The following is a 57671-nucleotide window of genomic DNA, read 5'->3' on the forward strand; positions in this document are numbered from 1 at the left end:
CATCCCGCTAACATCGCCGATCTACTCACACCCAACGTCGCCGTCAAACACTTTCAACCAACCCAAGGGACGAACCAACCTGCCGCTAGCAGCGTCGCCGCCCTCGTTGTGGAGGCGTATATAGGGGTGACACCTCATATCTGTCAACAGCGACAATGAAGTTTTTTGATGTTTTTTTGACAACTTTCCACAAGCCGTCGGATTTCCACGTATTTGCCTTATATTATAGTGCACTCATTGCACCAACCGCACTTGGGAGGGCCTTAAACCGGCCTTATTGCCCTAATAATTTCCGCGAAACTTTTGAAACCGACAATGAACCATACTTTGCAAGCGATTGTGGAAATCGTTGTCTGGCAGGCTTGTCGTTGACTTACGTTTCTTCGGCAGGCAAAACTCACATGCCCGTTTGGGAGCCTTCCGACAGAATGGAAGACACCTTAATACCGGATTGGCGGTTTGTCCGCTTTTCCGACAAACGATTTCAAGCACGTTTTGTGCGGTCAGTTATAAAGAAGGACCGGCTACAGCAGTATGAAAGAGATGGGGCCGAACAATCTCGATCCGGGTGACGAGCCCCCGCTCAGTGTAGGCGGACGGCGGCGGCCACCAGATCGTCGTGAAGTTTCTGCCCGCTGGCTCGCTGGAACCTTCCTGACCGGCGTTACGTCCTGCATGCTGATCGGCGTTGCATTGTTTGCCGCTCTGGACGGGCGCGAACAGCTGGCGACCCCGCCTGAAATCCTTGCCCGTAACGACATGCCCGGTGCGACCGACGAAGCCGCTGTTACCAAGGGCGGACGTCTTGTCAGCACTGTCTCTCAGCAAAAGGCGCGCGACCGACGCCGTTTCGATCTTTCGACGATGCAGAAAGTGGGTGAACGCGAAGTTATTCGCACGCGACCATTCGAATTTGTCCGCATGGCTCTCGCCGTCGATCACCCGACCAGCCGCAAATATCCTGCTTTCAACGCCCTCACCGTGTTTTCGGAAGGACCTGCGGCACCGCAGCCTGCCGATGCCGGTCAGATTTACGGCGCCAAGGTCGAAAGCGAAGTCAGTCTGCGTGTTGTCGATTTTCCGATGAACAGCACAACATTCGATGCATCCAGCGACCTGACAGTGGATGAGGTCGAGAAGGTTGTGCGGGATACCGGTGGTCTTCTGACCGACGGCGACGTGCAGGTTGCATCGCTCCACTATGTCGATCCTGCTCGTTTCGGCGGCACGGACTCGCCTTTCGCGCTTGGCCCAGCGCTTGGCGTGAAGATTACACAGGAGAATGTCAGTGTCGCACAGCGCGGCGATGACGAGACGGTTGGCGAAGGCTTTTCGGAAGAACTGATTCCTTTCCGCCAGACAGCCGATATCAAGCAGGCGCTCGAAGACGCCGGTTATACCGGCGACGATGCCGAAAACATGGCCGACTCGCTTGCCAAGCTGATGAACTCGCCGCGCCTCAAGGAAGGCAGCGTTTTGCGTGTCGGCACCGAGACGCAGGATGGCACGGACCGTATCGTGCGCGCCAGCATCTATAATCGCACCACGCATCTGGTGACGGTCGCCCTCAACGACAGGGGACAATATATTCCGTCCGACGAACCGGAACAGACCCCGCTTCTGCAGACGGCGTTTGATGGTAATGCCCTGCCGACGGCCATTCGGGGCAATCTGCCGAGTGTTTATGACGGGATCAGCCGGGCCGCGCTCGCTTATGGCATGTCGGAGACGATGCGCGAACAGCTCGTCAAGATGCTCGCAAGCGATGTTGACCTGCAGTCACGGCTTGCGCCGAGTGACCAGATCGACGCATTCTTCTCGCTGCCGGACGATCCCGACAAACCGGAAGCCGATTCGCAGCTTCTTTATGTTTCGGCCAATTTCGGCGGCACGACCCGAAAATTCTATCGCTATCAGGCTCCGGACGGGAGCGTCGACTACTTCAACGGCGACGGCAAAAGCGCGAAACAGTTCCTGCTCCGCAATCCGGTTCCCAATGGTGTCTTCCGCTCACCGTTCGGCATGCGCCGCCACCCGATCCTTGGCTATAGCCGCATGCATACCGGCGTGGACTGGGCCGCACCGCGCGGCACGCCGATCATCGCTTCCGGTAATGGCGTCGTGGAAAAGGCAGGCTGGACCAATGGCTATGGCAACCAGACCCTGATTCGTCATGCCAATGGTTATGTGAGCAGCTACAGCCACCAGAACGCCATCGCCCGCGGCGTTACCGCCGGTGCGCGTGTGCGGCAGGGACAGGTGATCGGTTATGTCGGATCGACGGGTCTTTCGACCGGTCCTCATCTTCACTACGAAATGATCGTGAACGGCACCAAGGTCGATCCGCTGCGCATTCGTCTGCCGGATAACAAGGCGCTTTCGGGCAAGGAGCTCGAAGCCTTCAAGCAGGAACGGGATCGCATCGACACTCTGTTGAACAGTGATGACAACGGCACCAAGCTTGCCTCGAACGGATCAACGAAGAGCTGATAAAAAGAAAGGCCGGGGGAAACGCCCCGGCCTTTCTCTTTGAATTCGCTGGAATGCTTACTCGGTAAACTCGACCGTTACGCCAGCTTTCACCAGTTTTGCCAGCTCTTCCGCATCCCAATTGGTCAATCGCACACAGCCATGGCTTGACGTCTTGCCGATTCTCGATGGCTCGGGCGTACCGTGAATGCCGTAGGTCGGCTTGGAAAGCGCGATCCAGACTGTTCCCACCGGCCCGTTTGGCCCAGGCGGAATGGTCAGCACCTTATCATTATTGCCCTGCTTGAAGTTGATCTTCGGATTGTAGGTGTAGTTCGGGTTGATCGCGATACGCTCGACCTGAACAACGCCGGAAGGTGACGGATTGTCCGACGAACCAATGGTCGAGGGATAGGCAACGACCAGCTTGCCGGCTTCGTCATAGCCACGAACCTGCTTGCGTCCCTTGTCGGCGATGATGCGGGCCACCTTGGTCCGGACAGGCTTGCCGAGGTTCGGAATCTTTACGATCGAACCCGGCTGATTGAAGTTTACGCCGGGATTGATCTCTTTCAGATAGGTCTCGTCTATATGAAATTTTTCACCGAGCATTTCGGTGACCGAGGTATACGCCATCGCCGGAAGCTGCGCCTTGTGGGCGTAATCTTCCGGGATGGAAGCAACGTATTGCCGTCCCACGTCTTCGTTGGTGATGGTGTATTCGGTGAAGGCTGGGCCACCTGTGGCTTCAAGTTCCGCATTGACCGCCGCTTCGTCTGTCGGATTGATCGATTTTCCGGTCAGCTCGCCATAGGCGGCAGCCGCCTTGTCGACATTGCTGCCCGAACGACCGTCGATGACGCCGGGCGATGCACCGGCGCGGTCGAGCAGAATCTGATAGGCTGCGATCTTTTCCTTTGCACCCTGCCCTTTCGGCATTTCGATTGCCGGAGCCATGTCGCTCGGATTGGGAACACCCCTTGGTTGTTCATAACCCGGCTGGCCATAATCCTGCTGGCCATCATAACCGGGATTGGCACTGGCTGAATTGGTGCTTGTATTGTCAGGATATTGATCGCCTGCCGGAGGCAGTTCCGACCGTTGCACCTGTCCATCACGGTTGCCGCCATATTGCGGTGCTGCCGGAGCGTCCGGGTAATAGTTCGGATCTTCGGGCACGTTGCCGAAACCGTCATAGGGAGCCCCACCGTCGACTGGACCATCGAGCGTCCAATTGTCGTCTGGCTGCGGTGCGCGGCGAACCCGACGGTCATAAGCGTTCGGGTCATAATTATTGGCGTCCTCGACACTGAGAATACGCCCGCGACGATCCATGGTAACGCGGCGGCCATACTGGTCGATAAAGACCCGTACCCGGCGATCATGATAGATTTCTTCACCCGGATCATAAAGCTGTGCAAGCTGTACCGGGCGTTCGGTAGCCACTGCAGAACTGCCTTCCCCCGCGCGCGCTGTACCGTTGACGGCAGTTACCGCGACGGAAGCAAACAAAGCGAAACGAAGCATGCGTGTGTAATGCGCCATGAAGAATGCCCTGGGTGATCGAGAGACCATGGATGCCGCGAATATGGTTAACAACTGATTAGCTGATAAAGCAGATGCCAGATGAACTGGACATGAAAATGGCCAACATCGAAGGAAAGCTGGAAAACTTGTCACGCCAGACATGAAAATGGCGCCGCAACCTATCCGGTTGCGGCGCCCAATGACCTCAACTCTTGAACGTTCAGGCGTTCTCGTCGATCTTCTGGCCTTCATCCTCAAGCGCACCACGAATCGGATGGAAATTGAGCCTGTCCGAACCGGCGGTAATCTTGACGATGGAACCATCCAGAATGTCGCCCAGTAGGATGCGCTCGGCGAGCGGATCCTGAACTTCTTTCTGAATGACGCGCTTCAACGGACGTGCACCATAGGCCGGGTCGTAACCCTTGTTGGCCAGCCATTCGCGTGCATCTTCTTCCAGCTGCAGCACGATCTTGCGATCGGTCAGAAGCATCTGGAGACGCTGCATCTGGATATCGACAATCGCACCCATGTCTTCACGGCGCAGCCGGTGGAACAGGATGATTTCATCGACACGGTTCAGAAATTCCGGACGGAAGGCAGCCCGCACCACGCCCATTACTTCCTCACGAACCGACTCGACATCGTCCTTCTCGCCAAGATTGACGAGATATTCAGCACCGAGGTTCGAGGTCATGATGATGACCGTATTGCGGAAATCGACCGTGCGGCCCTGTCCGTCGGTCAGGCGTCCGTCGTCCAGCACCTGCAACAGCACGTTGAACACATCCGGATGCGCCTTTTCGATCTCGTCGAACAGGATCACCTGATAGGGCCTGCGCCGAACGGCTTCCGTCAGAACGCCGCCTTCTTCATAGCCGACATAGCCGGGAGGTGCGCCGATCAACCGGCTCACGGAATGCTTTTCCATGAATTCCGACATGTCGATACGAACCATGGCCGTGTCGTCCTGGAAGAGGAACGCGGCGAGCGCCTTGGTCAGCTCCGTCTTACCGACACCGGTTGGGCCGAGGAAGATGAACGAGCCGATAGGCCGGTTAGGGTCCTGAAGCCCGGCGCGCGCACGGCGAACCGCCTTCGAGATGGCCTGGACAGCTTCGCCCTGCCCGATGACCCGCTTCGCAAGTTCGTCTTCCATGCGCAACAGCTTCTCACGCTCGCCTTCCAGCATCCGGTCAACCGGAATACCGGTCCAGCGTGAGATAATCTGTGCCACGTGGTCGGGCGTAACAGTCTCTTCAAGCAGAGAGCCCTTGTTTTCATGGCTTTCGGCTTCGACAAGCTGCTTCTCCAGCTGCGGAATCTTGCCATAGGCCAGTTCGCCCGCTTTCTGGAATTCACCGCTTCGCTGTGCAATGGCGAGGGCATTGCGTGCCTCTTCAAGCTGGCGCTTGAGATCAGCAGCAAGTCCGAGCTTCTGCTTTTCAGACTGCCATTTCGACGTCAGTTCCGCCGATTCTTCTTCCAGATCGGTCAGCTCCTTTTCGAGGCGCTGGAAACGATCCTTGGAAGCAGCATCGGTTTCAACCTTCAGCGCTTCGCGCTCGATCTTCAGCTGCATGATGCGACGGTCGATTTCATCCAGCTCTTCCGGCTTGGAATCAACCTGCATGCGCAGGCGCGATGCCGCCTCATCGACAAGATCAATGGCCTTATCGGGCAGGAAACGGTCGGTGATATAACGGTTCGACAAGGTTGCCGCAGCAACCAGAGCCGAATCCGAAACACGCACCTTGTGATGCTGCTCGTATTTTTCCTTCAGGCCACGCAGGATCGAAATCGTGTCCTCGACGGTCGGTTCATCAACGAATACCGGCTGAAAACGACGGGCAAGCGCTGCGTCCTTCTCGACATATTTGCGGTATTCTTCCAGCGTCGTCGCGCCAACGCAGTGCAATTCACCGCGTGCAAGAGCAGGCTTCAAAAGGTTCGATGCATCCATCGCGCCATCAGACTTGCCTGCACCGACAAGCGTATGCATTTCATCGATGAAGAGGATGATCTGGCCGGCAGCCGTCTGCACTTCCGAAAGTACTGCTTTCAGACGCTCTTCGAACTCACCGCGATATTTGGCACCGGCAATCAGCGCGCCCATATCGAGCGCCATCAACTGCTTGTCCTTCAAGGATTCGGGCACATCGCCATTGACGATGCGAAGCGCCAGACCTTCCGCGATTGCGGTCTTGCCGACGCCCGGCTCGCCGATCAGAACCGGATTGTTCTTGGTGCGGCGCGACAGAACCTGAATCGTGCGGCGGATTTCCTCGTCGCGACCGATCACCGGATCAAGCTTGCCTGCACGCGCATCCTCGGTCAGATCGCGGGCATATTTCTTCAACGCATCATAATTGCTTTCAGCGGACGCCGAATCGGCGGTGCGGCCTTTGCGCATATCTTTTATGACCTTGTTGAGCGCCGTCGGGGTCACACCGGCAGCGGAAAGAATTTCAGACGTCTTTGCGGATTTTTCCATCGCCAGCGCCATCAGAAGGCGCTCGACGGTGACGAAACTGTCACCGGCCTTGCTGGCAAGCTCCTCGGCAAGCGAGAAGACCTTGGCAAGCGGCTGCGATAAATAAAGCTGATCGTTGCCACCCGACACTTTGGGCAGCTTTTCGAGCGCACTCTGCAAGCCGATGCGCACATCGGCAATGCGCCCGCCCGCGCGTTCGATCAGGGACGAGGCAAGTCCTTCGTCATCATCGACGAGAACCTTCAACACATGTTCGGGTGTGAATTGCTGGTTGCCGGACGACAGCGCGAAAGTCTGTGCAGACTGGATAAAGCCCCGGACGCGTTCCGTATATTTTTCGATATTCATGATGTCTCCTTTGCCTTCCGGCCCATCAAGCGGCACCAGAAGATGTATGGTGACGAAGCCCCCACACTGGGCGGACTTCTTTCCAAGACAGCATATGGGACGATGGCCGGGTTTCGGCAAGGGTTACAGACACGTGAAGAACCAAATAAAAATGGCGCGGAAACCGCGCCATTTTTAACTTGATACACAGGGACGATCAGGCGTCGGAATCCGCAGATTCCGTTACCGGCGTCTCATCACCGCTATCCTTGGCGGCGCGGCGCGGACGACCAGGACGGCGCGTGGCGCGACGTGGCGCGGCCTCATCCGCAGAAGATGCATCGGCAACAGGAGCGGCCTCGGCGGCCACTGGTGCTGCCTGCTCGACCACGGCTGCAGCCGGAGCTTCTTCAGCCACCGGCTGAGCCTGTTTTTCCTGCGGCTGTTCGTCAGAACGCTCGTCAGCGTTGAAGCGCTCACGCTGCGGACGGCGGCCACGACCCAGACGACGATCGCGGTTGTCGCGCTCGCGCGGCTGCTGGCGACCTTCACCGGACTTTACCGGCTCGCCACCATCTTCGCCATAAACGACCTCGGCAGGCGTGCCCTCGATAACCGGCTGCGGGCCGGAACCGTTGACGGGCTGTGGCTGTGCTGCGACAGGCGTGAAACCTGCTTCCTCATCATCCGCACCGTCATCGTCGAAGGTTTCCTCGCGCTGGAATGGCACCGGATTCTGCGCCATGGCCGCCATGATGATGCGGTTGTAATGTTCAGCGTGCTGAAGATAATTTTCTGCCATCACGCGATCGCCAGATGCCTGTGCGTCCCGCGCAAGTGCCGAGTATTTTTCTGCAATATGTTGCGCATTGCCGCGGATCTTCACATCCGGGCCATTGCTTTCGTAATTGCGCGACAGAGGATTGGGGCCCTTGCGGTTGTTGTTGTTATTATTGTTATTCCCCCGTCCGCGCATGCGCCTGTTCTGCTGTGCTGGCCTCATATTCATCTCTTTTCAGATTAAAGGGCGTAGAAACTCCACAGCCAAAAAGCTGCCGGTTTCACGCTATCGAGCCATGGAGGAAGTACGCCCTAAAAACTTCCCACAAATCGACTGCTCCTGAGTTAGGTACCTCTATGGGTCACCGAAACTCCGCGGTTGCATTAATGCATAACCATTCCGAAAAGCTCTGCTCTTCGAGATTATGCTTGAAAGTCGTGTACTTCCGCACAAGCCATCCCCAAAGAACCTTCGGGGAGCATGACCAAAAATCGTCATGGAGCATTTCCGCCACCGCCCATCAGCGGGCAAAACCATTCTGGCTGTATACGGTGGCCGGAAACTAAACGGCTTCGCCGCAAATTCCAAGTGTTTTTTAGCGGTTCGCCGCATCAAAATTACGTATTTGATTTGTACGCGAAAAGCATGGCCCTTCTGTGGCCGCCAAGGTCACTCGCATGTCCTGCGAGGGAAAAACCTGCGCTTTCGAACAGCGCTTCAACATCCTGGAATTGTCCGGCGCCGATCTCTACGGCAACCATTCCTTGTTTATATAGGTGATCTGCTGCCTTCTGTGCAAGGGCTCTGTAGAAATTCAGTCCATCAGACCCGCCGTCGAGCGCAGCCAATGGGTCATGCTCGCGCACTTCGCGCGACAGTCCCGCAATGTCTTCATGCGGAATATAGGGCGGGTTTGAGACGATAAGATGAAACCGCCCGCTCACATTTTCAAACCAGTCGCTTTTGAGCGCTGCGAACCGGTCACCCACACCATTGGCGACAGCATTGATTCGCGCCATTGCAAGCGCCCCCTCCGCCATGTCGAGACCAATGCCGTGTGTGCGCTCGAAGCGATGCAGAAGCGAGATGATGATCGCGCCCGTTCCCGTCCCCATATCGAGGAGTTCAAGCGTGTTTTTCTGCACCGCAAGCGCTTCCAGCGCCGGAATGACCAGCTCCACCAGCACTTCCGTATCGGGACGCGGTTCAAGCGTAGCAGCGGAGAGCCGGAAAGGCAGGCCGAAGAACTCGCGAACACCCATGATCCGGTGAACCGGCTCACCCTTTTCACGGCGGTCCAGCGCATCGGAAAGCGTCTCGATTACCGCAGAATCAACCAATTGCTCAGGTGCGGATATCAGATCGAGCCGCGTCTTGCCGGTTGCCCATTCGACCAGAAGCCGTGCATCGAGGTCTGGCGTATCCAGTTCTGCCGCACGAAGCCTCGTCCGTGCATCAGCCATCAGGCGGTCGAGACGCATTTCGCTCACCCTTAGAGCGCATCCCGAAAAGTGTGAAACGATTTTCGGAAAAGATGCGCGGTTCAAAACAAATATCTAGAGCGCCGATCTGGCCAATCTGCTCGAATCAGATCGAAACGCGCTCTAATGCCCCAGTTCCGTCAGAAGTGCGGTCTGGTGATCGGAAATCAGCGCATCGACCAGTTCGTCCAGATCACCTTCCATAACCCGGTCGAGCTTGTAGAGCGTCAGGTTGATGCGATGATCGGTGACGCGTCCCTGCGGGAAATTATAAGTGCGGATACGCTCGGAGCGATCGCCCGAACCGACCTGGCTGCGACGTGATTCAGAACGTTCGGTGTCTGCCTTCTGGCGTTCCATGTCGTAAAGGCGTGCACGGAGAATCTGCATCGCGCGTGCGCGGTTCTGGTGCTGGGATTTTTCAGCCTGAACGACCATGATACCGGTCGGGATGTGCGTAATGCGAACCGCCGAATCGGTCGTGTTCACGTGCTGGCCACCGGCGCCCGATGCCCGCATCGTATCGATGCGGATATCCTCATTACGGATCTCAATGTCGATATCCTCGGCTTCAGGCAAAACCGCGACGGTTGCCGCCGATGTATGGATGCGTCCGCCGGCTTCCGTTTCAGGCACACGCTGCACGCGGTGCACGCCCGATTCGAACTTGAGCTTGGAGAACACACCCTTGCCGGAAACGGTGGCGATGATTTCCTTGTAACCACCGGCATCGCCTTCGCTGGCCGAGACCAGCTCGACCCGCCAGCCTTTTTCGGCAGCATAGCGCTCATACATGCGGAACAGGTCACCGGCGAACAGTGCCGCCTCCAGACCGCCCGTACCCGCACGAATTTCGAGAATGGCATTCTTCTCGTCGGCAGCGTCCTTCGGCAGCAGCAGAATCTGGACTTCCTGCTCCAGTCCCTCAATCCGCTTTTCCACGCCCGGCAGCTCTTCCAGCGCCAGTGCACGCATCTCTGCATCTGTGGAGGCATCGTCACGCATGGCCGCCAGATCGACAGCTTCCTTGCGGGAGTCGGTCAGTTCGCGAATCTTGCCAACCACCTCCTGCAGCTCGGAATATTCCGATGCGAGCTTCACATAGGTTTCCGAATCCGGATTGTTGGCCATCTGGCTTTCGATCATTGAGAACCGCTTCAAAAGCTGGTCCATCCGGTCCTGCGGCAATGCGATCATGTCATGTCCTAAAAATTATCAGCGGCGTGCAAGAATGCAAAACGAGACGCCGCACAATCCTGCACCGCGGCCGTTCAGTCAGTTAGAGCATTTCCTATTTTTTTGAACCGTTGGAAATGCTCCAACTATTTGTTTTGTCGCATTATCCGACGCAAAACCGCTTCGCACTTTTGCTGGAAATGCTCTAGATCTGCTTCGCTATAACGGAATATCGTTGTCTTCCGCAAATCTCATCAGCATTTCGCGCAGCGAATGCGCACTGTTCGGCTTATCCAGCTCTTCCGCCAGCAAGGCCGTAAGCTTGCTTGCGTCCAGCGCATCAAGCATGGCCTTGACCGGGCCGATTGCCGCCGCCGACATGGAGATCGACCGAAAACCGATGCCTACCAGCGCCATGGCTGGAAGCGGCCTGCTGGCCATTTCACCGCACAGGGTAACCGATTTACCGTGGCGATTGCCGGTTTCCACGATGAAGCGCAACGCCCGCAGGAATGCAGGCGAAAGCTGATCGAAGCGACCCGACATCAGCGAGTTGCCGCGATCCGTCGCCATCAGGAACTGGAACAGATCGTTGGACCCGACGGAGATGAAATCGACAAGCGACATCAGCTCCTCAAGCTGCCACAGCAGCGACGGTACCTCGATCATCGCTCCCAGTTTCAACCCCATGGGCAACTGATGAGCGAACCGCGACAAATGACGGACTTCACGATCAATGATCTCGCGCGCGGCCTTCACTTCACTGACTTCCGTGATCATCGGCAGCAGGATTTTCAACTCGCGTCCGCCCGCCGCTTTCAGAAGCGCCCGTAGCTGGGTGCGCAACAGCCCCGGACGGTCGAGCGTCAGGCGGATCGCGCGCCAGCCGAGCGCCGGATTTTCTTCCTGCACGGTCGAACTGAAGTAAGGGAGAACCTTGTCTCCACCGATATCAAGCGTCCGGAAAGTCACCGGCTTGTCGCCTGCCGCCTCGATGACCGAGCGATAAAGACGTTCCTGCTGCTCGGCACGCGGGAATGTCGAAGCCACCATAAACTGAAGTTCGGTGCGAAACAGACCGATCCCCGCCGCACCCGAAGCCGACAATTGCGGCAGATCGACGAGAAGCCCGGCATTCATCAGAAGCGAGATATCGACGCCGTCCTTCGTGACGGATGGCTTGTCCCGCAATTCCCGATAATGGGCCTGACGCCGCGCCCGGAACCGAACCTTTTCGGCATAAGCCGTTTCCAGATCGGACTGCGGGCGCAGATGCATGATGCCTTCATCGCCGTCAACGATTGCCGCATCGTTGTTTTCGGCCATGGATACAATGCCCTTGGCCTGGCCGACCACCGGAATGCCCATTGCACGGGCGACGATCACGACGTGGCTCGTGGCGGCGCCGTCCTCCAGAACAACACCGCGCAAGCGCTCGCGCGGATAATCCAGAAGTTCGGCAGCCCCCATGGAACGCGCGACGATGATGGCATCCTTGACCAGCGATTCGGCGATGGTCTTGATGTCGCGTCCCATGAGCTGGCGCAGCAAACGGTTCGCGAGATCGTCAAAATCCGACAGGCGCTCGCGCATATAGGGGTCGGTCAGATGCACCATGCGCGCACGCGTGTCGCTCTGCACCTTTTCGACTGCCGCCTCGGCAGTCAGACCGTTGTGAATGGCTTCTTCCAGACGACGCACCCAGCCGCGATCATGCGCAAACATGCGATAGGCTTCGAGCACTTCGCGATGCTCGCCCTCCACCGCCACATCGCGGCGCGAAAGCATGTCGTCGATGGATATGCGCAGGCTGCCAAGCGCTTCATCCAGCCGGTTCAGCTCGGCCTGGCTATCCTCGTTGAAAAGATTGGTGACGACGATGCGCGGCTCATGCAGCACCACATGGCCAAGGCCGATACCGTCGTTGAAAGCCTGTCCTGTCACACTCATCGGGCGACCGAGATCAAGCTCTATGCCCGGACGGGCCAGACGCAGACCGTCGCCGGTCGCGATGATTTCGGCAAGGACCATAGCGGTGGTTTCAAGTGCTTCGACCTCGTCTTCCCGATATGCCCGCTTGGTCTTGTTCTGGACGACAAGAACGCCCAAAGTGCGGCCAGCGCGTAGAACGGGAACGCCGAGGAAGGAATTATAGGCTTCTTCGCCCGTTTCCGGCAGATAGGCAAAAGCTGGATGGCTTTGCGCATCGGTCAGATTGAGGGGACGGGCGCTTGCGGCAATCGTGCCGACCAGCCCCTGACCGAGACGAAGCTGGGCAAGGTGGACTGCCTGCGGATTGAGACCTTCGGTAGCGTAAAGCTCAAGGACGCCGTCAGCGCGCAATATATAGAAGGAGCAGACTTCCGCGACCATATTCTGGGCGATTTCACGAACGATCCGGTCGAGGCGCGCCTGCGGTTCCAGCGGCTCTGCCATCAATTCGCGCAACCGCTTTAGCAGTACGCGGGGACCGGTTGTCAGCTCACGCATGATCGTCGGGGGCTCCTTCAAAATTGCTGACGTGCGTTCCGCCAGCCGATTCCCAATACCCGCCCGCGAAGCGTTACGCCAATCCCTTTGTGAGCATTTTTGACACCCGCGTCCAGAACAAATAGTCGCTGCTCGCAAAATGTTGCAGGGCCGCGCACCCTTTCGGCTGCGCGGCCCTGCATACAACTATGTTTGAAAATAGAATCTGAGCTGGCTGCTTACTTGTCGAGGCCATAGACCGCGTGCAGTGTGCGCACGGCCAGTTCCGCATAAGGGCCGTCAATCAGGATCGAAATCTTGATTTCAGACGTTGTGATGGCGCGGATATTGATGCCCTTTTCGGCCAGTGCCTTGAAGGCAGTGGCGGCAACGCCTGCATGGCTGCGCATACCGATGCCGATCACCGAAATCTTGGCAAGGCCGGTTTCTGATTGGATATTGTCAAAGCCGATCTCGCCCTTGACCTTGTCCAGCACCTTCAGCGCCTTGTCGACATCGCCGGTCGGAATGGTGAAGGTCATGTCGGTCTTGGAGCCGTCTTCCGACACGTTCTGCACGATCATGTCGACATTGATGTGCTCTTCGGCGAGTGGCCCGAAAATGGCTGCCGAAACGCCCGGCCGGTCGGCCACGCGCCGCAGCGAAATCTGAGCTTCATCCTTCGCAAAGGCGATACCTGTGACGACCTGCTGTTCCACGATTTCATCCTCGTCGCAAATAAGGGTTCCGGGCGGGTTGATCGGATCACCCATGCCCGGCGCATCTGGGTCCGTAAAGCTCGAGCGCACGAAAGTGCGCACCTTGTGCACCATGGCGAGTTCGACCGAACGCACCTGCAGAACCTTGGCACCAAGCGATGCCATTTCCAGCATTTCCTCGAAGGAAATCTTCGAAAGACGCTTCGCCTTCGGCTCTACGCGGGGGTCGGTGGTGTAGACGCCATCGACATCTGTATAGATATCGCAGCGATCCGCCTTCACACCGGCAGCAATGGCGACAGCAGACGTATCAGAACCGCCACGCCCAAGCGTCGCCACACGGTTGTCAGGGCCGATGCCCTGGAACCCGGCAACGACGGCAACCTGACCCATTTCCATGCGGCGGATGATTTCCGAACCGTCGATGTCCTGAATACGGGCAGCGCCATGGGCGTTGTCGGTCTTGATCGGAATCTGCCAGCCCTGCCACGAACGCGCATCAACGCCTATGGATTGAAGCGCAATCGCCAGAAGGCCGCTCGTCACCTGCTCGCCGGAAGCGACGATGGTGTCATACTCGCGGGCATCATAGAAAGGCGAGCTTGCGCCGCATACTTTCGGCATGTTCTGCACCCAGCCGACCAGCTCGTTGGTCTTGCCGGACATGGCCGAAACGACAACAGCAACCTGATTGCCTGCCTCGACCTCGCGTTTGACGTGGCGCGCCACATTATAGATGCGTTCCAGATCGGCTACCGAAGTGCCGCCGAATTTCATCACGATGCGCGCCATTTAAGGTTACGTCCCGCTGTTTAGAAAAATTACACTCACACCTGCCCAAACATTATATTGTTGCGACAGGCAAACCCGGGGTCACATAGCTAAAATGCCGCGCTTCCGCAAGGCCGCGATTCGTATCGGGCCGCTTGAGAGCGAAATTGATTTGTTCCTTGACTTTGGAGTACTACCTTGAGAGCAGAACTGTACGCTTCCGCCGCTGGAGAATGAAATGACCGAGACCGCCCGCACCACCATCGACGCTTCGGAAATCGAGCATTTTTCGCGCATTGCCGCGGAATGGTGGAATCCGCAGGGCAAGTTCCGTCCCTTGCATAAATTCAATCCGACGCGGCTTGCCTATATCAAGGAAAAGATCTGCGCCAAATTCAACCGTGATCCCAATGCGCCGCGCCCCTTCGACGGTCTGCGCCTGCTCGATATCGGCTGCGGCGGCGGGCTTCTCTGCGAGCCGATGGCGCGCCTTGGCGCAACAGTGATCGGAGCGGATGCCTCCACGACCAATATCGAAGTGGCGAAAATCCATGCCGCACAAAGCGGTCTCGATATCGACTACCGCGCCACGACAGCGGAAGCGCTGGCCGAAGCCGGTGAAAAATTCGATGTCGTGCTCAACATGGAAGTGGTCGAACACGTTGCCGATGTGGACCTGTTCATGTCCGCGACCAGCGAAATGGTGAAGCCCGGTGGACTGATGTTCGTCGCCACGATCAACCGCACGCTGAAGGCTTACGGTCTGGCGATCATCGGCGCGGAATATGTCCTGCGCTGGCTGCCGCGCGGCACGCATCAATATGAAAAGCTGGTTCGCCCGGAAGAACTGGAAGCTGCACTTGCGAAAGGCGGCCTGCGCCTCATCGACAAGCTTGGTGTGACCTATAATCCGCTGGCCGACAGCTGGAGCCGCTCCCGCGACACCGATGTGAACTATATGGTGCTTGCCGAACGCCCCGCCTGATCTCAACCTCTTTGCGCGCGCGTTGTCATGGCAACGCCTGCGCAAATGACCAGCGCACCGACCCAAGTCAGCGGCGGATAATGTTCGCCGAGAAAAAGTGTTCCCGAAATAAGCCCCAGTGCGGCTGCGACATAGCCGATCTGGCTAAGATAGACCGGCCCGCCAACCGCCTGTAGCCGGAAGAACAGGGCAAACATGCCCGCCGATGCAATCGACTGGGCCAAAGCAGCCCATGGGGCGAATGCAAGTGTCTCGATCGAAAACTGGCCGGTGAATATGAGTATCCCCGCAGAAAGCATCAGCGCCGATGCGAGATGGCTTCCGGCAGCAAGCTCGATCGGATCGGAGTTCTTCGGCCAGTCGAGCGTGCGATAGACATTGCCGATGGCGAGAAACACCGGAATGAGCAATGCCGCGGCGATCCACAATGGATCAGCAGGTTTTCCCACTTCGCCGCGCGTCATTGCCACCATCACTGCACCGATAAACCCGGCAGCGATACCGCCGATCCCAAGTGCATTGGGACGCCGCAACCCGAACCCCATCGACAGAACAAGCGTGATGACCGGCGACAGCGTGTACATGATGCCGGTAAACCCCGCGCCAAGGCGCGGAATGGCGGAAAGAATGAGGAGATTGGGCACGGCATAGGAGATAAGCGCGGTACAGATATAGTAACGCAGTCTTCCGCCTGAAAAGCCGATCTTCTTTCCCTGCAGAAGAAGAACGGCGAACAGAATGATTCCGGCACTCGCCGAGAACAAAAAGGTCCAGATGGCAGGCGGAATACCAGCCTGCGCAGCGATCTTGCCGAGTGGCAGGATGAGGCCCAGCAAGGTGCCGGTTGCGATCAGCAAAAAAGGCGCAGAATCCGTCAGTTTCATGCGCCTTGTCTCCTGTACGGCAATCAGTTCTTGTCTTCTGGAAATACCGGCAACGGCAGAACGTCGACACCGTCTTCGAGCAGCGAATGCACATCCTCGCGCGACGCTTCGCCGTAGATACCACGTGTTTCGGTCTCGCCGAAATGGATCTTCCGGGCTTCCTCGACAAATTTGTCGCCGACATAATCCGCATTCTCGCGAACCTTGCGGCTCAGTTCCCGCATTTCGTCCAATATCTGCTTTTGCGTATCGCCCAGCGCCATGGCAATCTTTTCCTTGCCACGGCTTGTCGAGACCGCCGGCGCCATCAGCGACTTCTGAACGACTTGCGAATTGCACACGGGGCAAGCGACAAGCTGCATTTCCGACTGACGGTCGAAATCAGCATTGTCGCGAAACCAGCCCTCGAATTCATGGCCCTGATCGCAATGAAGCGAAAAGCGGATCATGGAATTTACGCGTCCTCTTTCTGCTTCGCGGAAAAAGTCCGGACATCGAACTCCCGCGCATTCTTCAGGTTCGGTATCTTGCCGCGTGCAGCAGCGCTTTCCGCCACGTCGATATCAGCCAGGATGACGCCCGGCTCGTCGTGATCGGCTTCGGCGAGAATCTTGCCCCATGGTGAGACGATGATCGAATGACCGTAGGTTTCGCGGCCGTCCTCATGCAGACCGCCCTGTGCGGCAGAGATCAGGAATGCACCATTTTCGATAGCACGCGCACGCTGCAAGATGTGCCAGTGGGCCTCTCCTGTCTGTCTCGTGAAGGCGGCCGGACCGGTAATCACATTGGCACCGGCGAGAGCCTGAGCGCGGAACAATTGCGGAAAGCGGATGTCGTAACAGACAGCCATGCCGAACTTTGCGAAAGGCAGGTCGACAACGACAGTTTCCTTGCCCGGAATACAGGCATCCGATTCGCGCCAGCTCTCACCATTGTCGAGATCGACATCGAACATATGGATTTTATCGTAGGTCGAGACCTTCTCGCCCGACGGTGCAAAGATCGCGCCGCGATTATAGGATCTTCCGTCATCGCCCTTGATCAGGGTCGAGCCTATATGAAGGAAGATACCATGTTTCGAGGCGAGCTTCGCCGCAGCAGCCATGACAGGATCGTTGGCCTCATCGCGCAATGACTGTGCGAGCAATGGCCGGTCACGCTGCATGATCCCGGTCACTTCCGGCGTCTGCACATATTGCGCACCTTTGACCGCCGCTTCCGCGACCAGTTTTTCCATGGCTTCAATATTGCGGGCCACGTCTGTGCCAGACCGCATCTGGACGGCTGCTGCGCGGAACATGCTCATCGACCTCTCCCTGTCCGATCGAATTCTAAACCAGTTCGCCAGTCTTGAGCAGGCCATCCAGCTTGCCCTGATCTTCCAGCTCTAAAAGATCATCACATCCGCCGACATGAACGGAGCCGACGAATATCTGCGGGAAGGTGTTACGGCCCGAACGTTGCTGCATTTCGGCGCGCAGTTCCGGCGATGCGCCTGCATCGATTTCATTATACGCAACGCCCTTGCGGGTCAGAAGATCCTTGGCCCGGGTGCAATAAGGGCAACCGACACGCGTGTAGATCGTTACATCAACCATCATAAACTCCAATCGTTTTGGCCACTATATAAGCGGCAAAGACGTTATCTGGAAGCCCCGACGCTTTTCACGAGCCTGTGTAGCCAGTTATCCGGCTCAATCCGGTAGAACGCGGCTGAACGTCAGCACATCCACGCTTTTCGCGCCGCCGCGCAGCAATGCCCGCGTTACCGCCTTGACCGTAGCGCCGGTCGTATAGACGTCATCGATGAGCAGAACCCGTCGCCCGCGCACATGAATCTCGTGTTCCTGCGGCACGCGGAACGCACCGTCCACATTGCGCTTTCGCTCCTTGATACCAAGGCCGATCTGCTGTTCGGTCCGACGCACACGCTTCACACCTTGCGGCGCAAAGGGTTTCGATTCCAGTTTCGCCAGGGCGCGGGCAAGTTCCGCCGACTGGTTGAAACGCCGCTGCCAGAACCGCCAGCGATGCAGAGGCACCGGAAGAATGACCTCGCATTCATCCAGCAATTCGCGACCCGCGCGTTGCATCCAGCGCGCCATCCACGGGGCCAGATCGGTCCGGTCGTGAAACTTGAGCGAAACCGCCATGCGCTGCGCTGCGCCCCGATGCAGGACGGCGGACCGGAGACGCCGGAAAGGTGGTGGATCGGCAATCGCCTCCGCACTCGTGAAGTTGTCGCCGAAATCATGGCTGAAAGGAATGCCCAGCACGGGGCAATAAGGCCTTTCTATAAAGCGTAGCTCCGGCCAGCATTTCGGACACAGTGTCCCCGGTTCGGATACATGCGCCCGGCAGCCGATACATGTCGGCGGAAACAACATGTCCGCAGAGGAGCGAAAAGCCCTGCCGGCAAACCGCCGCAGCCCTTCGCCCGCGCTGCGCAAAAAGGTTTGATGCGTTCTATCGTCATCCGCCATTGCATTCGCCCCCATTCGAATGCATCTATCCCCGCAACGATTGTACTGAACCTTGCTCGAAAGAGAAGACGGATTCCATGCCTGCGCCGACCGATGATAGCGCGATTTTCGATCGCGATCTCCTGCTCTCGTTTCGCCGTCGCGCCTTTGCGCGCGCCGAACCCGGCGCGGATTTCCTGTTGCAGCGCATTGCCGACGATCTCGCTGATCGTCTCGACGCTGTGGAGCGGCGTTTTCCCGTCGCCGTCGATCTCGCTGGCCATACCGGCGTAGCTGCAGCAGCCATCGCGCAGTCTGGCAAAGCCGACCTGATTGTCCGCATCGAACGCGACAGTGATTTTCTGCGAGGTCCTTTCCCGGCTATTGTCGGTGACGAGGAAATGCTGCCGCTGAAAGCTGGCAGCACCGATCTGATCGTGTCGCTAATGGCTCTTCACGCGACCAATGATACACCGGGTACGATGGTGCAGATCGCCCGCGCCCTGAAGCCGGACGGACTTTTTCTGGCGGCCCTTAGCGGCAGCGGAACACTCGGTGAATTGCGCGAAAGTCTTCTTCAGGCGGAAATCGAACTGACAGGCGGCGCCTCGCCGCGCATTTTCCCGTTCCCGGACGTGCGCGATGTGGGCGGCCTTCTGCAACGTGCAGGTTTCGCCCTGCCCGTAACCGACGTCGACAACATCACGGTGCGCTACGATTCGCTGTTCAACCTGATGGCCGATCTGCGCGCCATGGGCATGCAGAACATCCTGCGCGACCGTTCCCGCAAGCCGGTTTCGAAACGCCTGTTCCTGCGAGCCGCTGAAATCTATGCCGAGCGGTTCTCCGATCCGGATGGACGCATCCGCGCCACTTTCTCGATCATCTGGCTATCAGGCTGGGCGCCGCATGAATCGCAGCAAAAACCATTGAAACCGGGCTCTGCAAAAGCATCGCTGGCAGAAGCGCTAAAAAAGGCTGCGAAAGACAGCTAACAGTCGCCGTGGTGGCTGCCGTTTGTCTCGATGATGCAGACGGAATTGGGGCTCGGCTGAAGCACGCTCTTGCGCACTGTATACGTCTGGCCTGTTGCATGCGGCTGGGCGCTGGCATCGCGCTTGATCGAGCCGGTCATGGTGCGGTCTATCCCGACCGGGAGTACTGACTGGGCTGCAACCTTGTTTGCCTGATCGTTGAGAACCGGCACAATGATGAGAGCCAGAGCGACAACGGCAGAGCCGAACAACAGCACAACGCGCAGGATTCCGCGACCAGCCTTCGTTAGCGGCTTGGCCGTATATTCGTTGTGATCAGCGCTAAAATAATTGTTGTCGAAACTCATGCTTCAAGACTCCGGGGCAGCTCCCAAACGAGAATGCCTCAACGGAGTGAATCATAGATTAACCAGCCAGTGGAATCGTAAGAAATTGCCAACCTTTTTCCACGGTTGTGGACAGGGGCCGGTCTACAGCAGATCAAGCAGAAACGGGATCAGCGGTTCGTCGGCTGGCGGCATCGGATAGTCGCGCATATCCTTCGGACGAACCCATTTCAGCGCCTGCCCTTCGAGCCCCCGCGCGATACCTTCATAACGGCGGCAGACATAGAGCGGCATCAGCAGGTGGAAGTCATCATAGGTGTGGCTCGCAAAAGTCAGCGGTGCAAGGCAGGCCGCTTTCGTCGTGATGCCGACTTCTTCCTGCATTTCGCGGATCAGCGTTTCTTCCGGCGTTTCGCCCGGTTCCACTTTGCCACCGGGAAACTCCCACAGCCCGGCCAGCTGCTTGCCTTCCGGGCGCTGCGTCAGCAGAACCCGGCCATCCGAATCCACCAGTGCGCAAGCAGCGACCAGAAGAATGCGGCGTCCCTTTACCTCGGTCATTTCTCGTTGCTCTCCCGATAGGCATAGCGATAGGCTTCCCGAAAGCCGAAGCTCTCGTAAAGAGCAAGTCCAGCAACGTTGTCCGCCTCGATCTGCAGCCATGCCGTCTTTGCACCGAGCTTTACGGCCCATTTGAGTGCAGAACCGACAATCGCATGTCCATGCCCCTTGCGCCTTGCGTCGCGCAGGGTTCCGACATCGAATAGACCCGCCATCACGCCATCCTGTACGCAAAGCAGGTTGGATACGGCGCGTCCGCCCTCCTCCAGCACGAACATGCCCTTGTTCGGGCGAACGCTATTTAGAAGTTCGGAAAATCCGGGCCGCATATCCTCCGGTCTTTCATGGATGGAAAGCGAGGCATCCACGAAGCGCCCAATATCCTTCAGGGGTATCTGGTCGATGGCGTCCGACAAATCGAGTTCCTCGAGATTCGCCGTCATCACGATGGTTTCGTCCCGGCGCTTCCAGCCAAGCCCTTCAAGATAATCCTCAAGCTCGCGCGGTGCGAGCGGCGAAAGCCTGAAACAGGGAACACGGCCATAGGCGCGAAAGCGCTGCGCCGCCAGTTCCACACGTGTTGGAATATCGCGCGTGTCGCCGGGATCGAGCGGATTGATCGAGTTGAGACGCCGGGATGGATGCGCTGCAGTCATGCGTATCGCCCATGTGCCGTCATAGTGAACCGACGTGGCAGGCCAGGCACGGAAGCCGACGGCTTCAAGCTGGCGAACGATGGCAAGACTTGGGGTGCTGGGCTTTTCCATTACTTCGATCAACTTCTGTAATCGCCATTGATGGCGACATATTCCTTTGTGAGGTCGCAGGTCCAGACAGTTGCCTTGCCCTTGCCTATCCCCAGATCGACGCGAATGCGAATATCCTCGCCCTGCATATAGGTGGACGTCGCTGCTTCCGAATAGGCCGGATCGCGCTCGCCTTGATGCGCAACACGAATATCGCCGAACCAGATCGCGAGCAGGTCACGATCGGCAGGTTCACCAGCCTTGCCTACGGCCATGACCACGCGGCCCCAATTGGCGTCTTCACCGGCAACAGCCGTCTTGACCAGCGGCGAATTGGCGATGGAAAGCGCGATCTTCTTGGCAGAGGCTGCGGATTTTGCGCCCGTCACTTCCACTTCCACCATTTTGCGTGCGCCCTCACCGTCGCGCACGACCTGCAGCGCCAGCGATTTCAGGAGGCGACCGAGCGCCTTCTTGAATTCGCCAAGGCGCTTGTCGGCAGGATCAGTGATTTCAGGTGCACCGCGCTCTGCCGCCGCACCAGTGGCGAACAGCATCAGCGTGTCCGATGTAGACGTGTCGCTGTCTACCGTCACAGCATTGAAGGTAGAGCCAACACCCTTGGAGAGCAGGCTCTGCAACACGTCAGCCTTGATCGGTGCATCGGTAACAACGAAGGAAAGCATCGTCGCCATATCCGGCGCGATCATGCCCGCGCCCTTGGCAATACCGTTGATCGTGACCGGCACCTGACCGAGCAGCACCGTTTCGGTCGCGACCTTCGGATAGGTATCGGTGGTCATGATCGCCTTGGCGGCTTCGGTCCAGAAATCCTCGACCGCATCCTTGTTCATGTCGCCGAGCAGATGCGCGAATTTGCTTGCATCGAGCGGTTCGCCGATCACGCCGGTTGAAGCCAGAAAGACGTCTGTTGTGGCGCACCCGACCGCCTTGGCGGCAGCTTCAGCCGTTGCTTCGGTCGCTTCACGACCCTTGACGCCGGTAAAGGCATTGGCGTTGCCGGAATTGACGACGACCGCGCGGGCCTTTCCGTACACGAGATTGCGGCGGCAAAAATCGACCGGCGCCGATGGGCAGAGCGAACGTGTAAAGACCCCTGCGGCTTCAGCCGGTCGGTCGAACACCATCAACATCACATCCGTTCGCCCCTTATACTTGATCCCGGCAGCAGCGGTAGCGATGCGCACGCCATGGACGACCGGCATTGTGGGGTAGTGTTTGGGAGCGAGCGGAGAAACAGACGCGGACATATGTGCCTCGATGGATGCGGTTTCGTAGAAACCCGAAAATCGTGATGCCCAGCAAACGGCGTTACGCGAATTTCGGATTCAAAATATGACGCGCGCATTGGAAAGGTTTGCGGTTTAAAATCAAGCGAGAAACGCAAGATCGGAATAAAAAACGCCCCGGCAAGCCGGGGCGTTGATATTTGAAGCCAGTTTTTACTGCTGTGGAGCAGCTTCTTCCGGCGCGTCATCCTTGTCCGCGCCTTCCTGGGCTGCGGCGGCATCCTTCATGGCTTTCTCGACAGCCGGATCCTTGTAGTCGATCTTCATACCGTCACGCAGCTTCTTGACGGTTTCCACATAACGCTCGCGCATGATGATCGAACGGATCTGGTCCTTGACCTGATCGAATGCCGGTGGCTGCTTGGTGCGACGATCTTCGAGCTGGATCACATGGAAGCCGAACTGGGTCTGGACCGGCTCCTTGGTGTATTCACCCGGCTTGAGCGCAAAGGCGGCCTTTTCGAACTCCGGCACCATCTGGCCTTCGGCGAAATAGCCGAGATCGCCACCATTGGCTGCCGTACCGTCGGTTGAGCTCTCCTTGGCGAGGTCCTCGAACTTGGCTCCGCCTTCAAGCTTCTTGATGATGGCTTCGGCTTCTTCCTTGGTCTTCACGAGGATGTGACGAGCGCGCACTTCCACCTGCGGCGGCATGGCTGCGATTTCCTTGTCGTAGCGCGCACGTACATCGTCATCGCTGATCTTGTCGACAACAGCATCCTTGAAATATTCGTTATGGAGCGCGCGTTCGCGCAGGAATTCCATGCGATTCTTGAATTCCTGGGACTGATCGAGCTTTTCCTTTTCCGCTTCACCAGCCATCGCCTTGATGTCGATCAGGGCAGCAAGCGCAGCCAGACGGCGCTGTTCGGCAGGAAGGCGCGAGAACTGCGGATCGAGATCGCCTGCAGCCTGATCGACTTCACCGACCGTGATGTCGTTGCCGTTGACGGTCGCCAGAACCTTGGACGGATCTTCCTTTTCTGCAGGGGCTGCAGCCGGTGCAGCAGCAGGCTTTCCAGCATCCTGTGCGAATGCGGCGCCTGAGTAGCTTGCCAGCGCCACCGTGGCCGCCAGAGACATGCCGACGACAGCGAGAGCCTTGCGATAAGGGGCTTTCAGAATGGCTTTCATATGGAATTCTCTCCTTCGTGGCCGCTTACCGGCCCGATGAATGCGGCGGAATTTGGCCCGGATCTCCCCAATATTGCAACAAAGGAAAGGTTTTCCAGCCCATGATGTAGCGAATCCGAAATTCGCATCACTTTGGAACAGTGTTGCTAACGAATTTCGGATTCAAAGCCACACAGCAATATATAGAATCGAGTGCGGTTTACAGATTTGAAGTTCATGAACGCAGATGCCATGCAAATGACAGGAACTTCAAATCCACCACACCGGAGCAACGTTGACATCGCCCGAAGCCCCTCTTATCTGTCCTTCGGCTTTACGTCCAGTAAGGGGCGGGGGAATTGCGCCGGAAATGCGCCGTAACGGGCAGCTTTCGCAGCGCAGTTTTCTTGCAATTGTTTCAATACGCGTGAATAAAGCATTCGACATTGCCGGAAGCGCTTCCGGCTGAACGGACAGGAAAGGACCAGTGATGGTCAGCTTTGGCGGTTTCGCCCGCAAGATATTCGGTTCATCCAATGACCGCCGCGTTAAAACCCTGCGCCAGCGGGCAAATCAAATTACTGCTATCGAGAAGAATTACGAAAATCTTACCGATGAGCAATTGCAGGCCAAGACCGCCGAATTTCGTGCGGCGCTGGCTGGAGGCAAGACGCTCGACTCTCTTCTGCCCGACGCTTTCGCTACGGCACGTGAAGCTGCGAAGCGCGTACTCGGTATGCGCCCGTTCGACGTGCAGCTGATCGGCGGCATGGTTCTGCACGAACGCGGCATCGCGGAAATGCGCACCGGTGAAGGCAAGACGCTGATGGCGACCCTGCCGGTCTACCTCAATGCGCTTGAGGGCAAGGGCGTACACGTGGTGACGGTCAACGACTACCTCGCCACCCGCGACGCCGAAACCATGGGCAAGCTCTATAACTTCCTCGGCCTGACCGTCGGCGTTATCAAGCACGGCCTCGACGACGATGAGCGCCGCGCGGCCTATGCCTGCGACATCACCTATGGCACCAACAACGAGCTGGGCTTCGACTATCTGCGCGACAACATGAAATATGAGCGCGCCCAGATGGTGCAGCGCCCGCACAATTACGCCATCGTCGATGAAGTGGACTCGATCCTCATCGACGAAGCGCGCACGCCGCTCATCATTTCCGGCCCGCTGGAAGACCGTTCGGACTTCTACAACCTCATCGACACCTTCATTCCAGCCCTTGAGCCGGAAGATTTTGAAATCGACGAGAAACAGAAGACGGCAATCTTCACCGAAGTCGGCACCGAGAAGGTTGAGCAGCTCCTGGAAGCCGCAGGCCATCTCAAGGGGGAAAGCCTCTACGACATCGAGAATGTCGCGGTCGTGCACCACCTGAACAATGCGCTTCGCGCGCACAAGCTCTTCCAGCGCGACAAGGACTATATCGTCCGCAATGACGAAATCGTCATCATCGACGAATTCACCGGCCGCATGATGCCAGGCCGCCGTTATTCGGAAGGCCTTCACCAGGCGCTGGAAGCCAAGGAACATGTGACCATCCAGCCGGAAAACCAGACGCTGGCTTCGATCACCTTCCAGAACTACTTCCGCATGTACAACAAGCTGTCGGGTATGACCGGTACGGCTGCGACGGAAGCGGAAGAATTCGGCAATATTTATGGCCTCGAAGTGCTCGAGATTCCGACCAATCTGCCGGTCCAGCGCATCGATGAAGACGACGAAGTCTATCGCTCCGTCGAGGAAAAATACCGCGCCATCGTGCGCGATATCCGCGCCTCGCACGAGAAGGGCCAGCCGATCCTCGTCGGCACGACCTCGATCGAAAAATCAGAACAACTGGCCGAACGCCTTCGCAAGGAAGGTATCAAGGAATTCCAGGTTCTGAACGCTCGCTACCACGAGCAGGAAGCCTATATCATCGCACAGGCAGGTGTGCCCGGAACCGTCACCATCGCCACCAACATGGCTGGTCGCGGTACCGACATCCAGCTTGGCGGCAATCTGGAAATGCGCGTTCGTCAGGAACTTTCCGATATACCGGAAGGTCCCGAGCGCGATGCCAAGATCGCGGAAATCAAGGCTGACATTGCACAGCTGAAGGAAAAGGCTCTGGCCGCAGGCGGGCTTTACGTTCTCGCCACCGAGCGCCACGAAAGCCGTCGCATCGACAACCAGCTGCGCGGTCGTTCGGGCCGCCAGGGCGATCCGGGCCGTTCGAAGTTCTTCCTGTCATTGCAGGACGATCTGATGCGCATCTTCGGTTCCGACCGCATGGACAGCATGCTGCAGAAGCTCGGCCTCAAGGAAGACGAAGCCATCGTCCATCCGTGGATCAACAAGGCGCTTGAAAAGGCGCAGAAGAAGGTCGAAGCCCGCAACTTCGAAATCCGCAAGAACCTTCTGAAATACGACGATGTCATGAACGATCAGCGCAAGGTGATCTTCGAACAGCGTCTGGAAATGATGGACGAAGAGGACCTGACCGAGACTGTTGGCGAAATGCGCCATGAGGTCATCGAGGACATGGTCGCGCTGCGCATCCCCAAGGACGCCTATGCGGAAAAGTGGGATATTGCCGGCCTCAAGGAAGACATCATCTCCAAGCTCAATCTCGACCTGCCGGTCGAGGATTGGGCCAAGGAAGAAGGCATCGCGGAAGAAGAGTTCGAGAACCGCATCAAGGAAGCCGCGGACAAGGCTGCTGCCGAGAAGGCCGAACGCTTCGGCCCGCAGATCATGACTTACGTTGAAAAGTCCGTGATCATGCAGTCGCTGGACAATCTCTGGCGTGAGCATCTGGTCAATCTCGACCATCTGCGTTCGGTCGTCGGTTTCCGCGGTTACGCCCAGCGCGATCCGCTGAACGAATACAAGACCGAAGCGTTCGAACTGTTCCAGTCGATGCTTGCCAACCTGCGCGAAGTCGTTATCTCGCAGCTGATGCGCGTCGAGATCGTTCGCGAAGCACCGCCGGAACCGGAACTGCCGCCGATGACCGGCCGTCATATCGACAGCACCACCGGCGAAAACGATTTCGACGAAGCGAGCTGGTCCGACCATCAGCATGACGAACGCAATGTGCCTGCTGCCGAACGCGATCCGGCCGACCCGCGCACATGGGGTAAGGTCAGCCGCAACGAGGCTTGCCCATGCGGCTCCGGCAAGAAGTACAAGCACTGCCACGGCGCTTTCGAGTGATGTGAGCCGAGCTCATCATCGCATCTATCGAACAAACCCCGGCAAGCCATTTGCCGGGGTTTGTGTTTTCTAGCACACGATGGACATCGATATGCACCGCGAGCAGTTGTATGACTTGCTTTATTTTAGATGCTTCAAATATAGATGTCGTTTAGGAAATACTCACCATTCCTTGAAGTCTTGCGACCTTCGGCAGATTAGACTTTTTCTTTTTCTCTTTATAAAGAACTCCTGTCTAAGGTTTTCATGCGCCTCATGACCAACAAAGCATAGGCGTGAAAGCCGGGTTATCCGGTGCTAAACAAGCAGGCCCCAAGAGGCTTGCAAAGACAGGGTTGGCAAACAGTGCGGTTTTCGGCAGCTGAAACAGCGAGCCGGTTTCTACCCGGCAGGATCGCAGCCAGGCTTCGTCCCGTGACGGAGCGGCTGGATGCCGTGCTTACGGATAGCGGACCGCAGGCAAGCGCGCAGCGCTCTTCCCTCGTCGCCTTTTCCGTGCGCGTTGCGAGCGCTGCTATTGCTCTCCTGTCTCAGGTTATTCTCGCCCGTTGGATGGGGGAATTCGAGTACGGCATCTTCGTCCTCGTCTGGCTGACCATGATAATTATCGGCGATCTGGCCTGTTTCGGACTGCACACCACGATTATCCGCTTCGTACCGGAATATATGCAGCGCCAAATGTTCGGCCTCGTGCGCGGGATCATCGGGACCGGACGCGTCTTCGCTTTTGCAGCCGCTACATTTATCGCGCTTCTGGGTGCAGGCCTGCTGCTCCTGCTCAAAGACCATGTCACAAGCTATTATCTCGTGCCGTTCATCCTCGGCTTCATCTGCCTGCCAATGATTACGCTCGGCAATATGCTGGATGGCATTGCGCGCTCGCGCACCTGGGTGATGATGGCGCTGACGCCAAGCTATATCGTCCGCCCACTTCTGGTTCTCCTGTTCATGATCATCGCACATGAAGCGGGATTACCTTCCAGTGCAACTATCGCGCTGGCAGTATCGATTGCCGCAACGTGGCTGACCACCGTCGGACAATTTCTGACCGTCGACCGCTCACTGGAAAAAGATATTCCCGCCGCAACGCGTGACCAGCGTCTTGGCGAATGGATGAAAGTTGCCCTGCCGATTTTCCTCGTGGAAGGCTTTTTCTTCCTACTCATCAATGTCGATGTTCTGATGGTTGGCCACGCGCTCGACCCCGAGCATGTCGCGATCTATTTTGCGGCTACGAAGATCATGGCGCTCGCCCATTTCGTCTATTTCGCAGTAAAGGCCAGCGTCGCCCAGCGTTATTCGGACCTGCTGCACAGTGGCGATCGCGCCGAATTTGCAAGTTTTGCCGAGGCCTCCGTCCGCTGGACGTTCTGGCCGACGCTGTTTCTGGGCGCCGTCATTCTGCTGGCGGGCTATCCGCTTCTGCGGCTTTTCGGTCCGGCCTTCACAGCGGGCTATCCGCTTCTGTTCATCCTGATCATCGGGGTGATCGCACGTGCCAGCGTCGGCCCCGCAGAAAGCCTCCTCAACATGTCGGGAAAGCAGAATATCTGCGCGCTCCTTTATGCCGTGACACTTGCTGTCAACGTTATTCTCAATCTCGTTCTGATACCACGCTTCGGCCTGACAGGCGCCGCCATTTCGACAGCTATTGCCATGCTGATGGAAGCGGCACTTCTTTCGGCAGCCGTATCACGCACCTTGCACATAACTATGTTCATTCTCATTCCACGAGACCGTACCAAGACCTCGGAGGGGACTTTGTAATGGCCGCGAAACCTTTGCTTGAAGAATCGGCAGGCGGAAATGCAGCTCACATCGTTTCGGAACTCTCCGAGAGCGGTTTGGCGCATGAAGCTGTCAAAAAGCTGGAGGAAAGCCTTCACAGCCGCGATATACCGCGCAAACTCGCAATCTACGGCGCCGCAGCAGGCTTCGAACTGCGCGACGAGCTCGATCACTTGAGCAACCGGACCATCGAACCGAACGTGTTCTTCAATGCACGATTTCTGGCGCCAGCCATGCCGCGCCTAGAGGATCGCGAAGTTCGCTTCATGGTCATGCGCGACGAAAACGAAATCCGCAGCCGCCTGCGCTTCGTCATGCCCTATACGATCGAACGCCCTGGCTTGCCGCTTTCAACACCGGTAATCCGTGCATGGTCGACACCGTTCGGGCCGCAGGGCACGCCACTGATCGATCACGATGACCCTGTCGGCGTGCTGGAAGACCTGTTCGACATTCTGGCGCGCAGGCATCTCAAATTGCCTAATGTGCTTGTGCTGCCGGAAATGCGGGCTAACGGCCCGGCGGCAAAACTGATCCGTTCTGTGGCGGTGGGCCGCCAATTGCCTTTGGTCGCCATAGAGCAGAAGGAGCGTCCCTTTCTCGAGAGCGATCTGGACGGCGACGCCTATATCAAGCAAGCAATCGGTGCACACCATCGCCGGGATTACAATCGCCTGTGGCGCAGGCTGGCCGAAAAGGGCGAGCTTGCCTATCGCGTCGCCCGCACGCCCGACGATGTGCGTCACGCGTTCGAACATTTCCTGACGCTGGAAGCGAGTGGCTGGAAAGGCAAACGCGGCACCGCCATGGCAGTCGACCGGTTTCGCGCGGCTTTCGCCCGCGAGGCAGTCAACAATCTTGCTGAACGCGACTGCGTGCGCGTGCACACGCTTGAGCTCGACGGACGGGTTATCGCCATTTTGATCGTCTTTACGGTTTCAGGAGAAGCCTGGACCTGGAAAACAGCTTATGACGAAAGCCTGAACGCCTGGTCGCCCGGCGTACTTCTCATGATCGAAGTCGTGAAGAACCATCTGAACGATCCCAACATCAACCGCACCGATTCCTGCGCCGTCCCCGATCATCCGGTCATGATGCGGCTGTTCGACAAGCGTGAGACAATCGAAACGCTGGTGATTGGCCTCAACCCGTCCACGGATAAGCTCGTCCGTCAGGCTGCCTCGCAGATTCATCTTTATCAGCGAACTCGCAATCTGGCCCGCATCGTGCGCAATCGCATCCGCAGCTTCACCGAGAGGAAGTAGGGGCAAGTTTAAGCGACCTTAAAAAAGCCCAGAAATCGCTGTCCTGAATCTCCGATGCTGGATTATCCGGCAAGAATGTTGCGATTGCAGTTTTGCGGAAGCCCTGCGAAGCTCCATCCTCAACAGCCACTTCGGAATTTTGAAGGTTCAGGAATGCGATTTCCACGCCCGACTATCGCCAGCGGCACGCTTTGCGTCCTGACCGCATTTTATCTCCTCGCTTTCACCAATAGCTCCTTCTGGCAGCGGCTGATCGCCTACTTTTCCGACCATCCGCAAAAGCTGGTTGTTGGGGCAGCGGCCATCCTTCTCATCCATATCGCCGTGCTGATGGCCTTCTCGGCAAAATATGTCATCAAGCCTGTTCTCATTTTCGCAATATGGGTGGCCGCAGGTGGGGCCTATTTTACGGATACTTTCGGCACGATCATCGATCGCAATGTGGTCGAGGCAACGCTCACAACGACAAAGGCAGAGTCGGGCCATCTGATAACGACGGGCTTTCTGCTGCATATGCTGCTTTATGCTGTCGTTCCCACGCTTTTCATCATCTGGGTCCGTGTGAAGCACCGGCCTTTGCTGCAGAAGCTTCTGGTCAATACTGTCTCGATCATCGTCTGCTTGGCCATCGCAATCGCGCTTATCGGCTCCGATTACGGCAGCTTCTCCTCGATGTACCGCGAACACCGCTCCGACATCATGGAACGGCTGATGCCCGGCACACCGCTCAAGAGCACCGTGCAATATATCGTGCGTGACCTGAATGACAGGCAGATCGTCATGCAGCCGCTCGGCCTCGATGCAAAACAGGCGTTGCCGCCGATAGCATCCGGCAAGAAGCTCCTGACCGTTATCGTGGTGGGCGAAACGGCACGCGCCCAGAATTTCAGCCTTTACGGCTACCCGCGTGAGACCAATCCCGAACTGAAGCAGCAGGATATCGTTACCTTTCCAAACACAACAAGCTGCGGCACGGACACCTCCGTTTCCGTGCCATGTATGTTCTCGCCCTTTCCGCGCGAGGAATATTCGAGCTCCAAGTTCCATAGCTCGGAAAATCTGATGGACCTCCTCAATCATGCCGGCGTGCAGGTTGCGTGGTACGAGAATAATACCGGCAGCAAGGGCGTTTCGGACCGCATACCGACGGTCGACCTGCAGAATTCAAACAATGCGCAATATTGCGAAGGCGGCGAATGTCTTGACCAAATTCTGGTCGACCAGCTCCGTGACCACCTGAAGGACGTTAATGACAATGCCACGATTGTCCTGCACATGACAGGCAGTCACGGACCATCCTATTATCGGCGTTATCCGCCGGAATTCGCCAAGTTCAAACCAGAGTGCCGCACGAGCGAATTTTCCGATTGCACGACGGACCAGATCGTCAATGCCTACGACAATTCGATCCTCTATACTGATCATATATTATCGAAGATCATCAACGTCCTGAAGGCAAGCGAAGACCGTTTTGCCCCCGCCATGATCTATATGTCCGACCATGGCGAATCGCTGGGCGAAGATGGTCTTTATCTGCATGCAGCGCCCTATTTCATCGCGCCTGACGTCCAGACACACATCCCATTCGTCGCGTGGTTCTCGCCGGACTATGCGAACGCCACCAGGCTCGACACGGCTTGCGTCAAACAGGATGCTGCCGCCCCTTCTTCGCACGACAATCTGTTCCACACGGTCATCGGCATGATGGGCGTGAAAACGTCAGCCTATGATCAGGCGCTCGACCGCTTTGCCAACTGCCGGAAAGCCAATGTCGCAACCTCGAACTAGGACATTTGGCATCGCGCGCAGATGGCTGATTATATTAGCCAAACCAATAATTTGAGCCATCCGACAAAGCGTGATACACTTTGCCTTGGGAGAGCGCATGGACAGGCGGAAGAGGAGGTCCGCACCGGTGCAATCCGGCACTTTGAACAAGTGTCCGAAGCCCGGATAATTATAAAAGCTTCCGTCTGGCTCAAACGCTATCGCGCCCTCCCGGGGAAGGAGATGCGCCATGGAATATTTTCACTATGTCAGCACGCTGGATTACGTCCTGCTGGGCTTCATAGCCTTGCTGGTCTTCTGGAATCTGGTTGAAGCGAACTTGCGCAGATAGATGACGGCGGCTTATCTCAAAGCCGCGCAACCACATAAAGCCTGCTGCGCCTGACACGATCAGGAACGGGCTTGTTGACTGGAACGCTGCCGTGACGATGAGCGGTTGATTGAATCACACGTCGTTACTTCTTACCCTTTCAGCCGTCTGTCTGAAGAGGAGTGAAAGCTGCACTTTTGAGCAATTGACCTCGTTTCGTTTAGCCGGTATATCCCAACCCGCTGTCCCTTTGGACCATATCGAACTGCTTCGGCAGAAATGTGCGGGTGTGGTGGAACTGGTAGACGCGCCGGACTCAAAATCCGGTTCCGAAAGGAGTGTCGGTTCGATTCCGACCACCCGCACCATTCATTCCACCACAAATTTTCTTGTCACGCTGCTTCAAGCGCTTGCGCCAGATCGGCAATCAGATCGTCGGGATGCTCGATGCCGATGGAAAGTCGGATCGTTGATTCCAGCACACCGATACGCTCTCTTACATCGACGGGAACGCCCGAATGGGTCATCGCGGCAGGATGGCTTGCAAGCGATTCCGTACCGCCGAGACTGACAGCAAGCTTCAATATCTGAAGCGCATTCAGGAAGCGGAATGCCGCCGCCTGCCCGCCTTTGATATCGAAGGAGAAGGTCGACCCCGCACCACTGCACTGGCGTTTGAACAAAGCACCAACGTCCGAATTCTCATCCTCAAATGGGAGATAATGCAGTTTCTCCACTTTCGGATGATCGCGCAGGAATTCCGCAATTGCCTGCGCGTTGTTGTTGGCGCGTTCCATGCGAAGTCCGAGCGTTTCAAGCGAGCGACCCAGCATCCAGCATGAATGCGGGTCAAGCTGCGTGCCGATCGCACCACGCAATGCCTTGACCTGCTTTACAACAGCCTTGGCACCCAGCACTGCCCCGGCAATCAGATCCGAATGTCCGCCGACATATTTGGTCAGCGAATAGACCGAAAGATCAGCACCGTGGTCGAGAGGCTTCTGATAGACCGGGCCGAGCAGGGTATTGTCGCAGGCAATGATCGGACGATGCCCCTGCTTTTGTTCAATCTTTTCCGCGACACACCGGATGGCGGCAATATCGACAATGCTGTTGGTCGGGTTGGCAGGCGTCTCGATCAGAATCACCGAAACACGTCCCTTGCGAACAGCCTCGTCGGCTGCCTGTTCTATCGAGGCTTCGTGCACGCCATCGGCGAAAGCAACGGCTTCAACGCCGAAATTGAGAAACGTCTTTGCAAGGAGCGTTTCCGTGCCGCCATAGAGCGGTTGCGAATGCAAAATGACATCGCCCGGGCGTGCAAAAGCAAACAGCGTCGTGGCAATGGCCGACATGCCGGAAGAAAACAGCGCACAGCTCTCGGTGCCTTCATAGACCGCGAGGCGATCTTCAACGATCTCGCTGTTGGGATGGTTGAAACGGGAATAGACGAGACCAGCACCGACACCGGCAGGCGGTTCCTTGCGACCGGAAACGAAATCGAAGAAATCGCGTCCGTCTTCGGCAGTCTTGAAAACGAAAGTCGACGTCAGGAATACCGGTGGCTTGACCGCTCCTTCGGAAAGCTCCGGGTCGTAGCCATAATTGAGCATCTGCGTTTCGGGATGAAGCGGATGATTGCCCAACATGGTCTTTGAAGGCCGTGGCGCAGTCATGAATACCTCCTTGAGAAAATCCTCCCGTCCGTATTCGGACAGGAGGAGCTTAACAGAGGTATTCAGGAATCTTCTTGCGTTGTTATGCCTTTTAGAGAAATCGCTGCGATGCCGGCAGAGGCGCGCATAGCCGTCGATTACTTGATGACCAGCACCGGCACGGTACTGAGCGACAACACCTCAGCTGCCTGACTTCCCAGCAATAATTTGTTCACGCCGCGACGGCCATGCGATGCGATGACGATCAGATCGGTATTCTTGGCATTCGCAGCCTCGACAATGCCCTGCGCCGGAGATTGATTTTCGACATGCACGGCCTCAGCACTAACGCCGATTTCCATTGCCTTGGCTTTGGCCTTCGACAGAATTTCGGTGGCCGCTTTGGTGATGGCCTCGCGATATTCCTGAAATGCCGCCGGGCTCGACGCCCATTCAGCCGCAACCACAATGCCATAGGATGGCAGAAGCTCTGTCACGGACACGAAAATAACCTTTGCGCCTGTTTCCTTGGCCAGCGCAACGCCTTGGTCGACGCCTTTCTCAGCGAGTTCCGATCCATCGGTTGCGATCAATATGTTCTTGTACATTCATGTTCTCCTGGCTGCCTGATACCCGATGATGCGCGCCTCCCCGTCGCAACGCATTGACGCGGATCAATCAAGCTTTACCCCAAGCTAATACGCTCCCTCCCAATTATGATGGAATTTACTTCCAATTTATTCAATTATAAAGAATAAATTTCTAAACTTGATGTGCCGGGCGCACGTACCCAACTATGCTTTTGCGCAGTTTCCACTTAAACTTTGCGCGACAAATAGGGAGATCACGCCATGAACAAGCCCCTGAACGAACCACAAGCTGGTAAGACCGCAGGCCGTGGCCGCGTTTACGATTCCATCCTCGACACAATCGGCAATACACCGCTCGTGCGCATTGACAAGTTCGCCAAGGAAAAGGGCGTGGAAGCCAATCTTCTGGCCAAGCTGGAGTTCTTCAACCCTCTGGCCAGTGTGAAGGACCGTATCGGTCTGGCGCTGATCGAAGCTCTGGAACGCGACGGTCGCGCCGTGCCGGGCAAGACAGTCTTCGTCGAGCCGACTTCCGGCAATACCGGTATCGCGCTGGCTTTTGCTGCTGCGGCCAAGGGTTATCGCCTCGTTCTCACCATGCCGGAAACCATGTCGGTGGAACGCCGCAAGCTTTTGAAGCTTCTCGGTGCCGAACTGGTTCTGACCGAAGGCGCAAAAGGCATGAAGGGCGCTATCGCGGAAGCAGAAGCCATTGCAGAAGGCAACCCGAACGCAATCATCCCGCAGCAGTTCGAAAATCCGGCCAACCCGGAAATCCATCGCCTCACGACGGCTGAGGAAATCTGGAACGACACCAATGGTGAAGCAGATATCCTGATCTCCGGCATCGGCACCGGCGGCACGATTACCGGTGTCGGTCAAGTCATCAAGGGGCGCAAGCCGTCCTTCAAGGTGATCGCCGTGGAACCGAAGGATTCACCGGTACTTTCCGGTGGCGCACCCGGCCCGCACAAAATTCAGGGCATCGGCGCAGGCTTCGCCCCGAAGACGCTCGATACCAGCATCTATGATGAGGTTGTTCAGGTCTCCAACGAAGACGCTTTTGCCAATGCACGCCTGTTGGCCCGTCTCGAAGGCATTCCCGTCGGCATTTCTTCCGGCGCGGCTCTGACCGCCGCTGTTGAAATCGGCAAGCGCCCGGAAAACGCCGGCAAGAACATCGTCATCATCATTCCGTCCTTTGCCGAACGCTATCTTTCGACGGCATTGTTTGAAGGTCTGGAATAATCCGCACTCACACGCGGTGGCCAAAAACAAAAGCCAGAGCGGTGAACCGTTCTGGCTTTACTTTTTTAAATGCCGGTCCGTTCGCCAAGCAAACGGAGGCTTTATGCGCTCATATCAATGGTGCGTGCGTGCGGCGCAAGCCGGGCCTGGCCCGCGCATATAATGGCGCTCGGGCCTGTAGCTCGGTGCAACGAACTCGCGGATGACATTAACGCTGTCACGCAGCTGAACAAGAATGCTCATCGTCTTCACCTTCGTCAAAAAACATGCTGTTCGGAATGGATGCCCGTCCTGTCCCGACTAACCGGGCTCTGAAACGTTGTTCATTTCCGAACATCTTAATGAAAACTTTAACAATCAAAGATGAATAAGCTCTGAACCCTTATGGTTAAGGGTAAGTTAATGGTAAGGATGTTGAAGCTTTTCCACAGGTCGCGAATTGTCGCCACAATTAAAAAAGGCCGGTTTTAACCGGCCTTTCATGTTCAAAAGTTCAAGCGCCTTACCGCGTCGGAACCGGATGCTCACCACGATAATCGTAAAAGCCGCGACCCGTCTTGCGTCCCAGCCAGCCTGCTTCGACATATTTGACCAGAAGCGGGCACGGGCGATACTTGGAATCCGCCAGCCCGTCGTGCAGAACCTGCATGATGGAGAGGCAGGTATCGAGGCCAATGAAATCGGCGAGCTGTAGCGGCCCCATCGGGTGGTTGGCGCCTAGCTTCATGGCTGTATCGATAGCTTCGACGCTGCCGACCCCTTCATAAAGCGTGTAGATGGCCTCGTTGATCATCGGCAACAGAATGCGATTGACAATAAAGGCCGGAAAATCTTCGGCAACGGTTATCGTCTTGCCAAGCGCGGTCACGAAATCGTTCGACTTGCGGAAGGTTTCCTCATCCGTTGCGATGCCGCGCACCAGTTCGACAAGCTTCATCACAGGAACGGGATTCATGAAATGAATGCCGATAAAACGCTCTGGACGGTCGGTCGTGGATGCGAGACGTGTGATCGAGATCGACGACGTGTTGGTTGCGAGAATCGCTTCGGGGTTCAGAACCGTGCAAAGCTGCGCAAAAATCTTGCGCTTGACGGTTTCGTCTTCCGTTGCCGCTTCGATGGCTAGATCGACACCCGCCAGATCCTCCATGGAATTTGCCGGACGGATAAGCTTCATCGCCGCTGCGCGTTGGTCTTCCAGCAGTTTGCCTGAGGCAACCTGACGCGCCATGTTGCCATTGATGGTGGCGATGCCCTTTTCCAGCCGGTCCGCTGCCGCATCGTGAAGAAGCACATCGAACCCGGCCAGCGCGCATACATGAGCAATACCGCTGCCCATCTGTCCTGCGCCGACCACCCCTACCGTCTTGATTGCCACAGTCATAACTCCTTCATTCAGCCGCTCCACAACAGAGCCGAGGCCGAGAGCATATGCTCTAACTTTTGTTCTTACATATTACCCCCAGCAAAACCGCTTCGCACTTTTGCTGGAAATGCTCTGTCTTTGTCTTTTCGCATTGTCCAACGCAAAACCGCTTCGCACTTTTGCTGGAGATGCTTCACTATACCAATTCTGCCCGAGACGGATACAGCCCTCATTCAGAGAAAGGCAAAACAGCGCTTTCGTATCAGAAGGCTTTCCAAATGAAAAAGCGGCGGGACTAGCCCGCCGCTTTCTGATCGATTAAAGCGCTTTTTGCAGTTCCGGCAGGATCGTAAAGAGATCGCCGACGAGGCCGTAATCGGCCACCTGGAAGATCGGCGCTTCCTCGTCCTTGTTGATCGCCACGATCACGCGACTGTCCTTCATACCGGCCAGATGCTGGATCGCACCGGAGATTCCGACGGCGATGTAGAGATCCGGGGCAACCACCTTGCCGGTCTGGCCAACCTGCCAGTCGTTCGGCGCGTAGCCCGCATCGACTGCAGCACGGCTTGCGCCGACCGCTGCACCAAGCTTGTCGGCAACCGGCAGGATCACTTCCTGGAACTTTTCGGCAGAACCGAGCGCACGACCGCCGGAGATGATGATCTTGGCCGAGGTCAGTTCCGGACGGTCCGAATCCGACAATGCATTGCCGACGAAGCTCGACAGCGCCGGATCGGCTGCTGCATTGACGCTTTCAACTGCAGCCGAACCACCTTCGCCCGTTGCCTGGAACGACGCGGTACGCACGGTGATAACCTTCTTTGCATCGGTCGACTGGACCGTCTGGATCGCATTGCCCGCATAGATCGGACGCTTGAACGTATCAGCCGACACGACTTCCATGATTTCGGACAACTGCATCACATCGAGAAGCGCTGCAACGCGCGGCAGGATGTTCTTGGCCGAGGTCGTTGCCGGAGCAATGATCGTGTCGTAATTGCCTGCCAGTTCCACGATGAGAGCGGCCGTTGGCTCGGCCAGACGGTTTTCCAGTCCATCGCTTTCAGCAAGCAGAACCTTACGCACACCCTTGAGCTTGGCGGCAGCATCGGCTGCAGCCTTCGCGCCCTTGCCTGCAACCAGAACATCCACGTCGCCGCCGATCTGGGCAGCCGCCGTCAGCGCCTTCGCCGTCTGGTCGGAAAGGGTTGCATTGTCATGTTCGGCAATAAGAAGAATAGCCATTTATATCGTCCCTTCCGATTTCTTTAGAGTACGCCGTCGGCCTTGAGCTTCTCGACCAGTTCAGAAACTGAACCGACCTTCACGCCAGCCTTGCGGCCACCCGGCTCTTCAGTCTTCAGGACCTTGAGACGCGGCGCAATGTCGGCGCCGAAATCGGCAGGCGACTTCTCGTCCAGCGGCTTCTTCTTGGCCTTCATGATGTTCGGCAGCGACGCATAGCGCGGCTGGTTCAAACGAAGATCGACCGTAACGATAGCCGGAAGCTTCACGTCGATGGTCTGGAGACCACCATCAACTTCGCGCGTTACCTTGGCCGAACCGTCGCCCAGTTCCACCTTCGAGGCGAACGTCGCCTGGCTCCAGTTGAGAAGGGCCGAAAGCATCTGGCCAGTCTGGTTGGAATCATCGTCGATTGCCTGCTTGCCGAGGAAGACGAGATCCGGCTTTTCCGCATCGACCACGCCCTTGAGAACCTTGGCAACGCCAAGCGGCTCAACCGTTTCGTCCGACTTCACCAGGATCGCACGATCGGCGCCCATGGCAAGTGCGGTACGCAGCGTTTCCTGTGCCTGTGCCGGGCCGACCGAAACCGCGACGATTTCCGTCACCTTGCCCGCTTCCTTCAGACGGATCGCTTCTTCAACCGCGATCTCATCGAAAGGGTTCATCGACATCTTGACGTTCGCAAGCTCAACGCCCGAACCGTCTCCCTTTACACGGATCTTTACGTTGTAATCGACAACCCGTTTCACTGCGACAAGGACTTTCATCCGCGATTACCTCTTCAATGACTCTTGCAGCACGACTATGCCGCCGTGAACTCCCACCCGCATGTCAAAATCCGACATGAAAGCGGCACCAGCGCAACTTGGGTTATGACGCAAATGCGCTGCCTATCCGCCGGGAACCGGCACGAAACCTAAAGACGGTTGACGTGCACGTCAATCAGGCACAGGCCGCTATATCGATTAAAATCAATTTATTCTGACAAGAGGTCATTCCAAAACCGAGCAACCCGACACCTCCCGTTTTCATGTCGTTTACAAGCGATGCGCCATGCTTTAGGTAACGCCTCGCAATCCGGTCGCAGCCTACCCGGTCAAAACAAGGAACCCTGACTTATGAAAACGCTCGTCGTCTGCTCCGGCGGACTCGATTCCGTTTCGCTTGCTTACAGAATTGCAAGCGAACACCAACTCACCGCCCTCCTCTCCTTCGACTATGGCCAGCGCCACAAAAAGGAACTGGATTCGGCCAAAGCCTGCGCCGAAAGGCTCGGCGTTCCCCACCAGATCATCGATATCACCAACATCGGTGCCAGCCTGACCGGCTCCGCCCTCACTGACGATATCGATGTGCCGGACGGACACTATGCCGAAGAAACGATGAAGATCACCGTCGTTCCGAACCGCAATGCGATCATGCTGGCAATAGCATTCGGCGTGGCCGCTGCCCAAAAAGCCGAGGCGATAGCCCTTGCCGTCCATGGCGGCGATCACTTCATTTATCCCGACTGCCGCCCCGGTTTTATTGATGCCTTCCAGACGATGCAGAACCATGCATTGGACGGTTATGCGGACATAAAGCTGCTCGCGCCTTATGTGCACGCATCCAAAGCCGATATCGTTATCGACGGCGCAAAACACGGTGCGCCCTTTGCCGCGACATGGTCTTGCTACAAGGGTGGCGAACATCACTGCGGACGCTGCGGCACCTGCGTCGAGCGACGCGAAGCCTTCCATCTCGCCGGTGTCGAAGACCCTACCCTTTATGAAGATGCGGATTTCTGGCGCTCGGCAATCGAGAAGAGGAACGCCTGATGTTTCGCATTACCAAGGAATTTCATTTCTCCGCATCGCATCAGTTGACCGGGCTGCCGGACGATCATCAATGCGCCCGCCTGCACGGCCACAATTATATTGTTGAGGTCGAGCTCTCGGCTGACGATCTTAACCAGCACGGCTTTGTCCGTGATTATCATGAGCTGGCACCGTTCAAGCGCTACATCGATGATTGTTTTGACCACCGCCATCTCAACGATGTTCTGGGCCACGACCAGAGCACGGCTGAAACCCTCGCCCGGCATTTTTTCGAATGGTGTTATGCGCGCTGGCCGGAAATTTCCGCCGTGCGGGTCAGTGAAACGCCCAAGACATGGGCCGAGTACAGACCGTGACGCAAATACGCATCGCAGAGATTTTCGGCCCCACGCTACAGGGCGAAGGTGTGCTGATCGGTGAGCCGACCGTCTTCGTGCGAACCGGTGGCTGCGATTATCGCTGCGTCTGGTGCGATAGCCTGCATGCCGTCGAAAGCCGTTTTCGTCGCGAGTGGAAAGCGATGAGCGTGGAGGCAGTTTGGGGTGAAGTGACGACACTTTCCCGAAATAAGCCACTAACAGTGTCACTTTCTGGCGGCAATCCGGCCATTCAGCCGCTGGGACCCTTGATCGAGCACGGCAAGACCGAAGGCTATCGCTTTGCACTGGAAACCCAAGGATCGGTCGCGCAAGACTGGTTTTCCGCGCTCGACACACTGGTACTGAGCCCAAAGCCGCCTTCAAGCGGTATGGATGCCGATTTCGATGCGCTTGCGGTCTGTGTCGAGGCTGCAGGCAGAACGCCGCGAACGGTGCTGAAATTCGTCATCTTCGACGATGCCGATTACGTCTTCGCCAAAGATGTAGCCAGTCAATATTCCGGTCTACCGGTCTATCTCCAGCCCGGCAATCACACACCGCCGCCGCCCGAAGCACATGATGCCGCAATCGATATCGACGGCATCATGCGGCGAATGGAATGGCTGGTCGAAAAGGTAATTGCGGATGGCTGGTACGAAGCGCACGTCCTGCCCCAGCTTCACGTGCTGATCTGGGGCAACAGACGTGGCGTTTAGAGCGCGTATCGATCTGATTGAATCAGACCGGCGCTCTAAATGTTTGTCTTTTCGCATGTCTTTATCCCGAAACCGGTTCCCACTTTCGGGAGACATGCTCTAACGGTTGGCGCCGGGCACCCAGAGAACGTCCTGCGCGCCGTTATCGTTGACGGTTCGCGACGCCACGAACAGGAAATCGGAGAGGCGGTTGATATATTGCAAAGCCTCCGCCGAAACGACCTCTCCTTCGACGCGAGCAAGCGCAACCATCAGGCGTTCAGCCCGGCGTGAAACCGTGCGAGCGAGATGCAACGCGGCAGATGCCGCCGAGCCGCCCGGAAGAATGAACGAACGCAGCGGCTGCAAATCGGTATTGAGGAGGTCAATATCGGCTTCCACACGCGAAACCTGCGATGCGACGATGCGCAAAGGTTCGTAGGCGAGCGGCTTGCCATCATCCGGCGTCGAAAGATCCGCGCCAAGGTCGAAAAGATCGTTCTGGATACGGCCCAGCATGGCATCGATTTGCGCATGAGGATTATCTTCGCCGCCGGTGTGAAGGCGCGCCATGCCAATGCAGGCATTGGTTTCATCCACCGTACCATAGGCTTCGACGCGCAGGTCCGACTTCAGCCGCCGTGGTCCGCTGGCAAGTCCGGTCGTGCCCTTGTCGCCCGTCCGGGTATAGATCTTGTTGAGCTTGACCATATTTACTGGCCAGTTTTCTGGCGGGCAAAATAGATCGCACCAACGATCAGAACGATGGCAATGAACTGCAGGAAAACACGCAGCTGCATCATCTTGTTCGAGAAATTGCCGTCACCGCCGCGCATCATGTTGCGCAGACCGATGATCAGAACGACGGCCACAGCAAACATGGCCACCATTGCCGCGCCCTTGAACAGAACGTCCATTTTATTTCCTTCCCACGCGCACTGTTCCTGACCTCATGACTGGTCGGACAGCATCCGGTAGAGCCAGCGTGCCGGCATCAGGCGCCGTGCCAGTGACCCAAGTTTCGCCGGTCTCGTCACCACATAATGCGGGCGGGGACGCGGCGCCTCCAATGCATGAAGCAGTACAGCATAGACGGCTTCCGGTCCAAGCTTGTTCTTGGATTTTGTACCGCCGCCTTCCAGTTTCGCCATCTGGCGCTGGTAAAGCTCGCGATGCACCGAAGCTTCCATGTCGATATTGGCTCTGGCGTGGCTGGCGGCGTTGTAAGTGAAGCGCGAAGCAATCGGGCCAGGCTCGATCAGCGACACATCGATACCGGAGCCTTCCAGCTCCATGCGCTGCGCAAGCATCAGTCCTTCAAGCGCAAACTTTGACGCCACATAAGCACCGCGCCATTTCATCGGTACGAGGCCGAGGATCGACGAGCAATGCACGATGCGCCCATGCCCTTGCCTGCGCATGACCGGAACCACGCGTCGGGTAAGGTCGTGCCAACCGAAGAAATTGGCTTCGAACTGCTGGCGTAAGGCTTCGACCGGCAAGTCCTCTATCGCGCCGGGTTGAGCATAAGCACCATTATTGAACAGGGCATCGAGCTTGCCGTCCGTCTGGCGCAGCACCTCATCGGCTAAGACCGCGATCGACTGCGGTTCCGTATAGTCGAGATAATGCGCTTCCATTCCCTGCGCCTTGAGTGCCGCAATATCCGCATCCTTGCGGGCGGTCGCAAAGACGCGCCAGCCTTGACTGTGCAGTGCTTCGGCACAATAGGCACCGATACCGGAGGAACAGCCGGTGATGATGATATTACGCTGTCGGTTCTGACCGGTTTGTGCCGGAGCCATATGTTCGTTTCCCGCTGTCATTTCGCCAAGCTTGCTTGATTCGGCTCCGGTTTAAAACGGGTCGCGCCCTTGCAATCCGCAGACCAATGCTAGATTTAAGGCCTTGAAACACCGGCTGAACACTATCGAATACCGATCAGGGCTTTGAGGGACAAATCTGCGGATGCGAAAAATCAGACGTTTTCTCCGTCAGATCACCTATGATGTCATCGGTCATTTCAGTTCGGACGATGGCTGGGCCTTCGCTAGCCATATAGCCCTTTCCGGCCTGATGGCATTGTTTCCGTTCCTTATCTTTGCCACAACGCTTGCAAGCTTTCTCGGCACCAAGGAATTCGCCGATACGGCGGTGCATGTCATCTTCGATATGTGGCCGTCGAACATCGCAGCCCCAATTGCCAACGAAGTGATGAACGTGCTGACCGTGCAGCGCAGCGGACTTCTGACATTGAGCGTTATTGCAGCGGCCTATTTCGCCTCCAACGGCGTGGAGGCGCTGCGCATCGCGCTCAACCGAGCCTATCGCGTCACCGACCAGCGCTCGATCATTTTCTGCCGCTTGCAAAGTCTGGGCTTCGTTCTCGTCGGCACTCTGAGCCTGATGGCAATCAGCTTTCTGCTGGTTCTGGCCCCGCTTGCCGTGCGTCTTGCCGAACAATGGTTTCCCGATATAGCGCCGTTCACAGGAACGATTGCGTTCTGGCGCTATACTGTGGCAGTGGGGGTTCTGGTTCTGGCACTGTTCATGGTGCATATCTGGCTTCCAGCCGGACGCCGCAGCCTCGGTGACATACTGCCCGGCATATTGATCACGCTCATCGCCTGGCTTGCCGCCGCGATGGCCTTCGCAAAATATCTGGAAACTTTCGCCACCTATGTGACGACCTATGCGGGCCTCGCCTCCATCATGGTGGCCATCGTCTTTCTCTATATGCTCTCGGCAATTTTCATCATCGGTGCGGAAATAAACGCCGCGATCATGATTTTTCGCAAGCGCGAACAACAACCCGAGCTTATCGACGTAAAGTAGTCAGTGCAACGCCAAGCGTCGTCACCACCATACCTGCAATCTGGATTGCCGATAGCGTTTCACCAAAAATCAGATAGGCCATGATCGCGGCGGTGCCGGGCACCAGATAGAACAACGATGCGACTTTCGACATGGCGCCTTCGCGGATCATGACGAGAAGCGCCAGAATGGCACCGATAGAAATAGCAAGCGTCAGCCAGACCAGAGCAAAAATCAGCGATGGCGACCAGATCATGACGCGTGTTTCGAAAGCAAAGGCACAGATAGCAGTCAAAATGGCCGCAGCGATGTATTGCACCGCCGTCCCGGCCTTGAGATCACCAGCCGTGCCGAACCGCTTCTGCCAGACTGTGCCAGTGCTGATCGCCACCACAGCCAAAAATGCCGCCGCCAGGCTTTTCGGATCGACACCACTGCCAGCCGAAAACTTCGGCCATACCACCATGGCGACGCCGCAGAAACCGATCAGAAGCCCCGTCCATTGCCGCCCGCTCGCTCGTTCTCCCAGAAGAATGGCCGCAATCAGCGTGGTCAACATCGGCTGAAGGCCCGCCACCAGACCTGACATTCCCGCAGGCAGGCCGTGGTGAACGGCCCAGAACAAGGCGGAAAGATAAACACCGTGGATGAGACAACCGGCAATCGCCGCATGAAGAAGCACATCGCCTTTCGGCCAGATACTCCGGCTCGCCAGCGCCCAAAGTGTCATGATGACAGCCGCGATGGAAAAACGCACCGCCATGAAAGTAAATGGTTCGGCATAAGGCATGGAAAGCCCGGCTCCGATAAAACCGGTGGCCCAAAGCAGGACAAACATGACGGGGAACAAACGGGCGGCCATGGCAGAACTCTCACTTTCGCGGCCCGCCTTATACCGCTTTGCGGCGAACGCCTATCGCATAAAACTGATCGCAGCGTTGAATTTGCCAAACAGCCGCCCGCATTTTATGAAGCGGCATGAACATTGAACCTGAAACCATCCGCATTCTCGTCGATGCTGACGCCTGCCCGGTGAAAGCTGAAATCTATCGCGTGGCGGAACGGCACAATCTGCCGGTCATGCTGGTGGCCAACAGTTTCATTGCCATTCCCCGCGATGCGGAGCGTGTGGAACGGGTTATCGTATCGGACAAGCTCGACGCCGCCGACGACTGGATCGCCGAGAATTCGCGACCGGGTGCAATCGTGATTACCGCCGACATTCCTTTGGCAAGCCGCTCGCTCGAAAAAGGCGCTTCGGTGATCGCACCGAACGGACGCGTTCACACCCAAAGCACCATCGGCAACACGCTGGCGACGCGCAATCTGATGGATAGTTTGCGTTCCGCAGGCGAAGTTACAGGCGGACCCGCTCCATTTTCGCCCAAGGACCGCTCTGCATTCCTTTCCGCACTTGATCTTGCCATCGTCCGGCTAAAACGCGCGGGTTTCGTCTCAGGTTGATCGCATTGAGGCAGTCGCGACGCCAGCACCGATCAGCAATGTTCCGCCAGCCCGATTGAAAATGCGCAGCGCGCGTTCGCTTGAGAAGAAGCGGCGTGCCCGGGTCGCCAGAAGTGCATAGGTAAAAGCATTGAGGAAAGCGAGTACGAGGAACGTGCTTTCGAAAACCAGCATCTGGGTGAGGAAATCCCGGTGCGGGCTAAGAAACTGCGGAAGAAAAGCAACGAAAAAGGTGATGCTCTTCGGATTGAGCGCTGTCACGAGCCACGCATGAACCAGCATCCGCGCCGGATGCACCTTGTCGTGTCGGGCACTGGCATGAAGTGTTCCACCAGCGCGAAACAGTTTTATGCCGAGCCAGATCAGATAAGCGGCACCTGCCCATTTAACGGCGGTGAACACGGTTGCCGACGCTGCCAGCAGCGCACCCACACCAAGCATGGAAAGCGTCATCGCGGTAAAGTCGCCAAGGGCGACACCGACAGCCATCGGGAAAGCCGCTTTCCAGCCCTGCCCCAAGGCATATGAGACGACGAGCAAGACGGTCGGCCCCGGGATGACCAGAAGCACGATGGACGCGGCGGAAAATGCAAGCCAGACTTCAAGGCTCATGGGCAGCTCTCTCTCTTGAAAAGGGAGCAAGCCACTGATTTCGTCGTTTGTCGAGGCTAAAGATTCTTTGCCGCTTCGATGAGTTTAGCCGCTTCCGGGCTATCCCATGGCGCCGGACCGTTCATGGATGCAATCTGGCAGCCGTCCTTATCGACAAGCAATGTCACCGGAAGGCCGAAAGCCAGATTCTTGCGCTTCAGTTCGTTGAAGCTCGACATGGAAGCGTCCCGGTGCAGGGCCAGATTCTTGATGCCGATTTCGTTCAGAAAGCCCTTGGGCTTGTCATCCGAGCCGGTGTCGATGTTGATTGCGACGACCTCGAAATCGGCCCCGCCTTTTTCGGCCTCGAGCTTGTCGAGAGCTGGCATTTCCTCGCGGCATGGCGCGCACCACGTCGCCCAGAGATTGACCAGCAGTGTCTTGCCCTTGAAATCGCCGAGCGTCATCTGCTTGCCGTCCGGGCCTGCGAAAGCAATATGCGAGACGGAAATCGGCTTTTCAGCGGCACGCATCGCCGCCACGCCCCCGGTGGCAGCTGTATCAAGTGCCTTAAGCTTATCCGCTTTCAACACGCATTGCGCCGAAGCTTCATCGCTTTCCGCTGAAACATTCGTCGAAACATTCTGGGCAACCACATTGCCAGAAGGGCGCTCCATCACGTATACCGCCCCGATACCGGCAATGACACCGGCAAGGGCGGCAAGAAGGACGATCTTGCGATTTCCCGATTTCGCCTGCTGTTCGGAATTCGCCTTTTCGTTGTCTTCTGCCATGTCGCGTTACTTCTTTCCAATATTCCGCCAAACCGTCACTCGGGGCATATGAGCATGAGCGAACAAAAATCAAGCAACCAGATGTGGGGCGGCCGTTTTGCCTCAGGGCCCGATGCGATCATGGAAGAGATCAATGCATCGATCGGCTTCGACCGCAAGCTCTATGCGCAGGATATTCAAGGCTCGCTCGCCCATGCAGCCATGCTGGCAAAGACAGGCATTATTGCGGCAGAAGACCATCGACAAATCGAAGATGGTCTGAAAACCATCCTCAAGGAAATCGAGGACGGCAAGTTCACCTTCTCGCGCAAGCTTGAAGACATTCATATGAACATCGAGGCGCGGCTTGCCGATCTGATCGGCCCGTCCGCCGGACGGCTCCACACCGCCCGTTCGCGTAACGATCAGGTGGCCGTCGACTTTCGCCTCTGGGTGAAGCAGGAACTGGAAAAGACCGCCGCCGCCCTCAAGAATCTGATCGAAGCGTTTCTGGAACGTGCCGAAGAACATGCGGCGACGGTCATGCCGGGTTTCACCCATCTCCAGACCGCGCAGCCTGTCACTTTTGGTCATCATTGCATGGCCTATGTCGAAATGTTCGGTCGCGACCTGTCGCGCGTGCGTGACGCAATCGAACGTATGGACGAATCGCCTTTGGGTGCTGCAGCCCTTGCAGGCACGGGCTTCCCGATCGACCGCCATATGACAGCCAAGGCGCTCGGCTTTCGCGAACCGACCCGCAATTCTCTCGATAGCGTTTCCGACCGCGACTATGCGCTGGAGTTTCTGTCGCTTGCTGCGATCTGCGCCGGTCATCTGTCGCGCCTTGCGGAAGAAATCGTCATCTGGTCGACGCCGCAATTCAATTTCGTGCGCCTGTCCGATGCTTTCTCCACCGGCTCGTCGATCATGCCGCAGAAGAAAAACCCGGATGCAGCAGAACTGGTTCGCGCCAAGACGGGCCGCATCAACGGTTCGCTGGTCGCGCTTTTGACCATCATGAAGGGACTGCCGCTCGCCTACTCCAAGGACATGCAAGAAGACAAGGAACAGGTTTTCGATGCAGCTGAAAACCTGGAACTCGCCATCGCCGCCATGGCCGGCATGGTGCGCGACCTGACGATCAATGTAGCGTCAATGAAAAAGGCGGCCGGTTCAGGCTATTCCACTGCGACCGATCTCGCCGACTGGCTGGTGCGTGAACTGGGGCTGCCCTTCCGTGAGGCACATCACGTCACCGGTCGCGCAGTCGCTCTGGCTGAAAGCCGCAAGGTCGATCTGGCAAAGCTTTCACTTGAGGAACTGCAGTCAATTCATCCGGGCATCACGGATGCGATTTTCGGCTATCTGACGGTCGAGAAATCAGTGAAAAGCCGTCAGTCCTTCGGTGGCACGGCCCCGCAGGAGGTGCGTCGCCAGATTCGTTACTGGAAGAAGCGCATCACCAAGGCCTGATAATCGATCAACATGACGTCATGTGGAATCATCTGTCGAACTGATGATTCCACTTTCGGGCATTATGAGTTAGACCTAGAGCATGTCTTCCAAAAGTGGGAACCGGTTTTGGAAGACATGCGTAAAGACAAAACTTAGAGCAAGATCATATATTTCGGGAACCAACGCTGATGACAGGCCGCTCCGCCATTTCTTCCGTGCTTCTGATCGCCGCGCTTGCGGCAACGCTCGCCGCTTGCGGTCGCAAGGGCCCGCTGGAGCCGCCGCCATCCGCCGTCGTGACGGACGAACAGGGCCACACCAAGCCGAAACCGAAGGAAGACAAGCCGATCATCCTCGACAAGCTGTTGTAAGTTTCTGCTGCAGGGCATTCCCGTGAACCATTTCGAACATCGCAACGGCGTTCTTCACGCCGAAAATGTCAGCCTGCCTGAAATCGCACAGGCCGTTGGCACCCCTTTTTACGTTTATTCCCGCGCGACCATCGAGCGTCATTTCCGCGTGTTCAGCGAAGCCTTCGCCGGCATGGAAACGCTCGTGACCTACGCGCTGAAAGCCAATTCGAACCTGGCCGTGCTGAAAACTCTGGCGAAGCTTGGCGCCGGCGCGGACACCGTTTCGGAAGGCGAAATCCGCCGGGCGCTTGCTGCAGGCATCCCGGCCAACAAGATCGTCTTTTCAGGCGTTGGCAAGACTCCACACGAAATGGACTTCGCGCTTGAAGCGGGCATCTATTGCTTCAATGTTGAATCCGAACCAGAGCTGGAAATTCTTTCCGCTCGCGCCGTCAAGGCAGGCAAGGTCGCATCCGTATCGCTGCGCATCAATCCCGATGTGGATGCGAAGACCCACGCCAAGATTTCAACTGGCAAATCTGAAAACAAGTTCGGCATTCCGCGCGTCAAGGCGCGTGAGGCCTATGCCCGCGCAGCGAGCCTGCCCGGTCTCGACGTAGTCGGTATCGATATGCATATCGGTAGCCAGATCATCGACCTCGAGCCGTTCGACAATGCATTCGCCCTGATGGCGCAACTGGTCAAGGAACTGCAGGCCGACGGTCACAACATCCGCCACGTCGATGTTGGCGGGGGGCTCGGCATTCCCTACCGCACAGACAATACACCTCCGCCGCTACCCGTCGCCTATGCAGAAATCGTCGCCAAGCACATCAAGCCGCTGGGCCTGAAAACGGTGTTCGAACCGGGCCGCCTGATCGTCGGCAATGCCGGGCTTCTGGTAACGGAAGTGATCTTCGTCAAGGAAGGCGACGCCAAGAACTTCGTCATCGTGGATGCGGCAATGAACGATTTGATTCGTCCGACGCTTTATGATGCGTTCCACGACATCAAGCCTGTCACTTTGCCGAAGGATGATGCGCCGCGTATTCGTGCCGATTTTGTCGGTCCGGTCTGCGAAACAGGCGACTATCTCGGCCTCGACCGGGAAGTGGCAAAGCCTGCTCCAGGCGATCTGATTGCCGTCTGCACGACGGGTGCATATGGCGCGGTGCTTTCCAGCACCTACAACAGCCGTCTGCTCATCCCCGAAGTGCTGGTTGACGGCGACCGTTATCATGTCGTGCGTCCGCGCCGTACCTATGAAGAACTGCTCGCGCTCGATTCCGTACCGGAATGGTTATAGGTCTCGCGACCATAATTATTCATGGCCCACATTTATCATGGCCCATAAATCTCGGGGCAAAGCCTCGCCTTTGCCATGATGCGTGTTATCCTGTCAGCCGAACCGAAATCGGCTGACGCGAAAGACGAGACCTATGACTGCCCCTAAGGCGGCCCCGCAGACAGATAGCAGCAACGACAGGAAAAACCCGCCGCGTCATGCGTGGGATGTTTTTCTGCGGCTGTTTTCAGGCGATGGTGCCAGCCTGCGCCGTCTGCGTCTGCGTGCCTTTCTTTCGATCAGCTTCGAGCGATTCTGGCCGCTGATCCTGCCACTAATCCTCATCATCGGTCTGTTTGCCAGCCTGAGCTGGTTCGGCCTGTTCGGCATGATGCCCCGTTGGCTGCATATCGGCGTGCTGACGCTATTCGGTATTGCCGCCCTCATTGCGCTTTATCTGCCGTTCCGGTTTCGCACCCCGGCGGAAAGCGACGTCACAAGTCGTATCGAGGCGATCAACGGTCTCGTTCACGAACCGCTTTCCGTCCAGACAGGCCACATGGCAACAGGCGAACACGATCCATTCGCTGTCGCCCTGTGGCGGGAACACCAGCGCCGCATGGCGGACCGGCTCAAGAACCTGCAATCCGGCCTGCCTTATACGCGTGTTCCCGAACACGACCCCTTCGGCATTCGTGCGGTGGTCGCCCTGCTCTTCGTGACCGCCTTCGCCTACAGCCTCAGCCCAAACAGTGGGCGCATTGCCGACGCCTTTCATATCCGTCCAAGCGATGGAACCGCCGTTGCCCGCATCGATGCATGGGTAACGCCGCCGCGCTATACTGGCCGCGCTCCGGTCTTCCTGACCACGACGAACAACAGCGAACAGGCCGCAATCAATGTACCGCAAGGCAGCATTCTGTCGGTCCGCGTGATCGGTGGCGGTTCCGAGCGCCTGACTGCGACCGATGCGAAGGGCGAGCGCCGCGACGTACAGCCGGTAAACGCGAAGGAAGACCAGAAGGAGCCTGCAGAACAGGCCGTCGTCGATGGAAGCCGCAACTTCCGCTACGATTTGCAGCAGGATGAAACCATAGCGCTTTCCGGCACCGATGCCCGCTGGAAATTTGTCGTCACGCCGGATAACCCGCCAACGATCCGCTTCACGAAAGAGCCGGGACACGCGCTGAATGGCACATTGCAACTTTCCTATCAGATCGAGGACGACTACGCGCCAGTAAAGGCCGAAGGTGAGATCATCCCGCTCAACAATGATGAAGATGAGGAAGCCGCACCGCTCTACGATGCACCGGAACTGCCGCTTGCACTGCCGCGCCGCGGTGTGAAGGACGCCACGACGTCGAAAGACCTGACCGAGCATCCTTGGGCAGGTGAAAAAGTTGCGCTCACGCTGGTCGTAACCGACGCCGCCGGACAAACGGGTCGCAGCGAAACCAAGATCATCACTTTGCCCGAGCGCCCTTTCAGCAATCCACTTGCCCGCGCCGTTGCGGAACAGCGCCGTATCCTCGCGCTCGATGCGACGCAGCGCGATCATGTGCTCGACATGCTGTCGGCAATCACGCTTCGCCCGGACGAAACCATCAAGAATGCAGCCCATTATCTGGGTCTGGTCACGATTGGTACACGTCTTCGTCTCGCCAGGAGCGATGACGCCTTGCGCGATGCAGCGGATTATATGTGGCAGGTGGCCCTTGGCATCGAAGATGGAAATCTGTCTGCCGCCGAAAAGCGCCTGCGGCAGGCACAGGAGGCCCTGAAAGACGCTCTCCAGAACGGCGCCTCACAAGAGGAGATCGAAAAGCTTTCGGCAGAGCTACGCAAGGCGATGCAGGATTTCCTGCGGGAATTCGCCCAGCGCCAGCAACAGAATCCCAATGCACGCCAAGCCGCTCCCGATCCCAATGCGCGAATGCTGACGGAAAAAGACCTCCAGCGCATGATGGACCAGATCGAAAATCTCGCGCGTCAGGGCTCACGCGATCAGGCGGAAGAACTGCTGTCGCAATTGCAGAACCTGATGAACAATCTGCAGATGGGACAGATGCAACAGGGTCAGCAAGGTCAGGGACAAGGTCAGCAGGGCCAACAAGGCCAGATGCAGCAGCAGATGAACAAGCTCGGCGAGCTAATGCAACGCCAGCAAAAGACGATGAACGAAACCTTCGATCTCGATCAGAAGATGCAACGCCAATTCGGTGGTAGCGATGGTGAGGGCGAATTCGGCGACAACATGTTCCCGGGTGATGACGGTTCCATGGGCGGCGGACAGCCGGGCGGTGAAACCGAAAACGGCCAGAGCGAGAACGGTCAGGGCGGGAAAGGCGATGTGCCACCCGATATGGCGGAAACCATGCGCAAACTGCAGCAGCAGCAAAAGGACCTTCAATCCGATCTGCAAAAACTGATGGACGATTTGAAAGGCATGGGTATTGAACCCGGCAAGGATTTTTCGGATGCCGGAAAATCAATGGGCAACGCCACTGATGCGTTGGGCCGCAGCGAAGGTGCCGAAGCAAGCGACCAGCAGGGCAGCGCACTCGATGCACTGCGTCGCGGCGGACGCGACATGATGCAGAAAATGCAGCAGGCCATGGGCCAGCAAGGTCGGGGGCAAAGTGGCGCCAATGGCAGTCGGGGAAGGGATCCGCTTGGGCGCCAGCAAGGTACCGGCGACAGCGGCCTCAACGATGACGTCAAGATTCCAGGTGAAATCGATATTCAGCGCGCGCGTGAAATTCTCGATGAAATCCGCCGCAAACTTGGTAATGCCCTGACGCCGCAGATGGAAAAGGAATATCTGCAGCGTCTGCTGAAGTTCGATTGAGAAGCAGGCCGGAGCCTTAATCCATCACACGACCGACAAAAGGCAACTGGCGGAAGGCGTGCCCAACGTCCATGCCATAACCGACGACAAAATAGTCGGGGCATTCGAAAGCCACGAAATCGGCATCAAGATCGACCTTGCGGCGCACGCTCTTGTCGAGAAGAACAGCAATGCTGACGCTCCGCGCTCCGCGTTCCAGCATAAGTTCGCGAACGAATTTCAGTGTCTTTCCAGACTCCAGAATATCATCGATCAGCAGTACATCGCGGTCGCGAACATCGCTGTCGATATCGCGCAGAAGACGAACTTCGGCGCTTGTCGTGCCCTTGCCGTAGCTTGAAACCGTGATGAATTCGACATCGGGCTCCACGCCCGCATCATGCATTGCGCGGATGAGGTCGGCTGCAAAGATGAAGGAACCCTTCAGGATCGAAATCGTCAGCAGGTTGTGGAACTTGCGTTCAGCAATGGCCTTGGCGAGCTCGAGATTGCGACCGGCAATCTCGTCCGGGCTAAAGAGAACTTCGATTGTCTTGCCACCGACTTCGGGCATCTGCTGCTTCTCCTGATCGTTCGCTTTCGCGCAGACTTTGGCGCGATCAAAGGCGCCGGAAAGGCACGCTCTATAGCATGGTTTGAGGAAATTGCACCCCACCAGATGAAGATGCTCCGGCTTCTCCATTTCCCAGCGTCAAGATTTCATATAGCGTGACATTCATGCATCCAGACATCATCGAACTGCGATCATTTTACGACACCACGCTGGGCCATCTCGCGGAACGCGCCATTCGCATGGCGCTTGCCGGCCTATGGGGTCACGTGCCGGGAGAGCGGCTTGTCGGCATGGGCTACAGCCTGCCCTATCTCGACCGCTTCAGCGCCGATACGGAGCGGACATTCGCGTTCATGCCTGCCGGTCAGGGAGCCGTCGCCTGGCCCTCAGTAGAGAAAACGGCAACAGCGCTTGTTTTCGATGAGGAACTGCCGCTACCCGATTCCTCGATCGATCGGGTGCTTATGGTGCATGCGCTGGAGTATGCGGAAAATCCGACAGAAACGCTGAAAGAGATGTGGCGCGTCCTCGCCCCCAATGGGCGGCTCGTCATCGTGGTGCCGAACCGGCGCGGTGTCTGGGCCCGCTTCGAGCATACACCTTTCGGCAGCGGGCGACCTTATAGCCGCACACAGCTGACGACCTTGCTGCGTGAAGCGAATTTCACCGTGAGCACGGTGAGCGATGCCCTGCATTTTCCGCCCGCCACGCGCCGATGGATGATGCGGCCCTGTCTGGCGCTGGAAGGCATGGGGCGGAGACTGTGGCCGGTCTTTTCAGGCGTTCTGGTGGTGGAAGCGCAAAAGCGTCTTTATCAGGGACTGCCTGTCGCACAGCGCTCCTCGCGCCGTGTCTTCGTTCCGGTTCTCGCACCTCAGGGCACACCTGTTGGCGGATTACGGAAAGCACCGGCACGGACAAGCAAGACAGATCAAAAGAGTTAGGGCATTTGCGCATCATCGCCCGGGAAAACGTACAGTTGCTGCGGTCTGCAAGTATTACCGAACAAGGTTTTTCTCGACTTGGACGCAATGGCGGGATATGCCGCCATCGTAACTTTAACCCATCGTAACTTTAACATTGACCTTTTGGCGGAGCCAAAATCATGACCGATACGCAGAACCTTACCCGTCCCCAGCCCAAGGCAGGCCTGCTCGACATCGCAGCCTACGTACCCGGCAAGGAACATGTGGAAGGCGTTGCCAAGGTCTATAAGCTCTCCTCCAACGAAACGCCAATCGGGCCTAGCCCGCATGCGGTCGAAGCCTATCGACACGCAGGCGAGAAGCTGGAGCTTTATCCCGATGGACAGGCCCTGGCGCTGCGTGAGGCAATTGCCGAAACGCAGGGGCTCAACATGGCCAACATCCTGTGCGGCAATGGTTCCGACGAGCTGCTTGGCCTGATCTGCCAGACCTATCTTGCTCCGGGCGACGAAGCCATCATCACGGAGCACGGTTTTGCCGTCTACAAGATCCAGACGCTGGGTGCCGGCGCGACGCCGATCACGGTGAAGGAGAAGAACGAGCGTATCGACGTGGATGCCATTCTGGCTGGCCTGTCGCCACGCACGAAGATCGTCTTCATCGCCAATCCGGCCAATCCAACCGGAACCTATCTGCCTTTCGAGGAAGTCCGCCGCCTTCATGCCGGATTGCCGAAGCATGTGCTTCTGGTTCTCGATGCGGCCTATGCAGAATATGTTCGTCGCAATGACTATGAATCGGGCCTCGAACTCGTTTCATCCAACGAGAATGTTGTCATGACGCGCACCTTCTCAAAAATCCACGGGCTTCCGGGTCTACGTATTGGCTGGATGTATGCGCCGCTGCATGTGGTCGATGCCGTCAATCGCATCCGCGGGCCATTCAATATGAATTCGGCCGCCATTGCCGCCGGTGCTGCGGCCATCCGCGATCGCGCCCACGTCGAAAAATCGATCACCTACAACGACAAATGGCTTGGCTGGCTGACCGAAGAGTTCACCAGACTTGGTCTTCGGGTTACGCCGTCAGTCACGAACTTCCTGCTGATCCATTTTCCGGACAATGGCGCGCATTCCGCCGACAAGGCCGACGAGTGGCTCTCCGGGCGTGGCTATATACTGCGTCGCGTCGGCGGTTACGGGTTCCCCAATGCCTTGCGCATGACGGTCGGACCGGAGGAAGCCAATCGTGGCGTCGTCGTCGCCCTGACCGAATTTTTGAAGTAGTACAATGTCCACGATCCATTTCAACAAGATCGCCCTGATCGGCATCGGCCTTATTGGCTCATCGCTGGCGCGCGTCATTCGACGCGAAAAGCTCGCCGATCATATCGCCATCGCCACGCGCAGCAGTGAAACACTGAAGCGGGCCGATGAACTGGGTCTCGGTGACAGCTACACCACCGACAGTGCTGAGGCCGTCAAGGATGCCGATCTGATCGTTGTATCTGTGCCGGTCGGCTCGTCAGGAACGGTTGCACGCCAGATCGCGGCAAACCTCAAGCCCGGTGCCATCGTCACCGATGTTGGCTCCACCAAGGCTTCCGTGATTGCGCAGATGCAGCCGGAATTGCCGGACAATGTGCATTTCATTCCCGGCCACCCGCTCGCAGGCACGGAATATTCCGGCCCGGATGCCGGCTTTGCAGAGCTTTTCACCAATCGCTGGTGCATTCTGACGCCCCTGCCCGACACGAGTGAAGCAGCTCTCGAAAAGCTGAGCGAGTTCTGGGTCGCCTGCGGCTCACGACTTGATCGCATGGACCCGCAGCACCACGATCTGGTGCTGGCCATTGTCTCGCATCTGCCGCACATCATCGCCTACAATATCGTTGGCACAGCCAGTGATCTGGAACAGGTGACCAAGTCGGAAGTCATCAAATACTCGGCTTCCGGTTTCCGCGATTTCACGCGACTGGCCGCATCCGATCCGACGATGTGGCGCGATGTATGCCTGCACAACAAGGATGCCATCCTCGAAATGCTCGGGCGTTTTTCGGAAGATCTCGCCTCGCTTCAGCGCTCGATCCGCTGGGGGGATGGTGAAGCGCTGTTCGACCTTTTCACGCGCACGCGCGCTGTCCGGCGCGGCATCATCGATGCAGGTCAGGAAGTGGATGCGCCTGATTTCGGCCGTCAGGCTGCAACGCGTACCAGCGAGCAAAAATAGGGCGCATATTGCGTTACAGCGCAGGCAACCGCCCGAGCGGAATAAATCCAGCGCTGACCTTACCCTTGCGAACGGCAATCTCCATCACGGGATTGCCGTTTTCATCTTTCGGCATGGCCGAGAGAGCAAACAGAACGGTAGCGATATTGCCACCCTGCTCGGGAAACACTGTCTGACCAGCCTGCGCCAGCGATTGCGGGTTAACCAGTGTCAGCTTCACATCGGCATTGATCAGCCCGTCAGCATCGACCGAAAACGGTCCGGCTACCGAAACCATCGCTCCATTGGGCATGGACAGGAAAGCCTGATTGACGGTACCGGAATGCCCGCGCAACCGTTCATGAAAGGGAGCGTCACCCCTTGCGAGCAACGTCGCGGCATCGGACACATCGATATCCGCCACACCGTCGATTTCAGGGCTGGTGGCTGTACCAATCGCTGCCTTGGCAAGTTTCAGACCGGCAAAGCGACCATTGACCTTCAATGTGTCATCCGAGGCGCTCATGCGGAAATCCATCTGCTCAAGCGTGCTGAGTGGCACTGTCGTGGTGGCTTCGGTGCGAAGACCGACAGCTACTTCACGCGCAGCGAGCTCAATCTCGGTCGGGAACGGACGTGCCAGCCGGGTGTTGGAGGTAAACTTGCTCCAGTTGACTTCCAGCGGTTCCAGCCCCGGAAATTCGATGAAGGCGGGTCCTGTCAGATCGTTCGAGAGGGAACGTGGCGCATAGACCGGGGAACCCGAGGTGAAGCGCCCTGCGCGGAACGCCATGCCTTCAGAAGGACGCTGCCAGGAAATGCTGTCGCAGACGACATTGACGCGCAACGGATAGCCGCCCATGCGCAAGTCTTCGCATTTCACGCCGACGCCCTGAGAGGCGAGCTTGGCCATGTCGGCCTTGGCTCGTGCCTCTAGCCTGTTTGCGATATAGAACCAGCCCGCTGTATAGCCAGCGATCAAGACAAGCAGAATGACAATGAGCGCGATGGGACGCTTTCTGGACTTCGATGCGTTCATTCCAGTATGCGCCATTTCAAAAGCCTTACATTAATCAGACGGTTGTTTCGAAGAGCCTCGCTCCGGGGTCAGACTGAACATTCCAAACCCCGATATGTTTTGCTCCTCCCGACTGTTGGCCATATTATGGCAGGAATGTGCCTTGTGAAGCGATTGAGAAGAAAAATCGAGGGATATCCGTTGATTACCGGTGGAAATCGGCGTCCACTGATCCATTATGGACACCCTTCATGACCACAGCTCTCAATGACAGGCGAATGAACGATTTCTGGGTTTTCGGCTATGGCTCGCTGATGTGGCGACCGGGCTTTGCACATGTGGAGACCGTCCGGGCGCGCCTTTACGGCTACAGGCGCAGCCTGTGCATCTATTCGCATGTCCATCGCGGAACGCCGGACCGACCGGGTCTGGTCCTGG

General features: G+C 57.2%; 52 protein-coding genes and 1 tRNA gene (1 of these 53 running past the window's edge). 22 read left to right on the forward strand and 31 right to left on the reverse strand.

Features of this window, described 5'->3' with window-relative positions; all coding sequences use genetic code 11:
* The first annotated feature begins 534 nt into the window (after positions 1-534).
* Complete coding sequence (locus tag KWJ32_RS04705) at positions 535-2490, forward strand: M23 family metallopeptidase (RefSeq protein ID WP_012091212.1); 1956 nt, start codon at positions 535-537, stop codon at positions 2488-2490.
* 57 nt (positions 2491-2547) lie between these two features.
* Here the strand turns inward: KWJ32_RS04705 and KWJ32_RS04710 are convergent, their stop codons facing one another.
* The 7 genes from KWJ32_RS04710 to KWJ32_RS04740 all read right to left on the reverse strand — a co-directional run bounded on the left by KWJ32_RS04710 (position 2548) and on the right by KWJ32_RS04740 (position 14235).
* Complete coding sequence (locus KWJ32_RS04710) at positions 2548-4014, reverse strand: L,D-transpeptidase (RefSeq protein ID WP_012091211.1); 1467 nt, start codon at positions 4012-4014, stop codon at positions 2548-2550.
* Positions 4015-4216: 202 nt separating this feature from the next.
* Positions 4217-6838 carry an ATP-dependent chaperone ClpB gene (clpB, locus tag KWJ32_RS04715; RefSeq protein ID WP_012091210.1) on the reverse strand — a complete coding sequence of 874 codons (2622 nt, stop codon included), beginning with the start codon at positions 6836-6838 and terminating at the stop codon, positions 4217-4219.
* Positions 6839-7034: 196 nt separating this feature from the next.
* On the reverse strand, positions 7035-7820 hold the full coding sequence (locus KWJ32_RS04720) for a DUF4167 domain-containing protein (protein ID WP_029375796.1): 786 nt from the start codon (positions 7818-7820) through the stop codon (positions 7035-7037).
* 395 nt (positions 7821-8215) lie between these two features.
* Positions 8216-9061 carry a peptide chain release factor N(5)-glutamine methyltransferase gene (prmC, locus tag KWJ32_RS04725; RefSeq protein ID WP_049768418.1) on the reverse strand — a complete coding sequence of 282 codons (846 nt, stop codon included), beginning with the start codon at positions 9059-9061 and terminating at the stop codon, positions 8216-8218.
* 141 nt (positions 9062-9202) lie between these two features.
* Positions 9203-10276, reverse strand: a complete 1074-nt coding sequence (prfA, locus tag KWJ32_RS04730; protein ID WP_012091207.1) for a peptide chain release factor 1 — start codon at positions 10274-10276, stop codon at positions 9203-9205.
* Between the two features lie 198 nt (positions 10277-10474).
* Positions 10475-12745: a phosphoenolpyruvate--protein phosphotransferase gene (gene ptsP / locus KWJ32_RS04735; RefSeq protein WP_012091206.1), complete on the reverse strand. Its 2271-nt coding sequence runs from the start codon at positions 12743-12745 to the stop codon at positions 10475-10477.
* Positions 12746-12963: 218 nt separating this feature from the next.
* Complete coding sequence (locus KWJ32_RS04740) at positions 12964-14235, reverse strand: aspartate kinase (protein ID WP_010657494.1); 1272 nt, start codon at positions 14233-14235, stop codon at positions 12964-12966.
* 217 nt (positions 14236-14452) lie between these two features.
* Between KWJ32_RS04740 and ubiG the strand changes: the two genes are divergently transcribed.
* Entirely contained in the window at positions 14453-15199 is a 747-nt protein-coding gene (gene ubiG / locus KWJ32_RS04745; protein ID WP_012091205.1) for a bifunctional 2-polyprenyl-6-hydroxyphenol methylase/3-demethylubiquinol 3-O-methyltransferase UbiG, read from the forward strand.
* 2 nt (positions 15200-15201) lie between these two features.
* Here the strand turns inward: ubiG and KWJ32_RS04750 are convergent, their stop codons facing one another.
* From KWJ32_RS04750 to KWJ32_RS04770, 5 genes are all read right to left on the reverse strand, one after another.
* Positions 15202-16083: a DMT family transporter gene (locus tag KWJ32_RS04750; protein ID WP_012091204.1), complete on the reverse strand. Its 882-nt coding sequence runs from the start codon at positions 16081-16083 to the stop codon at positions 15202-15204.
* A gap of 23 nt (positions 16084-16106) precedes the next feature.
* A complete protein-coding gene (locus KWJ32_RS04755; RefSeq protein ID WP_012091203.1) occupies positions 16107-16532 on the reverse strand; it encodes a DUF1178 family protein in 426 nt (141 codons plus the stop codon).
* A 5-nt stretch (positions 16533-16537) separates the two neighbouring features.
* Positions 16538-17392 (reverse strand): carbon-nitrogen hydrolase family protein, encoded by an 855-nt coding sequence (locus tag KWJ32_RS04760; RefSeq protein ID WP_012091202.1) that lies wholly within the window; start codon positions 17390-17392, stop codon positions 16538-16540.
* Positions 17393-17417: 25 nt separating this feature from the next.
* Complete coding sequence (gene grxC / locus KWJ32_RS04765) at positions 17418-17684, reverse strand: glutaredoxin 3 (RefSeq protein WP_012091201.1); 267 nt, start codon at positions 17682-17684, stop codon at positions 17418-17420.
* 96 nt (positions 17685-17780) lie between these two features.
* Positions 17781-18569 carry a ComF family protein gene (locus tag KWJ32_RS04770; RefSeq protein ID WP_012091200.1) on the reverse strand — a complete coding sequence of 263 codons (789 nt, stop codon included), beginning with the start codon at positions 18567-18569 and terminating at the stop codon, positions 17781-17783.
* A 77-nt stretch (positions 18570-18646) separates the two neighbouring features.
* Between KWJ32_RS04770 and KWJ32_RS04775 the strand changes: the two genes are divergently transcribed.
* Positions 18647-19543: a methyltransferase domain-containing protein gene (locus tag KWJ32_RS04775; protein ID WP_012091199.1), complete on the forward strand. Its 897-nt coding sequence runs from the start codon at positions 18647-18649 to the stop codon at positions 19541-19543.
* On the opposite strand, the gene KWJ32_RS04780 is transcribed toward KWJ32_RS04775, so the two are convergent.
* The 5 genes from KWJ32_RS04780 to KWJ32_RS04800 form a co-directional block, all read right to left on the reverse strand.
* On the reverse strand, positions 19540-19890 hold the full coding sequence (locus KWJ32_RS04780; protein WP_010657502.1) for a hypothetical protein: 351 nt from the start codon (positions 19888-19890) through the stop codon (positions 19540-19542). The two genes, KWJ32_RS04775 and KWJ32_RS04780, sit on opposite strands and share 4 nt — an antisense overlap.
* A 123-nt stretch (positions 19891-20013) precedes the next feature.
* Entirely contained in the window at positions 20014-20430 is a 417-nt protein-coding gene (mutT, locus tag KWJ32_RS04785) for an 8-oxo-dGTP diphosphatase MutT (protein ID WP_012091198.1), read from the reverse strand.
* Entirely contained in the window at positions 20427-21197 is a 771-nt protein-coding gene (locus KWJ32_RS04790; protein WP_010657504.1) for a GNAT family N-acetyltransferase, read from the reverse strand. The genes mutT and KWJ32_RS04790 overlap by 4 nt, the downstream gene beginning before the upstream one ends.
* An 8-nt stretch (positions 21198-21205) precedes the next feature.
* Positions 21206-22447 carry a bifunctional glutamate N-acetyltransferase/amino-acid acetyltransferase ArgJ gene (argJ, locus tag KWJ32_RS04795; protein ID WP_012091197.1) on the reverse strand — a complete coding sequence of 414 codons (1242 nt, stop codon included), beginning with the start codon at positions 22445-22447 and terminating at the stop codon, positions 21206-21208.
* Positions 22448-22639: 192 nt separating this feature from the next.
* Complete coding sequence (locus KWJ32_RS04800; protein WP_151609621.1) at positions 22640-23620, reverse strand: peptidylprolyl isomerase; 981 nt, start codon at positions 23618-23620, stop codon at positions 22640-22642.
* Positions 23621-24089: 469 nt separating this feature from the next.
* Between KWJ32_RS04800 and secA the strand changes: the two genes are divergently transcribed.
* From secA to KWJ32_RS04825, 5 genes are all read left to right on the forward strand, one after another.
* Positions 24090-26810, forward strand: coding sequence for a preprotein translocase subunit SecA (gene secA, locus KWJ32_RS04805; RefSeq protein ID WP_012091195.1), 2721 nt, complete (start codon positions 24090-24092; stop codon positions 26808-26810).
* 345 nt (positions 26811-27155) lie between these two features.
* On the forward strand, positions 27156-28577 hold the full coding sequence (locus KWJ32_RS04810) for a lipopolysaccharide biosynthesis protein (protein WP_167387115.1): 1422 nt from the start codon (positions 27156-27158) through the stop codon (positions 28575-28577).
* Positions 28577-29863 (forward strand): GNAT family N-acetyltransferase, encoded by a 1287-nt coding sequence (locus tag KWJ32_RS04815; RefSeq protein WP_012091193.1) that lies wholly within the window; start codon positions 28577-28579, stop codon positions 29861-29863. Before KWJ32_RS04810 ends, KWJ32_RS04815 begins: the two co-directional genes overlap by 1 nt.
* 153 nt (positions 29864-30016) lie before the next feature.
* Positions 30017-31651 carry a phosphoethanolamine transferase gene (locus tag KWJ32_RS04820; RefSeq protein ID WP_012091192.1) on the forward strand — a complete coding sequence of 545 codons (1635 nt, stop codon included), beginning with the start codon at positions 30017-30019 and terminating at the stop codon, positions 31649-31651.
* Between the two features lie 593 nt (positions 31652-32244).
* Positions 32245-32329 (forward strand) — tRNA-Leu (locus KWJ32_RS04825).
* Positions 32330-32353: 24 nt separating this feature from the next.
* Here the strand turns inward: KWJ32_RS04825 and KWJ32_RS04830 are convergent.
* Together KWJ32_RS04830 and KWJ32_RS04835 are read right to left on the reverse strand one after the other, a co-directional pair.
* A complete protein-coding gene (locus KWJ32_RS04830) occupies positions 32354-33637 on the reverse strand; it encodes a cystathionine gamma-synthase family protein (RefSeq protein WP_012091191.1) in 1284 nt (427 codons plus the stop codon).
* A 137-nt stretch (positions 33638-33774) separates the two neighbouring features.
* Positions 33775-34224, reverse strand: a complete 450-nt coding sequence (locus KWJ32_RS04835; RefSeq protein WP_012091190.1) for a universal stress protein — start codon at positions 34222-34224, stop codon at positions 33775-33777.
* A gap of 243 nt (positions 34225-34467) precedes the next feature.
* Here KWJ32_RS04835 and cysK point away from each other — a divergent pair, with 243 nt between their 5' ends.
* Complete coding sequence (gene cysK / locus KWJ32_RS04840; protein ID WP_010657514.1) at positions 34468-35454, forward strand: cysteine synthase A; 987 nt, start codon at positions 34468-34470, stop codon at positions 35452-35454.
* Positions 35455-35568: 114 nt separating this feature from the next.
* Here the strand turns inward: cysK and KWJ32_RS04845 are convergent, their stop codons facing one another.
* The 4 genes from KWJ32_RS04845 to KWJ32_RS04860 form a co-directional block, all read right to left on the reverse strand.
* The gene (locus KWJ32_RS04845; protein ID WP_255362115.1) at positions 35569-35697 is read right to left on the reverse strand and encodes a hypothetical protein; all 129 of its coding nucleotides are present in this window, start codon (positions 35695-35697) and stop codon (positions 35569-35571) included.
* Positions 35698-35956: 259 nt separating this feature from the next.
* Positions 35957-36832 (reverse strand): 3-hydroxybutyryl-CoA dehydrogenase, encoded by an 876-nt coding sequence (locus KWJ32_RS04850; RefSeq protein WP_012091188.1) that lies wholly within the window; start codon positions 36830-36832, stop codon positions 35957-35959.
* Between the two features lie 306 nt (positions 36833-37138).
* On the reverse strand, positions 37139-38068 hold the full coding sequence (locus KWJ32_RS04855; RefSeq protein WP_012091187.1) for an electron transfer flavoprotein subunit alpha/FixB family protein: 930 nt from the start codon (positions 38066-38068) through the stop codon (positions 37139-37141).
* Between the two features lie 23 nt (positions 38069-38091).
* On the reverse strand, positions 38092-38838 hold the full coding sequence (locus KWJ32_RS04860; RefSeq protein ID WP_010657517.1) for an electron transfer flavoprotein subunit beta/FixA family protein: 747 nt from the start codon (positions 38836-38838) through the stop codon (positions 38092-38094).
* A gap of 351 nt (positions 38839-39189) precedes the next feature.
* Between KWJ32_RS04860 and queC the strand changes: the two genes are divergently transcribed.
* The 3 genes from queC to queE are packed head-to-tail and all read left to right on the forward strand — an operon-like array spanning position 39190 to position 40963.
* Complete coding sequence (queC, locus tag KWJ32_RS04865) at positions 39190-39888, forward strand: 7-cyano-7-deazaguanine synthase QueC (RefSeq protein ID WP_012091186.1); 699 nt, start codon at positions 39190-39192, stop codon at positions 39886-39888.
* A complete protein-coding gene (queD, locus tag KWJ32_RS04870) occupies positions 39888-40244 on the forward strand; it encodes a 6-carboxytetrahydropterin synthase QueD (protein WP_010657519.1) in 357 nt (118 codons plus the stop codon). The genes queC and queD overlap by 1 nt, the downstream gene beginning before the upstream one ends.
* Positions 40223-40963, forward strand: a complete 741-nt coding sequence (gene queE / locus KWJ32_RS04875; RefSeq protein ID WP_012091185.1) for a 7-carboxy-7-deazaguanine synthase QueE — start codon at positions 40223-40225, stop codon at positions 40961-40963. Before queD ends, queE begins: the two co-directional genes overlap by 22 nt.
* Before the next feature lie 99 nt (positions 40964-41062).
* Here queE and KWJ32_RS04880 read toward each other — a convergent pair whose 3' ends face one another.
* The 3 genes from KWJ32_RS04880 to KWJ32_RS04890 are packed head-to-tail and all read right to left on the reverse strand — an operon-like array spanning position 41063 to position 42747.
* On the reverse strand, positions 41063-41653 hold the full coding sequence (locus KWJ32_RS04880) for a cob(I)yrinic acid a,c-diamide adenosyltransferase (protein ID WP_012091184.1): 591 nt from the start codon (positions 41651-41653) through the stop codon (positions 41063-41065).
* A 2-nt stretch (positions 41654-41655) separates the two neighbouring features.
* On the reverse strand, positions 41656-41859 hold the full coding sequence (locus tag KWJ32_RS04885) for a twin transmembrane helix small protein (protein WP_010657522.1): 204 nt from the start codon (positions 41857-41859) through the stop codon (positions 41656-41658).
* Positions 41860-41892: 33 nt separating this feature from the next.
* Positions 41893-42747, reverse strand: coding sequence for an SDR family oxidoreductase (locus tag KWJ32_RS04890; protein WP_012091183.1), 855 nt, complete (start codon positions 42745-42747; stop codon positions 41893-41895).
* A gap of 163 nt (positions 42748-42910) precedes the next feature.
* On the opposite strand from KWJ32_RS04890, the gene KWJ32_RS04895 reads away from it, so the two are divergent.
* Entirely contained in the window at positions 42911-43777 is an 867-nt protein-coding gene (locus KWJ32_RS04895) for a YihY/virulence factor BrkB family protein (RefSeq protein WP_012091182.1), read from the forward strand.
* Here KWJ32_RS04895 and KWJ32_RS04900 read toward each other — a convergent pair.
* Positions 43761-44618: a DMT family transporter gene (locus tag KWJ32_RS04900; protein WP_010657525.1), complete on the reverse strand. Its 858-nt coding sequence runs from the start codon at positions 44616-44618 to the stop codon at positions 43761-43763. The genes KWJ32_RS04895 and KWJ32_RS04900 overlap by 17 nt on opposite strands.
* Before the next feature lie 116 nt (positions 44619-44734).
* Between KWJ32_RS04900 and KWJ32_RS04905 the strand changes: the two genes are divergently transcribed.
* Positions 44735-45220 (forward strand): YaiI/YqxD family protein, encoded by a 486-nt coding sequence (locus tag KWJ32_RS04905; RefSeq protein WP_012091181.1) that lies wholly within the window; start codon positions 44735-44737, stop codon positions 45218-45220.
* Here the strand turns inward: KWJ32_RS04905 and KWJ32_RS04910 are convergent.
* Both KWJ32_RS04910 and KWJ32_RS04915 read right to left on the reverse strand, forming a co-directional pair.
* Positions 45212-45832, reverse strand: a complete 621-nt coding sequence (locus KWJ32_RS04910; protein WP_012091180.1) for a LysE family translocator — start codon at positions 45830-45832, stop codon at positions 45212-45214. The genes KWJ32_RS04905 and KWJ32_RS04910 overlap by 9 nt on opposite strands.
* A gap of 56 nt (positions 45833-45888) precedes the next feature.
* Positions 45889-46605 carry a TlpA disulfide reductase family protein gene (locus tag KWJ32_RS04915; RefSeq protein WP_012091179.1) on the reverse strand — a complete coding sequence of 239 codons (717 nt, stop codon included), beginning with the start codon at positions 46603-46605 and terminating at the stop codon, positions 45889-45891.
* 54 nt (positions 46606-46659) lie between these two features.
* On the opposite strand from KWJ32_RS04915, the gene argH reads away from it, so the two are divergent.
* The 4 genes from argH to KWJ32_RS04935 all read left to right on the forward strand — a co-directional run bounded on the left by argH (position 46660) and on the right by KWJ32_RS04935 (position 52528).
* Positions 46660-48060 (forward strand): argininosuccinate lyase, encoded by a 1401-nt coding sequence (gene argH, locus KWJ32_RS04920; protein ID WP_012091178.1) that lies wholly within the window; start codon positions 46660-46662, stop codon positions 48058-48060.
* A gap of 170 nt (positions 48061-48230) precedes the next feature.
* Positions 48231-48413 carry a lipoprotein gene (locus KWJ32_RS04925; protein ID WP_006467922.1) on the forward strand — a complete coding sequence of 61 codons (183 nt, stop codon included), beginning with the start codon at positions 48231-48233 and terminating at the stop codon, positions 48411-48413.
* Positions 48414-48435: 22 nt separating this feature from the next.
* A complete protein-coding gene (lysA, locus tag KWJ32_RS04930; protein WP_012091177.1) occupies positions 48436-49701 on the forward strand; it encodes a diaminopimelate decarboxylase in 1266 nt (421 codons plus the stop codon).
* 133 nt (positions 49702-49834) lie between these two features.
* Positions 49835-52528 (forward strand): TIGR02302 family protein, encoded by a 2694-nt coding sequence (locus KWJ32_RS04935; RefSeq protein ID WP_012091176.1) that lies wholly within the window; start codon positions 49835-49837, stop codon positions 52526-52528.
* Between the two features lie 16 nt (positions 52529-52544).
* On the opposite strand, the gene hpt is transcribed toward KWJ32_RS04935, so the two are convergent.
* Positions 52545-53081, reverse strand: a complete 537-nt coding sequence (gene hpt, locus KWJ32_RS04940) for a hypoxanthine phosphoribosyltransferase (protein ID WP_010657532.1) — start codon at positions 53079-53081, stop codon at positions 52545-52547.
* A gap of 164 nt (positions 53082-53245) precedes the next feature.
* Between hpt and KWJ32_RS04945 the strand changes: the two genes are divergently transcribed.
* The 3 genes from KWJ32_RS04945 to KWJ32_RS04955 all read left to right on the forward strand — a co-directional run bounded on the left by KWJ32_RS04945 (position 53246) and on the right by KWJ32_RS04955 (position 56236).
* On the forward strand, positions 53246-54025 hold the full coding sequence (locus KWJ32_RS04945) for a class I SAM-dependent methyltransferase (protein ID WP_012091175.1): 780 nt from the start codon (positions 53246-53248) through the stop codon (positions 54023-54025).
* A gap of 161 nt (positions 54026-54186) precedes the next feature.
* Positions 54187-55293 carry a histidinol-phosphate transaminase gene (gene hisC / locus KWJ32_RS04950; protein ID WP_012091174.1) on the forward strand — a complete coding sequence of 369 codons (1107 nt, stop codon included), beginning with the start codon at positions 54187-54189 and terminating at the stop codon, positions 55291-55293.
* Between the two features lie 4 nt (positions 55294-55297).
* Positions 55298-56236, forward strand: coding sequence for a prephenate/arogenate dehydrogenase family protein (locus KWJ32_RS04955; RefSeq protein ID WP_012091173.1), 939 nt, complete (start codon positions 55298-55300; stop codon positions 56234-56236).
* Positions 56237-56249: 13 nt separating this feature from the next.
* Here KWJ32_RS04955 and KWJ32_RS04960 read toward each other — a convergent pair whose 3' ends face one another.
* Positions 56250-57269, reverse strand: coding sequence for a DUF2125 domain-containing protein (locus KWJ32_RS04960; RefSeq protein ID WP_012091172.1), 1020 nt, complete (start codon positions 57267-57269; stop codon positions 56250-56252).
* Between the two features lie 215 nt (positions 57270-57484).
* Between KWJ32_RS04960 and KWJ32_RS04965 the strand changes: the two genes are divergently transcribed.
* Positions 57485-57671, forward strand: the start of a protein-coding gene (locus KWJ32_RS04965) for a gamma-glutamylcyclotransferase (protein ID WP_012091171.1). Its footprint extends 392 nt past the window's final position; 187 of the gene's 579 nt are visible here — the first part of the coding sequence; the start codon lies at positions 57485-57487; its stop codon lies beyond the right edge, outside the window.

Origin of the sequence: Ochrobactrum sp. BTU2 (assembly GCF_024539785.1) — a bacterium.
GTDB lineage: Bacteria > Pseudomonadota > Alphaproteobacteria > Rhizobiales > Rhizobiaceae > Brucella > Brucella anthropi.

Bases quoted from the DNA above. Each gene is read 5' to 3' on its own strand.
- KWJ32_RS04815 (WP_012091193.1), top strand. From the start codon at position 28,577: ATGGCCGCGAAACCTTTGCTTGAAGAATCGGCAGGCGGAAATGCAGCT.
- KWJ32_RS04895 (WP_012091182.1), top strand. From the start codon at position 42,911: ATGCGAAAAATCAGACGTTTTCTCCGTCAGATCACCTATGATGTCATC.
- KWJ32_RS04910 (WP_012091180.1), bottom strand. From the start codon at position 45,832: ATGAGCCTTGAAGTCTGGCTTGCATTTTCCGCCGCGTCCATCGTGCTT.
- prfA (WP_012091207.1), bottom strand. From the start codon at position 10,276: ATGATCGCATTGCCGCAGGACCGGATGGACCAGCTTTTGAAGCGGTTC.
- KWJ32_RS04775 (WP_012091199.1), top strand. From the start codon at position 18,647: ATGCCTGCGCCGACCGATGATAGCGCGATTTTCGATCGCGATCTCCTG.
- KWJ32_RS04790 (WP_010657504.1), bottom strand. From the start codon at position 21,197: ATGGAAAAGCCCAGCACCCCAAGTCTTGCCATCGTTCGCCAGCTTGAA.
- KWJ32_RS04710 (WP_012091211.1), bottom strand. From the start codon at position 4,014: ATGGCGCATTACACACGCATGCTTCGTTTCGCTTTGTTTGCTTCCGTC.
- KWJ32_RS04915 (WP_012091179.1), bottom strand. From the start codon at position 46,605: ATGGCAGAAGACAACGAAAAGGCGAATTCCGAACAGCAGGCGAAATCG.
- KWJ32_RS04905 (WP_012091181.1), top strand. From the start codon at position 44,735: ATGAACATTGAACCTGAAACCATCCGCATTCTCGTCGATGCTGACGCC.
- KWJ32_RS04960 (WP_012091172.1), bottom strand. From the start codon at position 57,269: ATGGCGCATACTGGAATGAACGCATCGAAGTCCAGAAAGCGTCCCATC.
- KWJ32_RS04955 (WP_012091173.1), top strand. From the start codon at position 55,298: ATGTCCACGATCCATTTCAACAAGATCGCCCTGATCGGCATCGGCCTT.
- grxC (WP_012091201.1), bottom strand. From the start codon at position 17,684: ATGGTTGATGTAACGATCTACACGCGTGTCGGTTGCCCTTATTGCACC.
- queE (WP_012091185.1), top strand. From the start codon at position 40,223: ATGGGCCGAGTACAGACCGTGACGCAAATACGCATCGCAGAGATTTTC.
- KWJ32_RS04720 (WP_029375796.1), bottom strand. From the start codon at position 7,820: ATGAGGCCAGCACAGCAGAACAGGCGCATGCGCGGACGGGGGAATAAC.
- KWJ32_RS04705 (WP_012091212.1), top strand. From the start codon at position 535: ATGAAAGAGATGGGGCCGAACAATCTCGATCCGGGTGACGAGCCCCCG.
- KWJ32_RS04770 (WP_012091200.1), bottom strand. From the start codon at position 18,569: ATGGCGGATGACGATAGAACGCATCAAACCTTTTTGCGCAGCGCGGGC.
- KWJ32_RS04830 (WP_012091191.1), bottom strand. From the start codon at position 33,637: ATGACTGCGCCACGGCCTTCAAAGACCATGTTGGGCAATCATCCGCTT.
- queC (WP_012091186.1), top strand. From the start codon at position 39,190: ATGAAAACGCTCGTCGTCTGCTCCGGCGGACTCGATTCCGTTTCGCTT.
- argJ (WP_012091197.1), bottom strand. From the start codon at position 22,447: ATGTCCGCGTCTGTTTCTCCGCTCGCTCCCAAACACTACCCCACAATG.
- prmC (WP_049768418.1), bottom strand. From the start codon at position 9,061: ATGGCTGATGCACGGACGAGGCTTCGTGCGGCAGAACTGGATACGCCA.
- KWJ32_RS04860 (WP_010657517.1), bottom strand. From the start codon at position 38,838: ATGAAAGTCCTTGTCGCAGTGAAACGGGTTGTCGATTACAACGTAAAG.
- KWJ32_RS04740 (WP_010657494.1), bottom strand. From the start codon at position 14,235: ATGGCGCGCATCGTGATGAAATTCGGCGGCACTTCGGTAGCCGATCTG.
- argH (WP_012091178.1), top strand. From the start codon at position 46,660: ATGAGCGAACAAAAATCAAGCAACCAGATGTGGGGCGGCCGTTTTGCC.
- cysK (WP_010657514.1), top strand. From the start codon at position 34,468: ATGAACAAGCCCCTGAACGAACCACAAGCTGGTAAGACCGCAGGCCGT.
- KWJ32_RS04800 (WP_151609621.1), bottom strand. From the start codon at position 23,620: ATGAAAGCCATTCTGAAAGCCCCTTATCGCAAGGCTCTCGCTGTCGTC.
- hpt (WP_010657532.1), bottom strand. From the start codon at position 53,081: ATGCCCGAAGTCGGTGGCAAGACAATCGAAGTTCTCTTTAGCCCGGAC.
- clpB (WP_012091210.1), bottom strand. From the start codon at position 6,838: ATGAATATCGAAAAATATACGGAACGCGTCCGGGGCTTTATCCAGTCT.
- KWJ32_RS04835 (WP_012091190.1), bottom strand. From the start codon at position 34,224: ATGTACAAGAACATATTGATCGCAACCGATGGATCGGAACTCGCTGAG.
- ptsP (WP_012091206.1), bottom strand. From the start codon at position 12,745: ATGCGTGAGCTGACAACCGGTCCCCGCGTACTGCTAAAGCGGTTGCGC.
- KWJ32_RS04750 (WP_012091204.1), bottom strand. From the start codon at position 16,083: ATGAAACTGACGGATTCTGCGCCTTTTTTGCTGATCGCAACCGGCACC.
- KWJ32_RS04820 (WP_012091192.1), top strand. From the start codon at position 30,017: ATGCGATTTCCACGCCCGACTATCGCCAGCGGCACGCTTTGCGTCCTG.
- KWJ32_RS04845 (WP_255362115.1), bottom strand. From the start codon at position 35,697: ATGAGCATTCTTGTTCAGCTGCGTGACAGCGTTAATGTCATCCGCGAG.
- hisC (WP_012091174.1), top strand. From the start codon at position 54,187: ATGACCGATACGCAGAACCTTACCCGTCCCCAGCCCAAGGCAGGCCTG.
- KWJ32_RS04880 (WP_012091184.1), bottom strand. From the start codon at position 41,653: ATGGTCAAGCTCAACAAGATCTATACCCGGACGGGCGACAAGGGCACG.
- KWJ32_RS04945 (WP_012091175.1), top strand. From the start codon at position 53,246: ATGCATCCAGACATCATCGAACTGCGATCATTTTACGACACCACGCTG.
- KWJ32_RS04755 (WP_012091203.1), bottom strand. From the start codon at position 16,532: ATGATCCGCTTTTCGCTTCATTGCGATCAGGGCCATGAATTCGAGGGC.
- KWJ32_RS04935 (WP_012091176.1), top strand. From the start codon at position 49,835: ATGACTGCCCCTAAGGCGGCCCCGCAGACAGATAGCAGCAACGACAGG.
- KWJ32_RS04890 (WP_012091183.1), bottom strand. From the start codon at position 42,747: ATGGCTCCGGCACAAACCGGTCAGAACCGACAGCGTAATATCATCATC.
- KWJ32_RS04780 (WP_010657502.1), bottom strand. From the start codon at position 19,890: ATGAGTTTCGACAACAATTATTTTAGCGCTGATCACAACGAATATACG.
- KWJ32_RS04855 (WP_012091187.1), bottom strand. From the start codon at position 38,068: ATGGCTATTCTTCTTATTGCCGAACATGACAATGCAACCCTTTCCGAC.
- mutT (WP_012091198.1), bottom strand. From the start codon at position 20,430: ATGACCGAGGTAAAGGGACGCCGCATTCTTCTGGTCGCTGCTTGCGCA.
- KWJ32_RS04885 (WP_010657522.1), bottom strand. From the start codon at position 41,859: ATGGACGTTCTGTTCAAGGGCGCGGCAATGGTGGCCATGTTTGCTGTG.
- KWJ32_RS04925 (WP_006467922.1), top strand. From the start codon at position 48,231: ATGACAGGCCGCTCCGCCATTTCTTCCGTGCTTCTGATCGCCGCGCTT.
- queD (WP_010657519.1), top strand. From the start codon at position 39,888: ATGTTTCGCATTACCAAGGAATTTCATTTCTCCGCATCGCATCAGTTG.
- KWJ32_RS04760 (WP_012091202.1), bottom strand. From the start codon at position 17,392: ATGAGCATGTTCCGCGCAGCAGCCGTCCAGATGCGGTCTGGCACAGAC.
- KWJ32_RS04900 (WP_010657525.1), bottom strand. From the start codon at position 44,618: ATGGCCGCCCGTTTGTTCCCCGTCATGTTTGTCCTGCTTTGGGCCACC.
- ubiG (WP_012091205.1), top strand. From the start codon at position 14,453: ATGACCGAGACCGCCCGCACCACCATCGACGCTTCGGAAATCGAGCAT.
- secA (WP_012091195.1), top strand. From the start codon at position 24,090: ATGGTCAGCTTTGGCGGTTTCGCCCGCAAGATATTCGGTTCATCCAAT.